The organism is Kiloniella laminariae DSM 19542 (assembly GCF_000374005.1).
Lineage (GTDB): Bacteria > Pseudomonadota > Alphaproteobacteria > Kiloniellales > Kiloniellaceae > Kiloniella > Kiloniella laminariae.
Genome location: NZ_KB893167.1, coordinates 173,015 through 230,685 on the forward strand (window position 1 = coordinate 173,015; position 57,671 = coordinate 230,685).

General features: G+C 48.7%; 52 protein-coding genes (1 of these 52 cut by a window edge). 40 read left to right on the plus strand and 12 right to left on the minus strand.

Annotated features, from left to right (window positions below; translation table 11 throughout):
- Nucleotides 1-600: 600 nt before the first annotated feature.
- On the plus strand, nucleotides 601-1,395 hold the full coding sequence (locus B152_RS26665; protein WP_425402033.1) for a divergent polysaccharide deacetylase family protein: 795 nt from the start codon (nucleotides 601-603) through the stop codon (nucleotides 1,393-1,395).
- 46 nt (nucleotides 1,396-1,441) lie between these two features.
- Here the strand turns inward: B152_RS26665 and trpE are convergent, their stop codons facing one another.
- The gene (gene trpE, locus B152_RS0117375) at nucleotides 1,442-2,959 is read right to left on the minus strand and encodes an anthranilate synthase component I (protein WP_020593711.1); all 1,518 of its coding nucleotides are present in this window, start codon (nucleotides 2,957-2,959) and stop codon (nucleotides 1,442-1,444) included.
- Complete coding sequence (locus B152_RS0117380) at nucleotides 2,959-4,860, minus strand: SurA N-terminal domain-containing protein (RefSeq protein WP_020593712.1); 1,902 nt, start codon at nucleotides 4,858-4,860, stop codon at nucleotides 2,959-2,961. Before B152_RS0117380 ends, trpE begins: the two co-directional genes overlap by 1 nt.
- A 227-nt stretch (nucleotides 4,861-5,087) precedes the next feature.
- Between B152_RS0117380 and tpiA the strand changes: the two genes are divergently transcribed.
- The 9 genes from tpiA (at nucleotide 5,088) to B152_RS24210 (ending at nucleotide 16,340) form a co-directional block, all read left to right on the plus strand.
- Nucleotides 5,088-5,834, plus strand: coding sequence for a triose-phosphate isomerase (tpiA, locus tag B152_RS0117385; protein WP_020593713.1), 747 nt, complete (start codon nucleotides 5,088-5,090; stop codon nucleotides 5,832-5,834).
- 145 nt (nucleotides 5,835-5,979) lie between these two features.
- Nucleotides 5,980-6,312 carry a preprotein translocase subunit SecG gene (secG, locus tag B152_RS0117390; protein WP_020593714.1) on the plus strand — a complete coding sequence of 111 codons (333 nt, stop codon included), beginning with the start codon at nucleotides 5,980-5,982 and terminating at the stop codon, nucleotides 6,310-6,312.
- Nucleotides 6,313-6,401: 89 nt separating this feature from the next.
- Entirely contained in the window at nucleotides 6,402-8,030 is a 1,629-nt protein-coding gene (locus B152_RS0117395; protein WP_020593715.1) for a CTP synthase, read from the plus strand.
- A 30-nt stretch (nucleotides 8,031-8,060) separates the two neighbouring features.
- The gene (gene kdsA / locus B152_RS0117400) at nucleotides 8,061-8,924 is read left to right on the plus strand and encodes a 3-deoxy-8-phosphooctulonate synthase (protein WP_020593716.1); all 864 of its coding nucleotides are present in this window, start codon (nucleotides 8,061-8,063) and stop codon (nucleotides 8,922-8,924) included.
- Between the two features lie 63 nt (nucleotides 8,925-8,987).
- Nucleotides 8,988-10,262, plus strand: coding sequence for a phosphopyruvate hydratase (eno, locus tag B152_RS0117405; protein ID WP_020593717.1), 1,275 nt, complete (start codon nucleotides 8,988-8,990; stop codon nucleotides 10,260-10,262).
- Between the two features lie 279 nt (nucleotides 10,263-10,541).
- Nucleotides 10,542-12,773, plus strand: coding sequence for a two-component system response regulator (locus B152_RS25545; protein WP_020593718.1), 2,232 nt, complete (start codon nucleotides 10,542-10,544; stop codon nucleotides 12,771-12,773).
- A 66-nt stretch (nucleotides 12,774-12,839) separates the two neighbouring features.
- Nucleotides 12,840-14,300: a PAS domain S-box protein gene (locus B152_RS0117415; protein WP_157231159.1), complete on the plus strand. Its 1,461-nt coding sequence runs from the start codon at nucleotides 12,840-12,842 to the stop codon at nucleotides 14,298-14,300.
- An 8-nt stretch (nucleotides 14,301-14,308) separates the two neighbouring features.
- Nucleotides 14,309-14,755, plus strand: a complete 447-nt coding sequence (locus B152_RS0117420) for a response regulator (RefSeq protein WP_026261670.1) — start codon at nucleotides 14,309-14,311, stop codon at nucleotides 14,753-14,755.
- A 4-nt stretch (nucleotides 14,756-14,759) separates the two neighbouring features.
- A complete protein-coding gene (locus B152_RS24210) occupies nucleotides 14,760-16,340 on the plus strand; it encodes a response regulator (protein WP_020593721.1) in 1,581 nt (526 codons plus the stop codon).
- Between the two features lie 104 nt (nucleotides 16,341-16,444).
- On the opposite strand, the gene B152_RS0117430 is transcribed toward B152_RS24210, so the two are convergent.
- Complete coding sequence (locus B152_RS0117430; RefSeq protein WP_083921934.1) at nucleotides 16,445-17,320, minus strand: DUF4198 domain-containing protein; 876 nt, start codon at nucleotides 17,318-17,320, stop codon at nucleotides 16,445-16,447.
- On the minus strand, nucleotides 17,256-18,446 hold the full coding sequence (locus B152_RS0117435) for a GTP-binding protein (protein ID WP_020593723.1): 1,191 nt from the start codon (nucleotides 18,444-18,446) through the stop codon (nucleotides 17,256-17,258). Before B152_RS0117435 ends, B152_RS0117430 begins: the two co-directional genes overlap by 65 nt.
- Nucleotides 18,447-18,661: 215 nt before the next feature.
- Between B152_RS0117435 and B152_RS0117440 the strand changes: the two genes are divergently transcribed.
- The 7 genes from B152_RS0117440 (at nucleotide 18,662) to B152_RS0117470 (ending at nucleotide 25,965) form a co-directional block, all read left to right on the plus strand.
- On the plus strand, nucleotides 18,662-18,985 hold the full coding sequence (locus B152_RS0117440; RefSeq protein ID WP_020593724.1) for an FtsB family cell division protein: 324 nt from the start codon (nucleotides 18,662-18,664) through the stop codon (nucleotides 18,983-18,985).
- Nucleotides 18,986-19,168: 183 nt separating this feature from the next.
- Nucleotides 19,169-20,206 (plus strand): pyruvate dehydrogenase (acetyl-transferring) E1 component subunit alpha, encoded by a 1,038-nt coding sequence (gene pdhA, locus B152_RS0117445; protein WP_020593725.1) that lies wholly within the window; start codon nucleotides 19,169-19,171, stop codon nucleotides 20,204-20,206.
- 30 nt (nucleotides 20,207-20,236) lie between these two features.
- The gene (locus B152_RS0117450) at nucleotides 20,237-21,610 is read left to right on the plus strand and encodes a pyruvate dehydrogenase complex E1 component subunit beta (RefSeq protein ID WP_020593726.1); all 1,374 of its coding nucleotides are present in this window, start codon (nucleotides 20,237-20,239) and stop codon (nucleotides 21,608-21,610) included.
- 21 nt (nucleotides 21,611-21,631) lie between these two features.
- The gene (locus B152_RS0117455; RefSeq protein ID WP_020593727.1) at nucleotides 21,632-22,948 is read left to right on the plus strand and encodes a pyruvate dehydrogenase complex dihydrolipoamide acetyltransferase; all 1,317 of its coding nucleotides are present in this window, start codon (nucleotides 21,632-21,634) and stop codon (nucleotides 22,946-22,948) included.
- Between the two features lie 12 nt (nucleotides 22,949-22,960).
- Nucleotides 22,961-24,358 carry a dihydrolipoyl dehydrogenase gene (lpdA, locus tag B152_RS0117460; RefSeq protein WP_020593728.1) on the plus strand — a complete coding sequence of 466 codons (1,398 nt, stop codon included), beginning with the start codon at nucleotides 22,961-22,963 and terminating at the stop codon, nucleotides 24,356-24,358.
- A 116-nt stretch (nucleotides 24,359-24,474) separates the two neighbouring features.
- The gene (gene lipA, locus B152_RS0117465) at nucleotides 24,475-25,494 is read left to right on the plus strand and encodes a lipoyl synthase (protein ID WP_020593729.1); all 1,020 of its coding nucleotides are present in this window, start codon (nucleotides 24,475-24,477) and stop codon (nucleotides 25,492-25,494) included.
- A gap of 15 nt (nucleotides 25,495-25,509) precedes the next feature.
- Nucleotides 25,510-25,965, plus strand: coding sequence for a type II toxin-antitoxin system RatA family toxin (locus B152_RS0117470; RefSeq protein WP_020593730.1), 456 nt, complete (start codon nucleotides 25,510-25,512; stop codon nucleotides 25,963-25,965).
- Between the two features lie 18 nt (nucleotides 25,966-25,983).
- Here the strand turns inward: B152_RS0117470 and B152_RS25550 are convergent, their stop codons facing one another.
- The 4 genes from B152_RS25550 to B152_RS0117490 all read right to left on the minus strand — a co-directional run bounded on the left by B152_RS25550 (nucleotide 25,984) and on the right by B152_RS0117490 (nucleotide 28,987).
- Nucleotides 25,984-26,757, minus strand: a complete 774-nt coding sequence (locus tag B152_RS25550; RefSeq protein WP_020593731.1) for a CPBP family intramembrane glutamic endopeptidase — start codon at nucleotides 26,755-26,757, stop codon at nucleotides 25,984-25,986.
- On the minus strand, nucleotides 26,754-27,242 hold the full coding sequence (locus B152_RS0117480; RefSeq protein ID WP_020593732.1) for a CinA family protein: 489 nt from the start codon (nucleotides 27,240-27,242) through the stop codon (nucleotides 26,754-26,756). The genes B152_RS25550 and B152_RS0117480 overlap by 4 nt, the downstream gene beginning before the upstream one ends.
- 69 nt (nucleotides 27,243-27,311) lie before the next feature.
- Entirely contained in the window at nucleotides 27,312-27,788 is a 477-nt protein-coding gene (locus tag B152_RS0117485) for a phosphatidylglycerophosphatase A family protein (protein ID WP_020593733.1), read from the minus strand.
- 14 nt (nucleotides 27,789-27,802) lie between these two features.
- The gene (locus B152_RS0117490; RefSeq protein WP_020593734.1) at nucleotides 27,803-28,987 is read right to left on the minus strand and encodes a bifunctional 2-C-methyl-D-erythritol 4-phosphate cytidylyltransferase/2-C-methyl-D-erythritol 2,4-cyclodiphosphate synthase; all 1,185 of its coding nucleotides are present in this window, start codon (nucleotides 28,985-28,987) and stop codon (nucleotides 27,803-27,805) included.
- Between the two features lie 112 nt (nucleotides 28,988-29,099).
- Between B152_RS0117490 and B152_RS0117495 the strand changes: the two genes are divergently transcribed.
- The 12 genes from B152_RS0117495 to groL all read left to right on the plus strand — a co-directional run bounded on the left by B152_RS0117495 (nucleotide 29,100) and on the right by groL (nucleotide 43,528).
- Nucleotides 29,100-29,909, plus strand: coding sequence for a cytochrome C assembly family protein (locus B152_RS0117495; protein WP_020593735.1), 810 nt, complete (start codon nucleotides 29,100-29,102; stop codon nucleotides 29,907-29,909).
- A gap of 142 nt (nucleotides 29,910-30,051) precedes the next feature.
- Nucleotides 30,052-31,035 (plus strand): tRNA dihydrouridine synthase DusB, encoded by a 984-nt coding sequence (gene dusB / locus B152_RS0117500; RefSeq protein ID WP_020593736.1) that lies wholly within the window; start codon nucleotides 30,052-30,054, stop codon nucleotides 31,033-31,035.
- A gap of 1 nt (nucleotide 31,036) precedes the next feature.
- A complete protein-coding gene (locus B152_RS0117505) occupies nucleotides 31,037-32,263 on the plus strand; it encodes a two-component system sensor histidine kinase NtrB (RefSeq protein WP_020593737.1) in 1,227 nt (408 codons plus the stop codon).
- Nucleotides 32,264-32,265: 2 nt separating this feature from the next.
- On the plus strand, nucleotides 32,266-33,729 hold the full coding sequence (gene ntrC / locus B152_RS0117510; protein WP_020593738.1) for a nitrogen regulation protein NR(I): 1,464 nt from the start codon (nucleotides 32,266-32,268) through the stop codon (nucleotides 33,727-33,729).
- Nucleotides 33,729-36,002 carry a sensor histidine kinase NtrY-like gene (locus B152_RS24220; RefSeq protein ID WP_020593739.1) on the plus strand — a complete coding sequence of 758 codons (2,274 nt, stop codon included), beginning with the start codon at nucleotides 33,729-33,731 and terminating at the stop codon, nucleotides 36,000-36,002. Before ntrC ends, B152_RS24220 begins: the two co-directional genes overlap by 1 nt.
- Nucleotides 36,003-36,045: 43 nt before the next feature.
- Complete coding sequence (gene ntrX / locus B152_RS0117520) at nucleotides 36,046-37,437, plus strand: nitrogen assimilation response regulator NtrX (protein WP_020593740.1); 1,392 nt, start codon at nucleotides 36,046-36,048, stop codon at nucleotides 37,435-37,437.
- A gap of 27 nt (nucleotides 37,438-37,464) precedes the next feature.
- A complete protein-coding gene (trkA, locus tag B152_RS0117525; RefSeq protein ID WP_020593741.1) occupies nucleotides 37,465-38,841 on the plus strand; it encodes a Trk system potassium transporter TrkA in 1,377 nt (458 codons plus the stop codon).
- Nucleotides 38,842-38,954: 113 nt separating this feature from the next.
- On the plus strand, nucleotides 38,955-39,602 hold the full coding sequence (locus B152_RS0117530) for an HAD family hydrolase (protein WP_020593742.1): 648 nt from the start codon (nucleotides 38,955-38,957) through the stop codon (nucleotides 39,600-39,602).
- A gap of 163 nt (nucleotides 39,603-39,765) precedes the next feature.
- A complete protein-coding gene (gene hfq / locus B152_RS0117535; RefSeq protein ID WP_020593743.1) occupies nucleotides 39,766-40,026 on the plus strand; it encodes an RNA chaperone Hfq in 261 nt (86 codons plus the stop codon).
- Between the two features lie 26 nt (nucleotides 40,027-40,052).
- Nucleotides 40,053-41,381 (plus strand): GTPase HflX, encoded by a 1,329-nt coding sequence (gene hflX / locus B152_RS0117540; protein WP_020593744.1) that lies wholly within the window; start codon nucleotides 40,053-40,055, stop codon nucleotides 41,379-41,381.
- A gap of 172 nt (nucleotides 41,382-41,553) precedes the next feature.
- The gene (groES, locus tag B152_RS0117545) at nucleotides 41,554-41,841 is read left to right on the plus strand and encodes a co-chaperone GroES (RefSeq protein ID WP_020593745.1); all 288 of its coding nucleotides are present in this window, start codon (nucleotides 41,554-41,556) and stop codon (nucleotides 41,839-41,841) included.
- A 31-nt stretch (nucleotides 41,842-41,872) separates the two neighbouring features.
- The gene (gene groL, locus B152_RS0117550; RefSeq protein WP_020593746.1) at nucleotides 41,873-43,528 is read left to right on the plus strand and encodes a chaperonin GroEL; all 1,656 of its coding nucleotides are present in this window, start codon (nucleotides 41,873-41,875) and stop codon (nucleotides 43,526-43,528) included.
- A 91-nt stretch (nucleotides 43,529-43,619) separates the two neighbouring features.
- Here groL and B152_RS0117555 read toward each other — a convergent pair whose 3' ends face one another.
- Genes B152_RS0117555 through B152_RS0117565 form a run of 3 tightly spaced genes read right to left on the minus strand, consistent with a single transcriptional unit; the run spans nucleotide 43,620 to nucleotide 45,654 of the window.
- A complete protein-coding gene (locus tag B152_RS0117555) occupies nucleotides 43,620-43,919 on the minus strand; it encodes a MazG nucleotide pyrophosphohydrolase domain-containing protein (protein WP_020593747.1) in 300 nt (99 codons plus the stop codon).
- 53 nt (nucleotides 43,920-43,972) lie between these two features.
- Nucleotides 43,973-45,244, minus strand: coding sequence for a Y-family DNA polymerase (locus tag B152_RS0117560; protein WP_020593748.1), 1,272 nt, complete (start codon nucleotides 45,242-45,244; stop codon nucleotides 43,973-43,975).
- A complete protein-coding gene (locus tag B152_RS0117565) occupies nucleotides 45,241-45,654 on the minus strand; it encodes a LexA family protein (protein ID WP_020593749.1) in 414 nt (137 codons plus the stop codon). Before B152_RS0117565 ends, B152_RS0117560 begins: the two co-directional genes overlap by 4 nt.
- A gap of 188 nt (nucleotides 45,655-45,842) precedes the next feature.
- Here B152_RS0117565 and B152_RS0117570 point away from each other — a divergent pair, with 188 nt between their 5' ends.
- The 6 genes from B152_RS0117570 to B152_RS0117595 all read left to right on the plus strand — a co-directional run bounded on the left by B152_RS0117570 (nucleotide 45,843) and on the right by B152_RS0117595 (nucleotide 50,255).
- Nucleotides 45,843-46,868, plus strand: coding sequence for an adenosine deaminase (locus B152_RS0117570; RefSeq protein WP_020593750.1), 1,026 nt, complete (start codon nucleotides 45,843-45,845; stop codon nucleotides 46,866-46,868).
- A 92-nt stretch (nucleotides 46,869-46,960) separates the two neighbouring features.
- Nucleotides 46,961-47,785: an inositol monophosphatase family protein gene (locus tag B152_RS0117575; protein WP_020593751.1), complete on the plus strand. Its 825-nt coding sequence runs from the start codon at nucleotides 46,961-46,963 to the stop codon at nucleotides 47,783-47,785.
- Between the two features lie 120 nt (nucleotides 47,786-47,905).
- Entirely contained in the window at nucleotides 47,906-48,235 is a 330-nt protein-coding gene (locus B152_RS0117580) for an NIPSNAP family protein (protein WP_020593752.1), read from the plus strand.
- A complete protein-coding gene (locus B152_RS0117585; protein ID WP_020593753.1) occupies nucleotides 48,232-48,576 on the plus strand; it encodes an antibiotic biosynthesis monooxygenase family protein in 345 nt (114 codons plus the stop codon). The genes B152_RS0117580 and B152_RS0117585 overlap by 4 nt, the downstream gene beginning before the upstream one ends.
- Nucleotides 48,577-48,771: 195 nt before the next feature.
- Nucleotides 48,772-49,653, plus strand: a complete 882-nt coding sequence (locus B152_RS0117590; RefSeq protein ID WP_020593754.1) for an AEC family transporter — start codon at nucleotides 48,772-48,774, stop codon at nucleotides 49,651-49,653.
- A 71-nt stretch (nucleotides 49,654-49,724) separates the two neighbouring features.
- Entirely contained in the window at nucleotides 49,725-50,255 is a 531-nt protein-coding gene (locus B152_RS0117595) for a PAS domain-containing protein (RefSeq protein WP_020593755.1), read from the plus strand.
- 2 nt (nucleotides 50,256-50,257) lie between these two features.
- On the opposite strand, the gene mazG is transcribed toward B152_RS0117595, so the two are convergent.
- A complete protein-coding gene (gene mazG / locus B152_RS0117600) occupies nucleotides 50,258-51,070 on the minus strand; it encodes a nucleoside triphosphate pyrophosphohydrolase (protein ID WP_020593756.1) in 813 nt (270 codons plus the stop codon).
- A 338-nt stretch (nucleotides 51,071-51,408) separates the two neighbouring features.
- On the opposite strand from mazG, the gene B152_RS0117605 reads away from it, so the two are divergent.
- From B152_RS0117605 to B152_RS0117630, 5 genes are all read left to right on the plus strand, one after another.
- Nucleotides 51,409-53,397 (plus strand): methyl-accepting chemotaxis protein, encoded by a 1,989-nt coding sequence (locus tag B152_RS0117605; RefSeq protein WP_169337434.1) that lies wholly within the window; start codon nucleotides 51,409-51,411, stop codon nucleotides 53,395-53,397.
- A 484-nt stretch (nucleotides 53,398-53,881) separates the two neighbouring features.
- Nucleotides 53,882-55,246 (plus strand): substrate-binding protein, encoded by a 1,365-nt coding sequence (locus B152_RS0117615; protein WP_026261673.1) that lies wholly within the window; start codon nucleotides 53,882-53,884, stop codon nucleotides 55,244-55,246.
- Nucleotides 55,247-55,382: 136 nt separating this feature from the next.
- Nucleotides 55,383-56,399 carry a branched-chain amino acid ABC transporter permease gene (locus B152_RS0117620; RefSeq protein WP_020593759.1) on the plus strand — a complete coding sequence of 339 codons (1,017 nt, stop codon included), beginning with the start codon at nucleotides 55,383-55,385 and terminating at the stop codon, nucleotides 56,397-56,399.
- A gap of 3 nt (nucleotides 56,400-56,402) precedes the next feature.
- Complete coding sequence (locus tag B152_RS24225) at nucleotides 56,403-57,554, plus strand: branched-chain amino acid ABC transporter permease (protein WP_033406791.1); 1,152 nt, start codon at nucleotides 56,403-56,405, stop codon at nucleotides 57,552-57,554.
- 34 nt (nucleotides 57,555-57,588) lie between these two features.
- Nucleotides 57,589-57,671, plus strand: partial view of an ABC transporter ATP-binding protein gene (locus B152_RS0117630; RefSeq protein WP_020593761.1) — the start only. The gene runs 673 nt beyond the window's last position; only the first 83 of its 756 coding nucleotides appear in the window; the start codon lies at nucleotides 57,589-57,591; its stop codon lies off the right edge, out of view.

Genomic DNA, 57,671 nt, shown 5'->3' on the forward strand with positions numbered 1-57,671 from the left:
AAGTTCGTGTGGCAGGGGGGCGTAATTTTGGCACAGATCAGATCGAGTTTCTGCTACCATCCTCCTGCTTGCTGATATACATATGGAGCCTCTCACCTGGGCGGATTCATGAAGAAAAGTACAAAAAGCGGCGCTAAGAGGAAATCTCAAGCAAGCAGGAAGAAAAAAAACGGTAACGGCTTGTGGAGCCTGTTTATTGGCATCGGGTTTGTTTTTTTTATCTTTCTTTTTGTTGCCGCTGTTCTGGTTTTACAACGTACAGAAAGCAGTCTTCCTGAAGAGCAAGCGGAACAGATTTTAACGCCTTCCCAAGCGAAACAACAGGCGCTGGAGGCTCCGCGTCCAAACAAGCCTCATCCGATCAATCTTGGGGATATCGCGGTTAATGATACGATTATTGACGATGGTTCCAGTGATCTGTCTGGTGACCAGCTTGGTGAACCTTCGGGGCTTCTTTCCAGTCGCAAGGATGAAGCTGTAAAAACAGGTCCCGGCCGAAGCAATATTTCTTCTTNTTCAGCAGCAGAACAAACTTCCCGAACAGACACAACTCCTCGCCCAGGTTCATCTTCGGTCAAAATTATTGATCCCGTCAAAAAAATGAAGCCTGCTGATGACAGTGGAACAGAAGTTGCCGCGTTACCCTCTCAAGAATATGAGACAAATGATAACCAGTCTGCTGCGCCACGCTCGAAAACATCCTGGATCCGGCCTGAACGTCCAAGAGTGGCGGTTGTGCTGGACGATGTCGGGGTAAACCGGAGAGGGGCCGAGCTGGCTATCGAGCTGCCCGGGGCAATCACGCTCTCTTTTATGACCTATGCCCCCGGGGTGAAAGCGATGGCAGAAGAAGCCCGTCGCCGGGGGCACGAACTCATGCTGCACGTGCCGATGGAGCCCGTAGGTCGGGCTGATCCTGGCCCCCAGGCTCTTTTGACAGGCCTTTCTGATCAGGAGATTCTGAGCAGGCTGGACTGGGGAATGAGGCAGTTTGAAGGTTATATTGGTATCAATAACCATATGGGCAGTAAATTCACTGCCTGGGATAAGGGAATGACGCTGGTCCTCGCCGAGATTGCCAAGACAGACTATTTCTTCCTGGATTCACGAACCTCTTCGGACAGTGTGGTTGAAGCCAGTGCTGTCAAAACAGGCGTGTCGTTGCTGAGCAGGGACGTATTCATCGATAATAACTACAGAGATACAGATAAAATTCTTGCACAGCTGATGCTGGCCGAACGGGTTGCACGGCAACATGGTCATGCAATCGCCATTGGTCATCCGCACGAAACCACGGTCAGGGTTCTTCACGACTGGATCAAGGCAGCTGAAGGACGTGGAATTGACGTTGTCCCTATTTCAAAAATCATGGCATTAAAAAAGCCGGAAAACTGAAATAATCCAGTTCCGGCTTTGTTTTGAAGAAACTGTTCCTCAGGCCTTACAGATTGCTTTTCTGGGCAGCAAATCTGACAGCTTCTTCGGCCGCGCGGATCAGGGCCCGGGCCTTGTTGTGGCATTCCTGATACTCAGATTCAGGCACAGAGTCCACCACGACACCAGCGCCAGCCTGAATGTACATGGTCTTGTCCTTGACGATCGCCGTGCGGAGCGCAATACAGGTATCCATGCCGCCGCCAGCACCGAAATAGCCGATGGCCCCACCATAGATGCCGCGGCGTTCAGGTTCGAGCTCATCGATGATTTCCATAGCCCGAACTTTCGGGGCGCCGGATACGGTACCTGCCGGAAAGCCTGCCGCCAGGGCATCAATGACATCAGCCCGTTTGCTATCCAGTGCGCCCTCGACATTGGAGACAATGTGCATGACATGGCTGTAGTATTCGACAATCATCCGCTCTGTAACGGAAATCGTGCCAACCTCTGCTACGCGTCCGACATCGTTGCGCCCCAGATCGAGCAGCATCAAGTGTTCAGCCAGCTCCTTGGGATCAGACAGAAGATCAGCAGCCAGTTCCTTGTCTTCTGCCGCATCTGCCCCGCGTTTGCGTGTTCCGGCAATCGGCCGGATGGTAACCTTGCCATCTCGGACACGAACCAGAATTTCCGGACTTGATCCGACGACTGAGAAATCACCAAAATTGAGATAAAACAGGAAGGGTGAGGGGTTCAGTCTGCGCAATGCCCGGTAAAGAGCAAAGGGGGGCAGAGTGAAGGGCACGGAAAAACGTTGCGAGAGCACGACCTGAAAAATATCCCCGGCCAGGATGTATTCCTTGGCGCGGAGGACGATGTCGTGAAATTCTTCCCGGGAAAGGTTTGAATCTGCTTCAGGGAGGAGGATATCCCCCTCAAGTATTTCCGGCTTTTGTACCAGGGGAGAATTGAAATCTGCTGTTACTGCTGCAAGACGGTCATTTGCCTGTTCAAAAGCGTCGCGCGCAGAAATACTTTCGTGAGGCCAGACTGGCGTTGTAACCAGTATCTGGTCTTCGACCCGATCAAAAATCGCTGTTACTGTCGGACGAAGATACATACCCTCGGGTAATCCGAGTGTATCCGGGTTTGTCGAGGGAAGATGTTCCATCTGCCGGACTGTTTCGTATCCCATATAGCCGACAATACCTGCAGCCATAGGCGGAAGATGAGCCGGAAGATCAAACCGGCACTCTGCAACAAGCTGACGCAAGCTTTCAAGAGTGCTTAGCGGCTCTGGCACAAAGGCCGACGGAATTTTTTTGTAATCTCTGTTGATTTCAGCCGTTGCCCCATTACAACGCCACACCAGATCGGGGTCAAAGCCGATAAAAGAGTAGCGACCGATCGTGTTTCCGCCTTCGACGGATTCAAACAGGAAACTGTTTGCCCGTTGTTCTGCCAATTTGAGGAAGGCAGAGACGGGGGTTTCCAGATCAGCAATAAGGGTCGTCCAGACGACCTGAGGCTTTCCCTGTTGATAGCTTTTAGAGAAAGCCTCGAATGTAATGGGGTTCGTCATCAGTTTGCTGTTGTGCCGTAGGGGTTGATGATCTGATTGATCGCGCCCTGATTAATCTGGACATTATAATCAGTTTCCAGTGCTTTGATGTACTGGGCGTAGATGTCATTGCGATAAGATCCTTCGAGCTGATCCTGAAGCAACTTTACCTGTTCTGAATCAAGCGAAAGGTTGGGGCGCAGAATACCTGTGACTGTTACGACCAGGTAGCCGCCATCACCCTCACCACTGAGTACATCGCCCTGTTTTGCTTTATAGATGTCCTGCACAAGGCCAGGGGCAAGTGCATTGCCGATATTGCTGGAAGAGCGGTTGATTTCAATGGCAAAGGTAATCAGTTCGGCAGCTTCGTCAGTCACGGCCTGTAACGCTGTACCGTTCTGAACTTCCTCTACAAGTTTCTTGGCAACGGCTTCAGCTTCTGCCTTGCGGCGATCTTCAAGCAAGCGGTCAGTTAGTTCGGTGCGAATTTCCTCGAGTGCTCGTGGAGCTGCCGGTGTGACATTTTCTACTTTGAGAATGAAGTAGCCACCGTCTCCCAGTTCTGTCAGCAGACTGTCATTTCCGGCAGCAGTCAGGCCGAGAATTTCCAGGAATTTTTCGTTGCCGGACAGGCCTTCCAGTGGTGTCCCGTCTTTGCCAAGGCCCTGGGCATCAATTGCTACGTAGTTTTTAATGGTCTGACCCAGTTTGGCTGCTGATTCTGCCAAGGTTGCTCCACCGGCGAGTTCATCATCCAGCTGGTTGGCGAGGGAAATCAGCTCATCCGTGGCAACACGCAGAGCAGCTGATTCCGTGATCTGTGGCAGAACATCTTCTAGTTTGGCTTCACTGGCCTGGGAAATTTCCTCGACAGAAACAAGGTGCCAACCAAGGGGAGACTGAATTGGCTCGGTTACACCTGGTGCGGTGAGGTAGAAGACGCCTGAAGCCAGTTCTGGCAAGAGATCGTTCCGGGACATATTGCCCAGATCAATTGCATCTGAACCTGTGTATTCCTTTGCGACATCCGAGAAAGTTGCGCCTGCTACCAGCTGGTCATGAGCTGCTTTGGCCTGTTCCTGTTTGTCAATGACAATCTGGGATAACTTTCGGCGTTCCGGGGTGGAAAGGCCATCTTTTTGTGCGGCGAATTCTTCTTCGATCTGTTCCTGGGTTACAGAAACTGTCTTGGCCGCTTCCTTTGGATCAAGGTGAAGATAGCTGACTGATTTATACTCCGGGGCCAGAAAATTGTTTTTCTGCTCGTCGTAATAAGCCGACATTTCTTCATCTGTTGGTCCGGCAAGCCCTTCGAAACGTGCGTAAGGAATTTCAATGAAATCAACGACACGTCTCTCGGCGTTGTAGGTGTAAAGCTGTTCTGCCAGCTGTTTCGACACTGAAACAGAACCGGTCACGGCATTGGAAATCTGTTCCCGCTCAATATCTTTGGCGAGATCAGACAGAAACTGGCTTTCTGACATGCCAGCCTGATACAACGTATTCTGGAAACGGTTGGCGTCGAAGACCCCAACTTCATTCCGAAAAGCGGGAATGTCCAGGATTTCCTTCTTCAGTGTTTCCTCGGTCACCATCAGGCCCATTTCTTCGGACTGAACCCGGAAAAGTGTCTGGCCAACCAGGCGGGAGATAACGCGACTTACAAGGCCAATCTGCTGAGCTTCCTGGAAGTCCAGTGCCCGCCCGACCTGTTGAGAGATTGCGTTTGTCTCTCGTGACAAATTCGAGCTGAACTCGCTTTGGGTCACTTCCATCTCACCAACGGTGGCAACAGAATTGTTCGCCCCCAGATTCAGGAAAATGTCCTGAATTCCCCAAGCTGCAAAGCTGAGGATCAAGAGAGAGAACAGTGCCATAATGACAATGCGTTTAAGAATGCCTGGTTTTTTGCTCGCCATAACCTATCCGTAAGATGGTGTTTTTTTGATTGGTAATCGTGTCCGGCATATTAGGGATGCGGCCAAGCCGGAGCAACAGCGTTTTTCAAGATCGGAGCGGACAACTGCTTTTGAGGTGTAAAAACCTGAAAGAACAACAATTTCAATAACAATTCATCGTCCAGACTTGGTTTGTCTGTACAAAATCTATATAGCTATGCCGAATATCAATGCAGGAGAATCGAAATATGGCGCGTAAACTCATTGCCGGTAACTGGAAAATGAACGGCTCTTTGTCTTTTGCTTCAGAGCTGGTTGGGGGACTTCTGTCCCGGCTAGAGCAAAATTCCACGGCTGCCGACTTTGCTGTTTGCCCTCCAGCGGCTCTTCTCGGACAGGTAACCGGGCTGGCCAAGGGGACTGCTCTTGCCGTTGTCGGGCAGGATTGCCACGCGAACATTTCTGGTGCTCACACTGGTGATACTTCTGCAGAGCTTTTGAAGGATCTTGGTTGTCAGTATGTTCTGACGGGACATTCCGAACGACGGACAGATCACGGAGAAGGCAATGCAGATGTACAGGCAAAAAGCAGTGCCGCCATCAAGGCAGGCCTGATCCCGATAATTTGCATTGGTGAAACCGAAGGACAACGTGTATCCGGAGATACGCTGAAAGTTGTCGAGCAACAGGTACGCGAATCTCTGCCTGTTGAAGCGACGTCTACAAACGTGGTTTTGGCCTACGAACCGGTTTGGGCCATTGGTACAGGAAAAACGGCGACACCTGATGATGTCGCGGAAGTTCACAATTTCATCCGCGGTTTGCTGGATCGTCATTTTGATGAAGCGACAGACGGCAAGTTGAAGATTTTATATGGCGGTTCTGTAAAACCTTCCAATGCGGCTGAATTGCTTGGTGTATCTAACGTTGACGGTGCTCTGGTCGGAGGCGCCAGCCTGAAGGTTGAAGATTTTTGGGCAATTGGTGTCAGATGACCCTAGCCATATCGATCTGAACAGGCTAAATAGCCTGTTAAAGATCTTCTATAGGCACACAGATTACCTCCTTGCATCCGGGATGTCGGGAGTTTCTGCGTGATGACCTGGGTGATATGCCCACAAAGTTTGAAAGACTGCTAAGATGAACGAAGTCCTTTTGGTCATTCATTTGCTGATTACACTGTCGTTGATCGGCATTATCCTTGTTCAAAAAAGTGAGGGTGGTGCATTGGGGATCGGCGGAAGCGGTGGCGGCGGTGCTGGCGGTTTCGGTGGATTCCTGACAGGGCGCGGAACCGCGAACCTGTTGACACGGACAACAGCTGCGCTTGCGACAGCTTTTATTGCTTCCAGCCTTCTGTTGACGATTCTGGCAGACACAGGTCGCAGCACCCGTTCAATTACGGATGATATCATCGCTCCGGCGATTGAAACTGAGGTCGAGCAGCCTGTTGCTCCACCGGTTTCAGAATAAGTTTCGGATTATATCCGTTACAGATTATCATTGACCGGGACCGAGAGGGTCCCGGTTTTGTTGAAACTGCTTAAGTGACAACGAGTTTCATGACGCGCTTTATTTTTATTACCGGTGGTGTGACTTCTTCTCTCGGGAAGGGGTTGACCTCCGCCGCTGTCGGTGCGCTGCTTCAGGCGCGCGGCTACAAGGTTCGCCTTCGCAAACTTGATCCTTATCTCAACGTAGACCCCGGTACCATGAGCCCTTACCAGCATGGTGAGGTTTTTGTTACTGATGATGGTGCGGAAACCGATCTCGATCTTGGTCATTATGAGCGCTACACGGGTGTGTCTGCTCGTAAAAGTGACAATGTAACGACCGGAAAGATCTATTCGGAAGTTCTGGCGAAGGAACGTCGCGGAGATTATCTCGGGGCAACAATCCAGGTTATCCCGCACATTACAAATGCAATTAAAGAATTTGTGATGTCCGATCTTGGTGACGAAGATTTCATCTTGTGTGAAATCGGGGGAACTGTTGGCGATATCGAAGGCTTGCCTTTCCTTGAGGCGATCCGTCAGCTTGGCAATGAACTGGGGCGTGAGCGCAGTCTTTTCATTCACTTGACGCTGGTCCCTTATCTGCGTGCAGCAGGTGAGTTGAAAACCAAGCCGACGCAGCACTCTGTCAAAGAACTGCAATCGCTAGGTATCCAGCCTGATATGCTTCTCTGTCGCTGTGAGCAGGAAATTCCGGAAGGTGCACTGCGCAAGATTGCCCAGTTCTGTAATGTGCGTGAGACAGCCGTGATTCCGGCACTTGACGTTGATACGATCTATGCGGTTCCCCGGGCCTATCACGAGCGCGGTCTTGACGAAGAAGTCTGCCGTCACTTTGGTCTGGAGATGGATGGAAAGCTTGATCTGGATCGTTGGGACAAGGTAACCCAGACCATTCGCGAGCCTGATGGTGAAGTTACAATTGGTGTGGTTGGTAAATACACCTCTTTGCTTGATGCCTATAAGTCTTTGGCAGAAGCTCTGGTCCACGGGGGGATTGCCAATAACGTCAAGGTCAATATCAACTGGCTTGATTCCGAAATTTTTGAAGGCGAAGGCGCTGTTGAAGCGCTGGAAAACGTCCATGGTATTCTTGTACCTGGCGGGTTTGGCGAGCGTGGTTCCGAAGGGAAAATTGCGGCTGCGGGCTTTGCGCGCAAAAGTAATGTTCCGTATTTCGGGATTTGCTTTGGCATGCAGATGGCGGTTATTGATGCCGCCAGAAATCTTGCCGGTATCAAAGACGCAAGTTCATCCGAGTTTGGCCCCTGTGACGAGCCTCTGGTTGGTATCATGACCGAGTGGGCGCGGGGGAATGATCTTGAAAAACGCAGTGATGGAAGTGACCTTGGTGGTACAATGCGCCTTGGTGCCTATCCTTGTGCCTTGAGTGAAGGGTCCCGGGTCCGCGAGGCTTACGGTACTGAAACCATCCAGGAACGTCATCGTCATCGTTATGAAGTAAATATCAACTATCGTGAAAAGCTCGAAGCAGCCGGTATGAAGTTCTCTGGACTTTCGCCAGATGGCAAACTGCCGGAAATTGTTGAGCTGGAAGAGCATCCCTGGTTTATCGGTGTTCAGTTCCATCCGGAACTGAAATCCAGACCATTTGATCCTCATCCACTGTTCACTTCTTTTGTAAAAGCGGCAATTGAACAGTCACGATTGGTATAAATATACAGGATAGAAGAGAAAGTAAGATATATGACAGTGCATGCAGGTCTCCAGTCTCGCCACATTAAAGTCGGGAATGTTACCTTTGGAAATGACCTCCCGTTTGTGCTGATTGCGGGGCCTTGCCAGATGGAAAGCCGCGAACACGCACTGGAAATGGCAGAGGCCCTGCATGATGTCTGTAACAAGCTTTCTCTTCCCCTGATCTATAAAAGCTCATTTGACAAGGCAAACCGGACAAGTCTGGGAAGCCAGCGGGGCATTGGCCTTGAGCAGGCCTTGCCGATCTTTGAAGAGATCAAAAACAAGTTTGGTTGTCCGGTCATTACTGATGTGCATTCACCCGAGCAGTGCGCTGCTGTGGCTGAAGTTGTTGATATCCTGCAAATTCCGGCGTTTCTTTGTCGCCAGACGGATCTGCTGATTGCCGCGGCTAAAACCGGCCGGGCTATTAATGTGAAAAAAGGACAGTTCCTGGCCCCTTGGGACATGAAAAATGTTTCCCAGAAGATCATCGATTCAGGGAATGACCAGGTACTGGTTTGTGAACGCGGCACCTCTTTCGGGTATAATACGCTTGTATCTGACATGCGTGGCTTGCCGATTATGGGCCTGCAGACCGGTTGTCCGGTAATCTTTGATGCAACACATTCGGTCCAGCAGCCAGGCGGGCAGGGGGGCACAACAGGCGGACAGCGCGAGTTTGTGCCTGTTCTGTCCCGGGCAGCCCTTTCTGTCGGTGTTGCCGGGATCTTTATGGAAACCCATCAGGATCCGGACAATGCGCCCTCTGATGGTCCGAATATGGTTCCTCTTCAGCAGCTGCCGGAACTGCTTCCAGTTCTGATGGCTTTTGATAAACTGGCGAAAGAGCATCCTGTTTCTATCGCTTAATTTTTTACTTCAGAGGCCCGCCCCCTCTCAGCGCCTCAACTTTCTTGACGGAGATTGACTAACATGACGGCGATCATTGACATCAAAGGTCGTGAAATCCTCGACTCACGTGGTAACCCCACTGTAGAAGTTGACGTTTTACTTGAGAGTGGCGCATTCGGACGGGCGGCTGTGCCTTCTGGTGCTTCAACTGGTATGTACGAAGCTGTTGAGCTTCGGGATGCTGATAAAGGCCGCTATCTTGGCAAGGGTGTTCTCAAGGCTGTGGAAGCCGTTAATGAGGAAATTCTGGAAGCCCTGATTGGTCTGGATGCCGAAGACCAGTTGCTGATTGATCAGGTGATGATTGACCTTGATGGTACAGAAAACAAATCCCGCCTTGGGGCGAATGCTATTCTTGGTGTCAGCCTTGCTGTTGCCAAGGCTTCTGCTGAAGATGCCGGCTTGCCGCTTTATCGCTATGTTGGGGGTACTTTTGCCCGGACACTTCCTGTACCAATGATGAATATCATCAATGGCGGTGCGCATGCTGACAACCCGATTGATATCCAGGAATTTATGGTCATGCCTGTCGGTGCTGCCTCTGGTTCAGATGCGATCCGTATGGGCGCGGAGATTTTCCATTCTCTCAAAAAGTCTCTGAGCGATGCTGGCCACAACACCAACGTAGGTGATGAAGGTGGTTTTGCACCAAGTCTGGCGTCCACCGATGAAGCCTTGAGCTTTATCGCCAAGTCTGTTGAAAAGGCCGGTTATAAACTCGGTGATGATATCATGCTGGCGCTTGATTGTGCCTCTTCCGAATATTTCAAGAACGGCAAGTATGAAATGACGGGTGAGGGCAAGTCTTTCGGGGCTGACGAGATGGTCCGTTATCTGGAAGATCTGGCCAACCGTTATCCGATCCTCTCAATCGAGGATGGTATGGCTGAAGATGACTGGGATGGCTGGAAGTCTTTGACCCAGGCAATCGGGAATAAGGTTCAGCTTGTTGGCGATGATCTCTTCGTCACCAATCCGAAGCGCTTGATCCGGGGCATTGATACCGGTACAGCCAACTCTATCCTGATCAAGGTCAATCAGATTGGTACTCTGTCAGAGACGCTTGAAGCCGTAGATATGGCGCATAAAGCTGGATACACCTCTGTGATGTCGCATCGTTCTGGCGAAACTGAAGACAGCACGATTGCTGATCTTGCTGTTGCGACCAACTGTGGTCAGATCAAAACGGGCTCGCTTTCCCGTTCAGACCGTATTGCCAAGTACAATCAGTTGATCCGGATCGAGGAAGAACTTGGTTCTATGGCGCATTACGCTGGTCGGAGTGTACTCCGGTAACCTGTTTTTGGTTTTCCTGATTGAATCTAGATTTAGAGGGGGCAGTTTCAGACTGCCCCTTTTGCTTTTGGTTGACGAAGTTCGAAATATGACTTCTGGAAAATACAAAGATAGCCAATTTTCATATTGAAAATAACAACCATGGGTATTTAAATTTGTAATTCGCTCTTGTTAATTGTAGTTTAATATGTGGAGTGAATAATTGTCTGCGTAGAGTGAAGTTTTATATTCGGCATAGAAAATTTTTTTGTGACAGCGTGTACCAGAGGTATTCCGTCTATGACTAAAGTCCTTATTCTCGAAGATAATGAGGGTGACAAAATCCTCATAGAGGAACTGCTTAAGAAAGTACCAGATTTTAAATATGAATTTCTCTGGGTCGCGACACTTGAGTTGGCAATAGAGAAAATTAATTCTCCTGATATCGGTGTTGCTCTTGTGGATTACAATCTAGGTGATGGTAACGGCCTTGATTTTGTGAGTGCAGGTCAGAATGTGGCCTCATTTCCAATGATTATAATGACTGAAAATAAAGAAGACGCTCTTGATACGATGAGCTTGCGGGCAGGAGCAATTGATTTTCTTTCCAAAGGAGAAATGACAACCAGTTTACTGGAAAGGACTATCCGTTATGCCATTGAACGGGACAAAGCACGACAGCAGTTGAAAGAGCATCAGAGTCTGCTCGAACAACAAAATATCCGCCTTACAGCTGCCAGACAGCACCTTGAAGCGCAAAATGCTAGCATCAGCATGCTGACCAACTATCTATTGACCACGGTTCACTCAAGAACAGGACAGGAAGGTCACTTTTTTGAAGCCCATACCCAGTCTCATAATTTAGATCGTGGTGTCGGGATCTGGCATGTTGATACAACAGGGGAGGCTATCTATACGAACAGGGTTGTCCAGAACCTGTTCGGGTTTGAGCTGAACACCATCCCTCATTTAAATGATTTACCACTTTATTTCTCTCTTAATGATCGTCCGAAAATCAAGAGAGCCTTGAGCCTTTGGGCAAGCGGTAAAAGCCATACTGTCGAGGCTGAAATGCTCAGCCTGGATAATATGGAGGGCGAGAGGCATATAGTTCTTTCTGCCGCACCAATTTCCTCCTCTGATAGCTATTCGGGAAGTTTGCTGCTAACGGTTCTAGATGTTACGGAAAAACGAATTTATGAAGCGAACCTACAGGATCTTGTTTTACGGGACCCTTTAACGGGTATTTATAATCGATTGGCTTTTTGTGAGCTTCTTCCCCAGGCCCTGGAAAATGCAAAACGTAATAATAAAATAGTCGCTGTTCTGTATCTTGATGTCGATAATTTCAAGTTTATCAACGACACAATGGGGCATCATGCAGGGGATACTGTCCTTCAAAACATCGCTCAAAAACTTAGAGAGTATACCAGAGCATCAGATGTTGTGGCGCGTTTGAGCGGGGATGAGTTTGTTGTTGTTCTCGGTAATCTGGGGCATCGCGAAGATGTCGTCTCTGTTATTGAGAAGCTATGTACCTGTTTTGAGGACTTGTCGATAACAGACGCTCATACTGTTGCTCTCCGTCTTAGCATTGGCGTCGCGCTGTTCCCACAGGATCATTCTGATCCGGAAAAACTGTTGAGCTATGCAGATCTTGCTCTATATCAGGCTAAACAGCGAAGTGGCTTTACATATGAATTTTTTCAATCTTCGATGCAGGAGAGTTTAAGCTCAAGAAAAAGAGATGAAGCTGAGCTTCGTGAAGCCGTAACAACAATGCGTGATTTTGCGATGTGCTATCAGCCTTTGATCGATATTGAGAAGAACAAGCTTATTGGAATTGAAGGATTATTACGCTGGCAACACCCGGCAGAGGGATACATCTTTCCCGATAATTTTCTCTCAATTGCAGAGCAAGCAGGATTGATCCTTCCAATTGGTGACTGGGTTCTTGAGGAGGCATGCCAGCATTATAAATATTGGCAGGAAGCGGGACTTAAAAGCGGTATGGTTTCGCTTAATCTCTCCGCTGCCCAGTTATATCAACGAGGATTTGTTGAAAAAATCGCCTGTGTTTTTCAAAAGAATAACGTACCCCCAAAAGGTGTTATGTTTGAAATTACGGAACGTATGGTGATTGAAGACATGGATACCACCTTGAATGGGATCTGCGAACTGCGGGATATGGGTGCACAGATTGCTCTGGATAATTTTGGTACAGGTCATTCTTCTCTCTCTCTTTTAAAAACCGTTCCAGTTGATTTTTTGAAAATTGATAAATCCTTTGTTTCAGAGCTCGATCACCATCCCCGGAACAGAATTATTGTTGAGCATGTAATCAGGATGGCCAAGCAACTCGGAGTTTCCGTTATCGCTGAAGGGGTGGAGCGAGAAGAAGAGCTACTGTGTCTTAAGAAATTTGGCTGTCGCTATATGCAAGGTTCTTTATACAGTTCGGCTTTATCTGCCGATGAAATTGTTCCCTGGTTTACTGAAAGTTTAAGATACACACCAAGTGGTCCCCAATAATATTTTGAAAGAAACATTGTGGATAACAAGTCTTTGATCAATTTGAATAAAAGATCTTCTTTGTCAATGATTGCTGCTTTTTATACTGCCGTTGACGGGATCATCATCATTGATAATCGGGGACTTATTCAGGATTTTAATCCGGCCTGTGAAAAACTGTTTGGTTACGATGCGGGTGAAGTCACGGGGCAGAACGTCAAGGTTCTGATGCCGGAGAGTTATGCACGTGAACACGATCAGTATCTGCGGAATTATCAGGAGAGCGGTACAGCAAAGATTATCGGTATTGGCCGGGAAGTCACAGGGCGCCGGAAGGATGGCAGTACCTTTCCGATGGAGCTGAGTGTTGGTGAGATTGAGGATGCGACAACCAGTGGACACTATGTTGGTATCATCCGGGATATTACCGAGCGTAAGGAGGCAGAGACGCGCTTTATGGCGCTGACCCAGCACCTGAAGAGTGTGATTGATACTGCNGTTGACGGGATCATCATTATTGATAATCGGGGACTTATTCAGGATTTTAACCCGGCCTGTGAAAAGTTGTTTGGATATGATGCGAGTGAAGTCACGGGGCTGAATGTCAAGGTTCTGATGCCGGAGAGCTATGCGCGTGAACATGATCAGTATCTGCGGAATTATCAGGAGAGCGGTACCGCAAAGATTATCGGTATTGGCCGGGAAGTCACAGGGCGCCGGAAGGATGGCAGTACCTTTCCGATGGAGTTGAGTGTTGGCGAGATCAAGGATGCCACAACCAGCGGACACTATGTTGGCATTATCCGGGATATTACCGTGAAACATGAAACTGCTCGAAATCAAGAGAAATTGATTGCAGCCTTAACCAGAAGCAACCAGGAACTTGACGAATTTGCCTATATCGCATCGCATGATTTGAAGGAGCCCTTAAGGGGGTTATTTAATAATGCAATGTTTCTGGAGGAAGATTACACAGAACAACTGGATGAGGTTGGGGTGGCACGGCTCGCCCGTATGCGTAAATTAAGCCAGCGGATGGAAAAACTTATTGATAATCTGTTGTATTTTTCCCGATTGGGCCGGCAAGATTTGGCGATCAAGCCAACGGATTTAAATCATGTTATTCGGGACATATTGTCCATGATCGAAACCTTGATTATGGAAGAGAATGTACAAATAAACATGACTTGTGAATTACCAGTAATTGTTTGTGATTCTGTCCGTCTTGGGGAGGTTTTCCGTAACTTAATTACCAATTCGATTAAGTATAATGTAAGTAAACACAAGGTGATAGATATAGGGTTTCACCCCGAAGTTCATGGAAGAAAAGATGTCATTTCTGTAAGCGATAATGGAATTGGGATCGCTGAAGAGTTCTATAGCGATATTTTTACAATATTCAAACGGCTAAATATAGAAGACGATGATGTGCAAGGTTATGGCGTCGGTTTGACTTTCGTAAAAAAAATTATTGATCGCCATGGTGGTGAAATCTGGTTAGAATCAAAGCCTGGTTTAGGAACAACATTTTATTTCACTTTGAAATGAGAACCGTTATGCCGGAAAATCACGCATTAAAATCAATTCTATTGGTTGATGATAATCGGGATGATTATGAAGCAACGTTACGCAGTTTTCATAAATCATCCCTTATGAACCCTTTGTACTGGTGTAAGAGTGGTCAGGATGCGTTGGATTATCTTCATAAAGAAGGTGCGTATGGCGACAATAGAGATCCCTTGCCAGGAATCATTCTTCTTGATCTGAATATGCCCGGCATCGACGGAAGAAAAGTACTTGAAATTCTTAAGAAAGACTCTGTATTTAAAAAAATACCAATAATTATTTTAACGACGTCAGCAGATGAGAAAAATGTCGATAAATGCTATGAGCTGGGGGCCAGTACCTATATCCAAAAACCAGTAGGATTTGATGGCCTGATACAAGCAACCAACCGAATTAAAGAATACTGGTTCGGTATCGCTTTACTGCCAGGAGAGTAAGGTTATGAAAGAGACCCTGCGCATTTTGGTTGTTGATGATTCAGCTGATGACAGAGAACTCTGCTGCAGAGCACTTAAGAAAGCACAGCATTTGGATTTTGTTACCCAAGAGAGTTGTAATGCGGACGAGGCTCTTGAGGCGCTGGCTATTGAATCGCCCTATGATTGTGTCCTCTTGGATTATTCTATGCCGGGGAAAAGTGGTTTCGAAGCTTTAAAGGCTATACGGGCCAAATACAGCTTCTTGCCTGTCGTAATTTTAACTGGGCAAGGGGACGAAGCTATTGCTGTGAAGGTCATGAAGGGGGGAGCCCAAGATTACCTGACCAAAACGGGCATCACAAGCGAGAGCCTTTCGCACACTGTTTTGATGGCAATTGAGCGATGTGCTTTGTTAAAATGCATCGAGAAACAGCGGGACAGCCTGGAGACCTTTACCAGGGTTTTAACGCATGACCTGAAGCAGCCCCTACGTATGATCCGCTCCTTTTTACAGCTTATAGATCAGCAAGAGGGGATGAGTGACAAGAATCAAGAATTTTTTTCGCATGTAATCACGGCAACCAGTAATATGGATGCGTTGATTGACATGGTCCATTATTATACCCGACTTGATTCGCTTAATGAAGGTGATAATCGGGCTGCTGTTGACCTGAATAAAGTCGTTCGTTCAGTCTTGAGCAATTTGGCCCAGACGATTAAGGAGAATAAGGCTGTTATTGAAGCTGAAATTCTTCCTCACGTATTTGCAAACGACATCCAGTTGGTCCAGTTGTTTCAAAATTTAATGTTGAACGCAATTATTCACAATAGTTCAAATCAAACGAGGATTAAGATTGATTGTACTGTTGAGGGTACTTGGGCGACGATTAAGTTCAAAGACAATGGTCCAGGTATAAAAGCAGACTACCTAAATCGTGTTTTTGATCCCTTTTCCCGCTTTAACCCTAATGGACGGGGATCTGGCCTGGGGTTGGCCATTTGTCAGAAAATTGTCGAGTATCAGGGAGGAAACATCTGGTGCAAATCCAAGTTGGGGTCAGGGAGCAGTTTTGAATTTACCTTACCTTATGCAGAGGCTGAGAGAACCGAGCAAACTATAGGGCTCCATGGTAAACAGCAGGAGCAGGATCAAAAAAAGGAAGGTGGAACCGAAGCACTGGCCAATGTTTTGTTGGTCGAGGATGACGAGATGGATGTTAAATTAGCAAAAATCATGTTGTTCGACAGAGACAAAATACGTTTCAATTTAAAAAGAGCTCGTAATGGTCAAGAGGCACTCGAGATACTTAGATCTCTTCCTCCCAGTTTTATTGACCTTGTCTTGCTTGATATCAATATGCCGGTGATGGGTGGCTTTGAGTTTCTTCAGAAATTACGAGATGACCCGGTGTTAAAGAGCACGCCCGTTATTATGTGTACTACATCAACGTATGATCGTGATATCCGTCATGCGCGAAACCTTGGTGTGGTTGGTTATATTAATAAACCAGTATCTTTGGACAAGATACGTCACGGCCTATCTGGTTATCATCGTCTGGATCTGATACCCCAAGGCGAAACGGTGCAGCTTTGCCGTCACTAAGTGCTTCTTTGAGGGCAAAATTCACCAGGCACCATACCATATGTCCACAGTAAAGGGCACAGTCTGAGCTGTGCCCTTTACTGTGCTATCAATGAGAACAGGCCTTAGTCATGGCTGTGATCAAGTGAAAAGGAGAGGGTGCTGAAATATCCCTCTTCATCAAGTTCTGGGTTATTGTCAATGCTCGATGTATGGCTCACGGCGATAACATTAAGTCCTTGATTACGAATTGTGACAGTGGCTTTACCTTGTCCGTCCGTTGTACCGGATGTTGTCTCGCCATCAGTGGTGTATTCGCCAATAACTTTTAGACCTTCTGCTGGTTTTTCATTGTAATAAACCTGAATAGGCAAACTTTCGCCTTGGTGGAGCGTCAAGGGGTTTATGAGGGGAACAATCTCCAGCTTCATGCCGGATGGCGTGAAGGCAGCGACAGTCTTGTCCAGGATGCTGGTCGTGAATTTTGAATAATGCCCGGTAAAAACAGCGCCCGGAGTTTCACTTTTGGCAGTGTTGTGCCACTTGCCATCTTTGGTTTTTGACCAGTAACCGTTATCAAAAGTCGCAATGAGAACGGCGGTGTTTTTTAGAGGCTTTAGCGTTGCGTGAGCAGCTGTCTTTTTGATCGTCACTGGTGATTTTGTTCCCTCTTGATCAAGGGAATGGGCTTCGCTGATTTTTTCAAAATCATAATAATCGTCAGAGGCGCCATGTCCGTAGACAATTGCCTGGTTGCCAAATCTCTCTGTGATCCAGATGCCATGAGCAGAGGCATTTACAGGGAGGATCAGCAATGTGAGGCAGGTAAGCAGTATTCTTTTCATACGAAATAAGTCCTTAAATAAAATTGGGAACGGGTAGGAAAAAGGTGAAGGTTTCTTGCTGGAGTAGGAGGTGGGGGGATTTAGCGCCCTGTTAATTGTCCCAGACTGGAAACAAATCTTGATAGCTGTGCCAGCTATCCGGGGTGAAGCTGTCATCAGGCACCAGGCAATCGTCAAGGGACGCCGTTATCTCGTCCCGGTCCATGTCTGTGCCAATAAAGACAATTTCATTGCGTCGATCCCCAAAGACACGATCCCAGTTTTTCTCCAGCTGTTCTTTAAAAAATTGGTCCTGTGGCCAGCGATCGTTGGGAATGGTGCTCCACCACCTGCCAATAGCTGTTGTGCTGGTTTGACGTCCGGCTTGTGACATCTCTCCAACCCAGTCGGGTCGCGTTGCCAACCAGAAATGCCCCTTTGACCGCAGGACCCCGGATTGCCTTGCGGCAAGGAATTGTTGAAATTTTTCAGGAATCATCGGGCGCCGCGCCCGATAGACAAAACTGGAAATGCCATATTCATCGGTCTCAGGAATGTGATCGGCATAACCGTAGAGTTCTTTTGCCCAGAGCGGATGTTCCTGTGCTTTGTCATAGTCAAAGCGTCTGGTCCAGAGAAGCGTTTCAGTCGGCACTTTGGAATAGTTGCTCAGACACAACTCGGCATCAGGATTAAGGGCTTTAAGTGTTGCGATAATCCGAATGAGGTCGTCACTGGAAACGAGGTCGGTTTTATTCAGAATGAGAGTGTTGGAGAACTCTATCTGGTCAACGAGGAGATCAACAATGTTCCGGTCGCTGTTTTGTTCTGCTTCGGAGAAAGTATCATTTACGGTTTTGTAGGAGTAGTAGTGCTCCAGAAAGCTTGAAGCATCAACGACGGTTACCATGTTGTCCAGTTGGGCAAGATCAGACAGGCTAAATCCATTTTCATCCCTGAATTCAAATGTTGCGGCTACGGGCAGGGGCTCTGAAATACCTGAAGATTCAATGATCAGATAATCACAGTTTCCCTGGGAAGCGATCCTGGAGACTTCCTTTAACAGGTCTTCGCGTAAGGTGCAGCAGATGCAGCCATTGGTCATTTCCACAAGAGTTTCGCTGGTTCGGGTGATCTGGCTATCGTGATTTCTTATGAGCTGGGCATCAACATTCACTTCACCCATATCATTAACAATTAAAGCGAACTTTTTCTGATCTCTTCTGGCAAGTATGTCTTTTAGAAGAGTCGTTTTCCCGGCTCCGAGGAAACCAGATAAAACCATAACGGGGAGTTTTCGCATTTTATTCTCGGTTGATATGATCAGATATATTTAATGGTACGTTATAACATTACATTTAATGAAGACTGTCAAATGTTTCCTGTTCGATCATTCCATAAGCAATTTGGAGAGGAGGGGTTTGTCTTGGGGGATTAACGCTTTGTTTGTTTCCTAAGCTTACTTTGTCTGTTAACTTGAGGCTTGCATCTTAATTCCAAATGTGATTCGATTCCTGAATGTCCTTGTTTAGAGAAATCCATAAGCGCTCTCGCCTGGTTATTCCCCAGGTACTGGGCGCATCACTGGTTGCCTACTTTGCCTATCATACGATTGAGGGGGAGAGAGGGTTCTGGTCGTGGATGCATCTCAAGCAAAATCTCGCTGTTAAAACTGTCGAGATGCAAAAAATTTCAGATGATCTTGATAAACTCGAATCGCGAGTGGCCCTGTTGCGTCCGGATAATCTAGATCCTGACCTTTTGGAAGAGCGGGCGAGGGAGGTTCTCAATTTTGGACGCGAGAATGATTATGTTATTTTACAAAGTCCGGGTTCTCGGTAATTAACTAACTATTGTGCAATGCAGCAATTTATTTATTAATTTACCTATTTCAGGTTAACATTGAATTATTCTTTGTTTTTCAATAAGATATATCTTGTTGTAATAATCTTTCAATTCGCCTATCCTTGCTGTGGAAATTCTTCATCCTAAGTGATTCACACTTGATCTAACGGGATACCACGCATGGCGATTCAAAAAGCGTCCGCAAAACGGGCACCAAGAAAACGCAGTGATTCTTCTGCACTCCCTTCCGATGTAACCAACGACCTTCTTCTCGAATTTTATCGTGAAATGCTTTTGATCCGTCGCTTTGAAGAAAAAGCCGGCCAGATGTATGGTATGGGGTTGATTGGTGGTTTCTGTCACCTCTACATCGGCCAGGAAGCTGTTGTGGTTGGTATCCAGTCTGCGCTGGAAGATCGGGACACAATCATCACCTCCTATCGCGATCACGGCCATATGCTGGTTTGCGGCATGGATCCGGATGGTGTCATGGCTGAACTTACCGGGCGTAGCGGTGGCTATTCCAAAGGTAAGGGCGGCTCCATGCATATGTTCAGCGAAGAAAAAGGCTTTTATGGTGGCCACGGGATCGTTGGCGCCCAGGTTCCAATCGGCACTGGTATTGCCTTCGCCCACAAGTATCTGGAAGAAAATGCGGTTAACGTTGCCTATCTTGGCGATGGTGCCCTGAACCAGGGACAGGTCTATGAATCCTTTAACATGGCTTCGCTCTGGGCGCTGCCCGTTGTTTATGTGATCGAGAACAATCGCTACGGCATGGGAACCTCGACAGAACGTTCTTCGGCCAATTCCACCGAACTTTATCACCGTGGACATGCCTATGGTATTCCCGGTATGCAGGTTGACGGTATGGATGTGGTTGCCGTTCGAGAAGCCGCCAAGATTGCGGTCGAACATGCGCGCAGCGGCAAGGGGCCTTACATTATGGAGATGATGACCTACAGATATCGTGGTCACTCCATGTCTGATCCAGCCAAATATCGCTCCAAAGAAGAAGTCCAGAAGGTTCGTGAAGAACGCGATCCAATTGAGCGCCTTCGTGCGGTCATGCTCAAGCAGAAGGCAATTGACGAAGCCGGTATGAAAGAGATCGACAAGGAAGTGAAGGCGATCGTTTCAAAGTCTGCCGAATTTGCCCAGTCTAGCCCTGAGCCAGATCCTTCTGAACTTTACACCGATGTGTACGCTGACGCGTAAGCTGTCCGAGAATTCCGGAGACCAAACATTATGCCAATAGAAATTCTTATGCCTGCGCTGTCCCCGACCATGACCGAGGGGAAACTGGCGCGCTGGATGAAAAATGAAGGCGACAAGGTATCATCGGGTGATATCCTGGCCGAAATCGAAACTGACAAGGCAACCATGGAAGTCGAGGCCGTTGACGAAGGCGTTCTCGGAAAGATCCTGATTGCAGGGGATACCGATAATGTCGCAGTGAACACACCCATTGCACTTCTGCTGGAAGAGGGCGAGAGCGAGGCTGATCTGGCCAAGGCTTCTGCACCAGCACCAGTTGCTGCGCCTAAAGCAGAAGCTCCGGTAACAAAAACAGAAGCTGCAACCGTATCCGCACCAGCCGCACCAGAAGTCGCCGCTGAAAGTGACTGGGACGGACCTGTGATCAAGACAACGGTTCGGGATGCCTTGCGTGATGCTATGGCAGAGGAAATGCGCCGTAACAATAAGGTCTTTCTGATGGGCGAAGAAGTTGCCCAGTATCAGGGGGCTTACAAGATCAGCCAGGGACTACTGGATGAGTTCGGGGCGAAACGTGTCATTGATACGCCGATTACCGAACATGGTTTTGCCGGACTGGGTGTCGGGGCTGCTTTTTATGGCCTGAACCCGATTGTCGAGTTCATGACCTTCAACTTTGCCATGCAGGCAATCGATCACATCATCAACTCTGCGGCCAAGACGCGCTATATGTCTGGCGGCCAGGTCAGCAGCCCGATTGTGTTCCGTGGTCCAAACGGCGTTGCTTCTCGCGTGGGGGCACAGCATTCGCAATGTTATGCCAGCTGGTATGCGCACTGCCCGGGTCTTAAGGTCGTCTCACCTTATTCTGCCGCAGATGCCAAAGGTTTGCTTAAGTCTGCCATCCGTGATCCAAACCCTGTGATCTTCCTCGAAAACGAGTTGATGTACGGACAGAGTTTTGATGTGCCGGATACGGATGACTGGATTGTGCCAATTGGCAAGGCCAAGATTGTCCGCCCGGGGACCGATGTCACGATCGTGACCTTCTCGCTGATGGTCGGCAAGGCGCTTGCTGCTGCTGAAGAGTTGGCAAAAGAAGGTATCTCTGCCGAGGTAATTGATCTGCGGACAATTCGCCCGCTTGATACCGAGACAATTCTTGCATCAGTACGCAAGACCAACCGTCTTGTAACCGTTGAAGAGGGCTGGGCTTTCTCTGGCGTCGGGTCCGAAATTTCAGCCATGGTGATGGAGCAGGCATTCGACTATCTGGATGCGCCAGTCAAGCGTGTTGCCGGTGTTGATGTGCCGCTGCCTTATGCGGCCAATCTGGAACAGCTTGCTCTGCCACAGAGCTCACACATTGTTTCTGCAGCCAAAGAGGTCTGCTACCGCGCTTAAGCGGGGCAGGGGAGATATACGATGCCAATCAATATTCTTATGCCCGCGCTGTCGCCAACCATGACAGAAGGTACGCTGGCCCGCTGGCTGGTGAAAGAAGGCGACACGGTTAATTCTGGTGACGTTATGGCGGAAATTGAAACCGACAAGGCGACAATGGAAGTTGAAGCCGTCGATGAGGGGACAATCGCCAAAATCCTGATTTCAGATGGAACAGAAGGTGTGGCGGTAAATGCCGTCATAGCCATTCTTCTGGAAGAAGGTGAAGATGCTTCTGCTCTGGACAAGGCTCCAGCTCCTGCCGCAACACCAGCCCCCGCGGCTGTAACAGAGCCGGTTTCTGCTTCTGCAGCAGCTCCGGCTGCGCCATCAAGTCCTGCGCCATCAAGTCCTGCAACGGCTAACGCCGCAAAGGGAGATCGTGTCTTTGCCAGCCCGCTGGCAAGACGGATGGCGGCTCAGGAAAATATTGACCTGGCTGCAGTACAGGGCTCTGGTCCGCATGGCCGCATTGTTAAAGCCGACATTGAAAATGCACAGGCGCAGGGGACTGGAAAAGTCCCTGCGGTTGCGAAATCTGAAGCAGCACCTGCTGCTAAGGCTCCTGTAGCAACAGCATCCGGCCCGAATGCCCGCGAACTGGCTGATATGCTGGGAATGGAATACGAGTTGGAGCCTTTGAGTTCCATGCGCAAGGTTATTGCCAGCCGTTTGAGCGAGTCCAAACAGACTGTTCCGCATTTTTATCTTTCCGTTGATTGTGAACTCGACAAGCTTCTGTCTTTCCGTAAAGAGCTTAACGCCAAAGACGGGGTGAAAATCTCGGTTAATGATTTTGTTATCCGGGCTGTTGCTCTGGCGCTGAAGAAAGTTCCGGCGGCGAATGCTTCTTTTAGTTCAGAGGGTATTCTCACCTACAAGCACGCCGATGTTTCTGTTGCGGTTGCTACGCCGAATGGTTTGATTACACCGATCATAAAAGCTGCAGAAGGCAAGGGACTTGCCACGATCTCTGGGGAAATGAAAGATCTGGCCAGTCGGGCCCGTGATGGAAAGCTGAAACCTGAAGAGTATCAGGGGGGGACCTTCTCTGTCTCCAACCTTGGAATGTTCGGGATCAAGGATTTCTCGGCAATCATCAATCCACCCCAAGGCTGCATCCTGGCTGTTGGCGCAGGAGAACAGCGTCCCGTGGTCAAAGATGGTGCGCTGGCTATTGCAACGGTAATGACCTGTACACTTTCTGTGGACCACCGCGTTGTTGATGGGGCTGTTGGTGCGGAATTCATGGCCGCATTCAAGGCGCTGGTCGAAGATCCCCTGTCAATGCTGCTTTAGGAGGCTAGGAGTATGAGTGACACAAATTTTGATGTGATCATCCTCGGTGCCGGTCCTGGTGGTTATGTGACGGCCATTCGTTCGGCCCAGCTTGGACTGAAGACTGCCATTATTGAAAAAGAGCATCTTGGCGGGATTTGCCTGAACTGGGGCTGTATCCCGACCAAGGCTTTGCTGAGGTCAGCTGAAATCTATCGCAATATGAAAAATGCAGCAGATTACGGCCTGTCAGCCCAAGGGGTTGATTTTGATCTTAAAAAGATTGTCGAGCGCTCACGTGGGGTGTCAAAGCAGCTTAATGGTGGCGTCGGGCATTTGCTTAAGAAAAACAAGGTCACCGTCATTGACGGGACTGGGAAAATTACTGCTGCCGGTAGACTTTCTGTTTCCGGTAAAGACGGCAAAAAAAGTGACCTGACGGCAAAGAATATTATTATTGCAACAGGGGCAAGGGCACGAACCCTGCCGGGTCTCGAGCCCGATGGAAAGCTGGTCTGGACTTATCGTGAGGCTTTGAACCCTGACAAGATGCCAAAATCTTTGCTGGTGGTTGGTTCTGGTGCGATTGGTATCGAGTTTGCTGATTTTTATGGCACGCTTGGAGCAGATGTAACCGTGGTCGAAGTTGTCGACAAGATCCTGCCGGTTGAAGACGACGAGATCTCGAAGATGGCCCAGAAGCTTTTGGGCAAACACGGTCTGAAGTTCCGTACGGGCACAATGGTTACCAAGCTGGACAAAAAAGGCGATCAGGTTACTGCTACGCTGGAGAAAAATGGCAAGAGTGAACAGATCACGGTTGATCGGGTCATCTCTGCTGTTGGTGTTGTCGGCAATATTGAAAATATTGGCCTTGAAACTGTCGGTGTCAAAACCGATCGGGGCTGTATTGTCACTGATGAATTCTCCCGCACGTCTGTTCCTGGCATCTATGCAATTGGTGATGTTGCCGGACCGCCCATGCTGGCACACAAGGCCGAGCATGAAGGGGTGATCTGTATTGAAAAGATCGCGGGTCTTTCTGCGCATCCTCTCGACAAGTCGAAAATCCCGGGTTGTACCTATTGTCACCCGCAGATTGCATCGGTTGGTTTGACCGAGCAGGCAGCCAAAAAAGCAGGCCGGGCTGTGAAGGTTGGCCGCTTCCCCTTTATGGGCAACGGTAAGGCCATTGCACTTGGTGAAGCTGAGGGCTTGATTAAAACGATCTTTGATGCGAAAACCGGGGAACTTTTGGGTGCCCATATGGTTGGAGCCGAGGTGACAGAGCTTATTCAGGGGTTTGTTGTGGCCATGGGGCTGGAAACCACGGAAGAAGATCTGATGCATACGGTCTTCCCGCATCCGACGTTATCTGAAATGATGCACGAGTCAGTTCTTGACGCTTATGGCCGTGCTATCCATTTCTAGAGTACTGGCCAAGATGGCATAGATTACGGGAAGGCAGGTTACTGCCCTCCCGTTAATAACAGAATGTAAACCTGAAGCGGATAGACTGATTATCCCTGACAGGTCGGAGTGAGTTGATGACAGAAACGACAGTTTCGAACCAGACGCCATCCCAGCTCGAAGGAAAAGAGCGCGCAGAGCGCATTATTTCCGCTAAAGATGACCGTGCAAAGATGCGGCATCCAGAAAAAGCCAAACGTCCCGATACCCCCGTTCTGAGAAAACCTTCGTGGATAAGGGTGAAGGCACCCGTTTCACAAGGGTATCAGGAAACCCGCAAACTGATGCGGGACAACAATCTTCATACGGTCTGTGAAGAAGCAGCCTGTCCAAACATCGGCGAGTGCTGGTCCAAAAAACATGCGACCATGATGATCATGGGCGGGATTTGTACCCGGGCTTGTTCCTTTTGCAACATTGCAACGGGCAAGCCACAAGCACTCAGTCCTTTTGAGCCCTACAGTGTCGCGACTGCTGTTGCCAAGTTGAAACTTAGGCATGTGGTGATCACTTCTGTTGACCGTGACGATCTTGATGACGGGGGCGCTGATCACTTTTCCAAGGTCATTGCTGCTACCCGCAAGGAAGCGCCAGAGACAACCATCGAAATTCTGACACCGGACTTCAGACACAAAGAGGGTGCCCTTGAAGTCGTCGTTAAGGCCAAGCCAGATGTGTTCAACCACAATCTGGAAACGGTGCCACGTCTTTATATCTCGGTACGACCAGGCGCACGTTATTACCACAGTCTAAAATTGCTCGATCAGGCAAAACAGCTTGATCCTTCTCTCTTTACCAAATCAGGTCTTATGGTTGGTCTGGGAGAAACCAAGGAAGAAGTGCTTCAGGTGATGGATGATATGCGGGCGGCCGATATCGATTTCCTGACGATAGGGCAGTATCTTCAGCCGACACCGAAACATCATCCCGTTGATCGTTTCGTTGATCCTGAAGAATTCAAATTTTACGAAAAAATGGCATACAACAAAGGCTTCTTGCATGTTGCCTCTTCTCCTTTGACCCGATCTTCCTATCATGCGGATGAGGATTTCCAAAAGCTGAGAGAAGCGAGAGAACAGAAACTTTCTGTTTCCTGAAGCTGGAAAGACGTTATGCCTGTACATGAAGAGAAAAAGGTTCTTGCCTTTTTACCGGAGCAGATTTTCGAGATGGTCGCTGATGTTGAGCGCTATCCTGATTTTCTGCCCTGGTGCGTGGCTTCGCGTATCAAGCGGCGTCAGGAAAACAGAATAATTGCCGATCTGGTCATCGGTTTTAAGATGATCCGGGAGAAGTTTACCAGCCAGGTTGACCTTAACCGGGAAGAGCTCAGGATTGAGGTCACCTATCTGGATGGCCCTTTTAAGTATCTGACCAATACCTGGATCTTTGAGGCTCACCCCAAAGGTTGTCTGGTTGATTTTCACGTGGACTTTGAATTCAAATCAAAGATGTTGCAGATATTGATGGAACCGTTGTTTCACGAGGCTGTGCGGCGGATGGTCCATGCTTTTGAGACGCGTGCGGCAGTATTGTTTACACCATGTAAGAGCGCTGAAACCCCGTAAATCATAGAATTTGAAATCTCAAAATCCTGTCAGGCTGTTGCCCTGTGCTTCTTGCTGGGCCAGAGCAAAAAACAGCAGTGAGGTCATGGTCATGTTGAAGGCACCATGCAAGATAATCGCTGGCCAGAGTGAACCGCTTCGGCGGGAGATCAGGGCAAAGGCAATCCCCGCAACGGTCAGGGCTGGGATAAGCATCGGTACTGTGTGAACCGTGGCAAAAAGCAGGGAGCTTGTCGCTATGGCAACAACAGCTCCGAAGCGAGGCTCCAGCCATCGCAACAACACTCCCCGAAAGGTTATCTCCTCGACAAAAGGTGCAATGGTTCCTGTCACCAGGACCATAAGGAGAAAAGCCTGCAAGCTAAAACCTTGCGGAGCCAACAAGGACAGTTGGGGGTTGTTGAAATCGCGATCAACCAGATAGATCATGGTGGCGTTCACAGCGCCAACCAGAACGACAAGCGGAAGAACCAGATAAAGTGTTTGCAGACACTTGCTTAATGGAATGGCTATAAAGCCGATGTCGCTCCATTCCAGTTGATTTTTTCGCAGAATAAAGAAGCGGATTGCACAGAGAAGAAGGGAATTTTGGAAAATAACGGTTAAGGCAACAACCCAAACAGCCTCAAGCCCCAGACCATCCTTCAGGTAATCGAAAGCAAGTGGCCAGACAAAAAACATCACGATTATCAAGGTGGCAAGGGCAAACAGCAGATCGATAAAGGGAACTTTCCCCAGTCTGTTTTCCGGGGAGTGTTCTGTTGATCCGGTTTCCTGCTCTGTCGGGATCACGTAATTCTGTCTTTCATAAAATCAAGGGCAGCAGCTATGGTTTGAGATCGTATGGCTGACCGATCACCCTCAAAAAGCATTTTCCGGCACTGGGTTTCCTGATTTTTAAAGGCTGTTGCAATATATACAAGCCCGACCGGTTTTGTGTTACTGCCTCCACCGGGCCCGGCAATTCCGGTGACCGCAACCGTCATGGCTGCTCGGGAGCGTTGCAGGGCGCCTTCTGCCATTGCTTTGGCAACGACGTCACTGACTGCGCCATATTGGTCCAGCAGACCTGTACCCACGCCCAACGCTTCGTGTTTTGCTTCGTTTGAGTAGGTCACAAAACCACGGTCAACAACAGCGGAAGAGCCGGCAATTTCTGTCAAAACTCCGGCAATAAGGCCACCTGTACAGGATTCAGCCGTCGCAAGCATGATGCTTTTGTTCCGGCAAAGTTCGAGCAACTTTTCTGCTGTCTGTACAAGTTCGGTTGAAAACATGGTACTTCCTTGAAAAGTCTTGGGTCCAGGAGAGTTCAGGGTTCAGGTTGGCCAGTCATAATTTACGGGTCAGATTAAAAACAGGCCCAGTAGATAGAAGACAATCAGGGCATAAGCCCCTGCAACCATATCATCAGACATAATACCCAATCCGCCTTCAACATTCCGGTCAATCCAGTTTGCGGGGAAGACCTTTACAATGTCGAAAAATCTGAAGAGGGCAAAACTGACCAGATAAAAAACAGGATCAAGTGGCACAAAAGCCAGTGCCAGCCACTGGCCAGCCACCTCATCTATGACGACCTGACCAGGATCTTCCCGACCGATGGCTCTGGAGTAAACACCACTGGCCCAAATTCCGACAAGATAGGCGAGCAAAGATCCGATGATCAGACCAAGATACCCTGTATAGTAGGAGATAACCCAGGCGAAGGGCAGTGCAGCCAGTGAGCCCCAGGTTCCAGGGGCTATTTTGATCAGGCCTGCGCCAAACCAGGTGGAGATCAGGCTGGCAGGATGTAGAAAAGGGATAGAACGTGATTGCATCGGCTGTATTTTTCCTAATCTGCGCTTGCAGGCAGCTGAATGGTTGCAACGGCCTGGGCCGCAATGCCTTCTTCACGCCCGGTAAAACCAAGCCGTTCGGAAGTCGTGGCTTTGATGCTTACTCTGGTTGGGGAAATCGCGAGAATTTCGGCCATCCTTTTGGTCATGCTCTCTCTATGCGGGCCGATTTTGGGGCGCTCACAGACAAGCGTGACATCAACATGAATAATTTTTCCTCCCCGGGCATTGACCCGGTCGCGGGCAAAAATCAGAAATTGATCTGACTTTGCGCCTTTCCACTGTGGGTCACTTGGCGGGAAATGACTGCCAATGTCCCCTTCACAAAGCGCGCCGAGCAGGGCATCCGTAAGGGCGTGTAAGCCTACATCAGCGTCTGAATGGCCTTTGAGTTTACGGCTGTGAGGCACATCTACACCACAGAGTGTGACATGGTCTCCTTCTTCAAAACTATGGACGTCGTAGCCCAGGCCGGTTCTGCTTTCCATGAGATGTCCATCTGTATCCGTTAGTTTTATCATGTTTCTTGCCAAAATAAGATCGTCGGCTGTGGTGATTTTTATATTTTCCCTGCCTGATTCGACCAGTGAAATGGGGTGACCCGCATATTCAGCCACTGCAGCATCATCAGTAAAATCATTTCTGCCCGCGGCTTGCTGGTGCGCAGAAAGTATCCTGTCATAAGGAAATGCCTGCGGGGTCTGGGCCTGCCAAAGGCCATCTCTGCTTATATTTTTTTCAATCGTCATTCCGGTAGAAAATTTCAGACTGTCAACAACAGGAGTTGCGGCAATTGAAGCTTCACCAGATTCAGCTTTTTCAATCAGTCTGGTGATAACATCTTCTTTGATGAATGGGCGTGCTGCGTCATGGATCAGAACAGATGTGGGGCATTCCTTTTCAAGAGCCTTGAGGCCATTGAAAACAGAGACCTGTCTTGTATCTCCACCTGTTGTCAGCTTTACACGTGTGCTGAAATCAGGGCAACTTTGATGGAATAACTCGATATCTTCCGGATGGATTACAACCAAAATACCATTGATCAGCCGATGTTGGGAGAATTTACGGAGTGTCAGAGAAAGAATGCTTTCCTGTCCAAGGGGAGTATACTGTTTGGGGAGGGGACTGCCAAAACGACTGCCTCGACCTGCCGCAACAATTACAGCCCAGATTCCTGGCATATATCTATTCTCCTACTCATCTCGATTCTTGCCAGTACAGGCCTTCTTACAGTAGTTAGTAGAGAGATTTGAGGCAAAGGCCAACAGTGATGTCTGAAGAAAAGGTGACAAGATGACCGTGTTCTGGAGTATTTTTGCACTGGCTCTGATGCTGCCAGCTGTCTGGTTATCCTGGACACAAAAAACTGAAGAGCAGTCGCTTGTTTACCGGGGGGCACTGTTTCTGGCTCTGGCGGGGCCAAGCTCTGTCAGTCTAGTGCATCTTGGCGGGCATTGGGACAGTGGTATCAGCATATCCCTGTGGCTAACTGTATCCTTCAGCCTTCTGATGTTCTTTTGCCTGTCCTTGATGGAAAAGCAGTTCAGTCGGCTTGCTCCCCTGTTATTGCCATATCTTTTTGTTCTCGCGATTTTTGCTGTTATCTGGCAAGGGCATGTAACTCATCAGAATATCAAGTCGGCAGCAGACTTCTGGCTCACTGTCCATATCATCGCTTCGATTGTGACCTATGCTCTTTGTACTCTGGCAGCAATTGCGGCCTTCAGTGTTTTGCTGAGAGAGCGGGCCTTGAAAGCCAAGAAGATGGAAAGCAGATTTCTGGGGCTGTTGCCTTCTGTATATGATGCAGATCGTTTTCAGGTCAGTCTCCTGACTATGGCCGAGGTCATCCTCGGTTTGGGAATTCTGACAGGAATGGCTCGGCAATATAGTGAAACGTCTGTTTTGCTGCAGATAGATCACAAAACGCTGTTGGCTTTTATTGCTTTTGTCGTGATTGCTGTCCTTCTTGCCCTGCACAGATATATTGGCATCAGGGGGCAGAATGCTGTCCGTTTTGTCCTCGCCGTATATCTGTTGCTGACGCTTGCCTATCCCGGGGTGAAGTTTGTCACTGATTTTATCTTGCCGGAAACATCCTGACATCTGTTGCTGATACAGGGACGGTGAGCAATGCAGTGACACATTTCAGTTTGGCTTATAAATCCTTCGCAATTCCGGTCAAAAGCTGTATAAGAGCTTTGCCCTGCCTAATTGTTAGGCGATAACTTTTGGTGCCCAACAAATGAGCATTTCTATCGGTCCTCTCAAGATTGATGACCCGGTCTTCCTTGCACCCATGTCTGGTGTAACCGACATGCCCTATCGCCGCCTGGTCAAGAGATATGGGGCAGGTCTGGTGATTTCGGAAATGATTGCCAGCCGTGCGATGCTCCAGGAGAGTCGGGAATCTCTGAAACTGAGTACAAACTGTGCTGAAGAGTTTCCCATGGCGGTTCAGTTGGCTGGCTGTGATCCCGAAATTATGGGGGAAGCTGCCAAAATGAACGTTGATCGGGGCGCTGCGATCATTGATATCAATTTTGGCTGTCCAGTCAAAAAAATTGTCACCAAATTCGCGGGCTCAGCCTTGATGAAGGATGAGTTGCTTGCCGAAAAAATTATGGCTCAGACAGTTCGTGCCGTCGAAGTGCCTGTCACGGTCAAGATGCGGCTGGGCTGGGACGATGATCATAAAAATGCTCCCGAGCTAGCCAAACGGGCAGAAAATGTCGGTATCCAGCTGATTACAGTACACGGTCGGACCCGGAACCAGATGTACAAGGGCGAGGCGGATTGGGAAGCTGTGCGGGCAGTAAAAGAAGCTGTTAACATTCCTGTCATTGTGAATGGTGATATTCTGACACCTGCTGACGCTGCGAATGCATTGAAGAAGTCTGGAGCTGACGGCGTTATGATTGGCCGGGGCTGTTATGGCAAACCCTGGCTGCTGCGTGAGGTCATGTCCTATCTTCGTGATGGAACAATTCCTCCATCTCCTTCCTTGCGCGAAACCCTTGATCTTATCAGTGAGCACTACGACGAGATGCTCCATTATTACGGGGTGAGAAAAGGGGTCGCAATTGCGCGAAAACATCTTGCCTGGTATTGCAAGGGCTTGCCGGATTCAGCACTTTTCCGGGCCGAAATAAACAAGGTATCAGAACCAGATCAGGTCAAGGAAATGCTGGAGGCTTACTTTGCTCCCCATCTGGATAAAGTTGCCTGACATGACGAAAGCAGCTGTTGTAAATACCTCTTCCCTTCAGAACACTACGGTTGATCAACAATCAGTAACCAAACCTGTCGATCAGGCCTTTGCAATCCTCAATTCTTTGACAGATCCGGTTTTTGTAATTGATGGTGACAACAGGATTACCTTTGCGAACCAGGCGGCAGAACAGTTTTTGCACAGCAGTACGGTTGTCCTGATTGGCAGCAACCTGAACAGTCATTTTGTCGGGGATTCCCCGCTGGTCCAGCTGGTTGAGCAAACCCGAAGAGAACAGAGCTCTGTTGCTGAATATGGGGTGCGACTGGATACCCCGCGTATTGGAAATCACCTGGTTGCACTGGTTATCTCGCCTGTTCAGGACCAAGCGGATCACTGCGTGGTTACTGTGCAGCAGCAGAGCATTGCCCGCAAAATTGACCACCAGCTGGTTCATCGTAATGCCGCCCGTTCCATAACCGCTATGGGAGCCATGCTCGCACATGAGGTGAAAAATCCTCTATCGGGGATCCGGGGGGCAGCCCAGCTTCTGGAACTTAATGCCGATGATGATGATCGCCAGCTGACACGCCTGATTTGTGATGAGGCAGACCGTATCGTCAAGCTGGTTGATCGAATGGAGATGTTTTCCGATACGCGCCCGCTTGAGAAAACCGCGGTCAATATTCACGAGGTCCTGTCTCATGTCAGGCTTCTGGCTGAATCCGGATTTGGTCAGGGGATCCTCTTTACCGAGCGCTATGACCCTTCTTTGCCCGAGGTATATGGTAATCGGGATCTCCTGATTCAGGCATTGCTCAATCTGGTCAAAAATTCGGCCGAGGCGATTGGTAAAAGCAGCGGGGAAATCATCATCACGACAAGTTACCAGCAAGGCGTGCGTATGCGATTGCCTGGTGGAGGTGAGCGTATGGAATTGCCCATGCTTGTAACGGTCGAAGACAATGGCCCGGGAATTCCCGAGGACTTGCATCGCCACCTCTTTGATCCTTTTGTCTCGACCAAGGCTGGGGGCAAGGGGCTCGGTTTGGCGCTGGTATCAAAGGTGATAGAAGATCATGGTGGTGTCATCGAACTGGAAAGTGCTTCCGGTCTTACGCGTTTTTCCATAAATCTGCCTTTGGCACCAAAGGAAATGAGAGAAGACTTTATTCTGCAAGGGAAGAGTGCTGGATCAGGAAAACGTTCCCCTGTTTCTGGTAATCAGAACAAGGATATCAACTGATTATGAAACAGGCGACAATTCTCATCGCTGATGATGATCAAGCAATCCGTACGGTACTGACACACGCACTTGGCCGGGAGGGTTATCGTGTTCAGGCCGCAAGTAGTGCATCTTCGCTATGGCAGTGGGTTGCCCGCGGCGAAGGGGATCTTGTGATCACCGATGTGGTGATGCCTGACGAAAACGGACTGGACCTGATCCCCAGAATAAAAAAGATCAGACCCGAGCTGCGTATTATTGTCATGTCAGCGCAAAATACTCTGCTTACTGCGGTCAAGGCGACGGAGCGCGGGGCTTTTGAATATCTGCCCAAGCCATTTGACTTGAGGGAACTTTCCCAAACAGTCCGCCGGGCTCTTTCCGAGCCACAGGAGACTATTCCCCAGAAAGCTCCGGTGCCCGAGCCGGAAGAACGTTTGCCACTGATTGGCCGTTCTGTCGCCATGCAGGAAATCTACCGGGTAATGGCCCGGCTGATGGCAACGGACCTAACTGTGATGGTCACGGGTGAATCCGGTACGGGTAAGGAGCTGATTTCCCGCGCATTACATGATTATGGCAAAAGAAAATCCGGTCCTTTCGTCGCTATCAATATGGCGGCAATTCCCAAAGAACTGATTGAGAGTGAACTGTTTGGCCACGAAAAAGGGGCTTTTACGGGGGCGACATCGCGGTATTCCGGAAAGTTTGAACAGGCTGCTGGCGGGACACTGTTTCTGGATGAGATCGGTGACATGCCGCTTGAGGCACAGACCAGGCTTCTCCGGGTTTTACAGGAAAATGAGTTTACGACAGTCGGAGGGCGGACGGCGATAAAGGCTGATGTCAGGATTATCACGGCGACACACAGAGATCTGACACAGATGGTCAAGCAGGGATTGTTCCGTGAAGATCTTTATTATCGCTTGAGTGTTGTGCCTTTGCGGCTGCCCCCTTTACGCGAGAGGTCCGAAGATGTGCCCGAGTTGGTGTCGCATTTCCTCCGGCTCTGTGAGAAAGAAGGGCTTCCCAATAAAGTAATTGATCAAAGTGGGATGGCCGCTCTGAGAAATCATTACTGGACTGGGAATGTCCGGGAACTGGAAAACATCGTCCGTCGCCTGACGGTGCTCTATAGTCAGGATACCATTACTCGTGAAGTGGTTGAAACAGAGCTGAACCTGATTTCAAAAAATGAAAACAGGGAAGGGGCTACGGAAAGAATGGCTCCGGCTTTTAATGAATCTCTGGGGGAGGCCGTTGAGCGTCATCTCAGTGAATATTTTGCCGCCCACTACCCTGAACTTCCTTCAAGCGGTCTTTATGACAGAATCTTGAAAGAGATAGAAAAGCCTTTGATATCATTATCATTATCTGCAACAAACAGTAACCAGATCCAGGCGTCAAAACTGTTGGGTCTAAACAGAAATACCCTCCGTAAAAAAATCAAGGAGCTTGATGTTCCCTTGATAAAAGGAGGGCGGTAATGGTTACTGACAGTCCTGCAGACCAAACTCTCAAATCCCGGCAGGACGTCGGGAGTGATGCGATAACTCGTCCGGGTTTCTGGACACGCTTTCTTGTCTGGGCCAAACGTGTCGGGCTGGAGCGTAAACTTGCTGTTGTCCTGCTGATCAGTGCAAGCATCAGTGGGATAACCACCTTTTCAGCTCTTACGGGTGATTTATCCCAGGCCATTGATCCAAAATCCCTGCTGTTCCTCCTCACGATGGATTTCATTCTGCTGATGGGTCTGATCGCGATTGTTGTGCGCAGGCTGGTTCTTTTGTGGATTGAACGAAAACGCGGGCTGGCTGGATCGAAACTTCATTCCCGCCTTGTTGGTCTTTTCAGTATTGTTGCCGTAACCCCAACCATCATTGTTGCTGTGGTGTCCGTGGGATTTTTTGAATATGGCTTGCAGGGCTGGTTCAATGAGAGGGTAAGCACAGCCGTTAAAGAATCTTATGCTGTTGCAGAATCTTATCTGCAGGAACATCGGCAGGGGATAACGGCGGATGCTCTTTCCGTATCTATTGACATCAGCCAGTCGTTGAATTCTCTGACCCAAAATGAAGAACTCTTTGATGAGTTTCTTACTGATCGGGCGAACCAGCTTAATTTGACAGAGCTGGTTGTTTTTGACCAGTCAGGCCAGGTCCAAGGCAAGGCCGCCTTCAGCTTTATGTTGAATTTTTCTCCGGAAATACCTGAGTTTGCTATTAAAAATGCCATTAATGGCGAGGTGGTTATTCTTTCTGCTGATAATGATGACCGCGTACGGGCCCTGGTTTATCTGGGAGGGTTTGACGGGTCATTTCTTTTGGTCGGACGTCTGATTGACCCCAACATCCTGAAGCATATCGAAAGAGCGAAAAAAGCGGTTTCGCTCTATACGGATCTTGAGGGGCAACGTTCGGGCTTTGTGCTGACTTTTGCACTGATCTTCGCGATTGTTGCTCTTATGATTCTTTTGGCTTCCGTCTGGGTTGGCCTGGCTTTTTCCAATAATCTGTCGGTTCCGATCGGTAATCTGATCGCTGCGGCTGAAAAAGTAAGAGAAGGCGATCTGGAGACCCGTGTTACCTCCAGCCAAACTGATGATGAGATCGGGAAACTTTCCCGCACCTTTAATCTCATGACCGGGGAGTTACAACGCCAACAGCAGGAGCTTTTGCGCGCGAACAATCAGCTTGATGAACGGACGCGCTTTATCGAAGCGGTTCTGGGAGGGGTCACCGCAGGGGTTATCGGGTTGAATGTAGAGGGGGTTATTACTCTGCCAAACCGTTCTGCTTCTGCTTTTTTTGCGGAACATATCGAAGAGCTTCGGGGCAAGCCAATTTCTGCTGTCATGCCTGAAGTAACCGAACTTGTAAATGAAGCCCGGGATCGTCCCTTGCGCCCTGTGGAAAAGCATCTTCCCTATATCCAGGAAAATGGCAACCAGCGTACGCTTCTTGTCAGGACTGTCGCTGAACTGGGCGATGATTTTGAAATCATCGGGTTTGTGATTACTTTTGATGACATTACTGAACTTGTTTCTGCCCAGAGAAAAGCAGCCTGGTCGGATGTTGCGCGGCGTATTGCGCATGAAATTAAAAATCCGTTGACCCCGATACAGCTTTCGGCAGAGCGGTTAAAGCGCAAGTATCTGAAGGAAATTGAAAGCGACAAGGAGACTTTCATCCTTTGCACCGATACGATCGTACGTCATGTTACGGATATTGGTCGAATGGTCAGCGAATTTTCTTCCTTTGCGAGAATGCCTGTGCCGGTAATGACAGATACCAGCCTGACCAAGATGATGAAGGAAGCTGTTTTCCTCCATGATACATCCCAGAGTTCTATTCGTTATGAAACCAATCTTCCTGATCAGGAGATTATCCATTCATGTGATCCGGAACAGGTCAACCGGGCATTGACGAACCTGTTGTTGAATGCAGCTGAATCTATCGAAGGAAAAATAGAAGAGAATCCTGCTGATGACTCGGCGGTGATTTCTTTGACCTTGCACCAAAGTGAAAACCGAACCACCATCACCATCGCTGATACCGGAAAAGGACTTCCTGCAGGCAACAGAGAGCAGCTGACCGAACCTTATGTTACCAATAGAGTGAAGGGAACAGGGTTAGGACTGGCAATTGTGAAGAAAATTATGGAGGACCACGGAGGCTACCTTGTTCTTGATGATAATTTCGATCAAAATGGCAAGGTGATTGGTGCCCGGGTACAACTGATTTTCCCTGATAAAGCGTAGCGCTCGTTCACTCTTGTTTTAACTTCTGAGCAGTAGACAATTCATGGCACGTGACATTCTGATCGTCGATGATGAAGCAGATATCAGGATGGCCCTTAGAGGCATCCTGGAAGATGAGGGCTATTCAGTTCGTGAGGCCGCCAATAGCCAGACAGCACTAGATGCAATTCACTCTCGGAAACCCAGCCTTGTTGTCCTTGATATCTGGCTTAACAATTCGGAGCTTGACGGGATTGGCATTCTTGAGGCGATCAAGCATGACTATCGGGATTTGCCTGTGATTATGATGTCCGGTCACGGGACAATCGAGACTGCCGTGAGCGCGATCAAAATCGGGGCGTATGATTTTGTCGAAAAGCCCTTCAAGTCTGACCGTTTGCTCCTGATCATCAATCGGGCGCTTGAAATATCCGATCTTCGCCGGGAGAATGAGCGTTTGAAGGTCCGGGCTGCGGTCCAGTCCTCCCTTATTGGGACTTCAGTTCCGGTCCAGCACCTGCAGCAGGCTCTGGATAAAGTGGCACCGACCGGCAGCCGCGTGCTGATCACAGGCCCGGCAGGAGCAGGAAAAGAAGTGGTTGCACGACAGTTGCACCAGCAGTCCAAACGGGGAAGTGGCCCTTTTGTTGCCCTGAATTGTGCAACCATGCATCCGGACCGGCTGGAAAGCGAACTCTTTGGTACTGAAATCAAGGGAGAAAGCGGCGAGGTATCCATTCACGTTGGTACCTTTGAACAGGCCCATGGAGGAACCCTTCTGCTGGATGAGGTGGCTGATATGCCGCTTGAAACCCAGGGGAAGATTGTTCGTGTTCTGCAGGAGCAGGCCTTTTCCAGGGTGGGGGGGGATGTTCTGGTCGAAGTTGATGTTCGGGTAATTGCTGCGACAAACAAGGATCTTCAGGCCATGATTGCGGCAGGTCAATTCAGAGAAGATCTTTTCTATCGATTGAATGTCGTTCCTCTTAATATTCCTGCTCTAAAGGAGCGGCGGGAGGATATTCCCTTGCTCGTTGAGTATTTCATGGATCTTGCCGCCCAGACCAATGGCATGGCATCCCGCCCCCTGGCCCAGGATGCCATGACGTCGCTTCAGGCTTATGACTGGCCAGGGAATGTGCGGCAACTGCGCAATGTCATTGACTGGTTGCTGATCATGGCACCGGGCGAGGGTGGCAGCACAATCTCTGCTGATATGATGCCGCCTGATATAGGATCAATTTCACCTTCTGTTCGTTCAGGTGAGGCAGGACAAGAAGATCTGATGTCGCTGTCTTTAAGGGACGCGCGCGAACTTTTCGAAAAGCGCTATCTTGAAGCCCAGATACTCAGATTTGGTGGAAATATCTCGAAAACATCTACCTTTATTGGTATGGAACGATCCGCACTCCATCGCAAACTCCGGACTCTCGGTATCTCGACAGACCGTGGTTGATCTGATCCAGGAAGTTAGGAACCCGTTATGAAAGTTGTGATTTGTGGCGCTGGCCAGGTCGGGTTTAATATTGCCCGCTATCTTGCCAGTGAGAACGCCGACATCACTGTTATTGATCGCGATCCGGCTCTGATCGACAAGATCACGGACTCTCTTGATGTCAAAGGTGTTCTCGGTTTTGCTTCGCACCCGAATATTCTTGAAAAAGCCGGTGCCTCTGACGCGGACATGATTATCGCTGTGACACACGCTGACGAGGTGAACATGGTTGCCTGCCAGATTTGCCATTCGCTTTTCGACGTTCCGACCAAGATTGCCCGTATTCGCGAACAAAACTATCTCGATCCGCTGTGGTCTGATCTCTTTACCCGCGACCATATGCCGATTGATGTGATTATTTCGCCTGAAATTGAAGTTGCAGAAGCGATAGAGCGCCGGTTGCAAATTCCGGGGGCTTTTGATGTTTACCCGCTGGCGGACGGGAAGGTAAGCCTGATCGGAGTTCACTGTACTGAAGAAACACCGATTATTCATACGCCGCTACGACAACTGACCGAACTGTTCCCGACCCTCAATGTTGTTGTGGTTGGAATATCTCGGCAGGGCAGGGGGTTTGTACCAACACCAGATGATGAATTGCGTCCTGGGGATGACATCTATCTTGTGCTGGATCATGCGCATCTGAACCGGACGATGGATGCTTTTGGACATTCCGAGACTGAGGCCAGACGTGTGGTCATTATTGGTGGAGGCAACATCGGGCTTTACCTTGCCAAGACGATGGAAGAAAAACACCCCCAGGTGAAACTCAAGCTTATCGAGCTTGATAAAAAACGTGCTGAATTTGTTGCGCGATCCTTGAAAAAAACCGTGGTCATACACGGGGACTCGCTGGATGCAGAAATACTTAATGAGGTAAATATATCGACCACGGAAACCATTGTTGCTGTTACTAACGATGATGAAGTCAATATCCTGACATCTCTGCTGGCCAAAAGACATGGCTGTCGCCGGGCGGTAACCCTGATCAATACAACATCCTATACACCCCTCATCAGTACTCTGGGAATTGATACGGTCGTCAATCCACGCAGCATTACTGTTTCAAATATTCTCCAGCATGTTCGGCGGGGGCGTATTCGTTCTGTTCACACGATTGCGGACGGGTTTGGCGAGGTGATTGAGGCCGAAGCACTTGAGACTTCCAGTTTGGTCGGCGTTCCTTTGCGGGATGCCAAATTGCCCTCTGGCGTGATTGTCGGGGCGATTGTCCGAGATGGGGAAGTCATTATACCTCGTGGAGAGACCGTCGTTCGGTCCCAGGATCTGGTGGTGATCTTCTCTTCGGCCGAAGACGTGAAGAAAATTGAAAAACTCTTTGCTGTTAAGCTGGAGTTTTTCTAAAGCGTACTTTTTTGGGGAAGGTCGGCTTCAGCCCAATTTGTGCCTGAATTTTCTGATTTAAAAGTAATTTACGGCTGCAGATCAGATACGTATTTGAAAGATATATTGTTGCGATGACTCATATTTTACCCAAGGCGATGATTTTTGACTGGGATAACACCCTGATTGACAGCTGGGTGATCATTCATCACGCACTGTCTGTGACTTTTCAGGAAATGGGGATGACACCCTGGAGCCTCGATGAAGCAAAAGACCGGGTCCGGGCATCGGCCAGAGACAGTTTCCCGGCAATTTTTGGCAAGGATACAGAAGTTGCGACCCGAATTTTCTATAACACCTATGAGGCAAGTCATCTCGACGTTCTTACGCCGCTGAGCGGCGCAAGGGAGTTACTGGATCTGGCGCGTGTAAAGGGAATATATCTCGCGGTTGTCAGTAACAAACAGGGACGTATTTTGAGAAAAGAAGCCGAACATCTTGGCTGGAGTAGTCTCTTTGGTCAGTTGATTGGTGCTACAGATGCCCCAAAAGACAAACCGGACCCCTATGTTGTTGAGCTTGCCCTGAAAGAAAGCGGCCTTTCTGCCGGCAAGGATGTGTGGTTTGTTGGAGATACAGATATTGATCTGATCTGCGCACATAATGCCCAGTGTTATCCGGTTCTGGTACGGCCTGAGCCCCCGGCTGTCGGAGAGTTCCTGGGGCATGCCCCGTCACAGTATGTTTCTTCTTGTGATGAACTCAAAGAGTTACTTCTGTGAATCGTTTGCGCCTTTTCTTCGGTGATTGACGATGGGGGGTTGTAATTCCCTGCTAGAATGCTAAAGAATCTCACATGCCTGTCTTTGGTGGGCATAACCCCAAAAGCTAACAAGACAAACCAATAAAAACACCCAAGAAAAAAACAAAAGGGGATTACACGCGATGGCCGCGGAAAAATCACAGAACGTACAGGATGTTTTCCTGAATACGATTCGCAAAAACAAAGTCCCGGTAACGGTCTTTTTGGTCAATGGTGTCAAATTACAAGGTATTATTTCCTGGTTTGACAACTTCTCGGTTTTGCTACGACGTGATGCGCATGCGCAGCTCGTATACAAACACGCAATTTCCACAATCATGCCTGCGACACCAGTTCAGCTCTTTGACCCTGTTAAAGAAGAAGAAGCTGGAGCCGCATCTTGACCCATCAGGGGTTGGTTGAAATATAGATGGCTTCTCAGCAAAATGATGATGGCGTGGACCGTGATACAAGGGTCCGCGCCATTGTGCTTCACCCCGAGCTCAAAAAGGGGCGTAAATCTTCACGGTCTGCGGAAGCGCGTCTTGAAGAGGCCTATGGTCTTGCCTTGGCAATTGACCTTGATATTCGGCTGCAGGAGGTCGTAGCTGTCGCCCGCCCCAAACCTGCAACGCTATTGGGGTCCGGGGTCATTGAAAAGTTCCATGACTTTATCAAGACAGAGGAAATCGAGGTTGTTATCGTCGATACCTCTCTTACGCCAGCCCAGCAAAGAAATCTGGAGCGTGCCTGGCATGCCAAGGTTATAGACAGAACTGGCCTTATTCTCGAGATTTTTGGCGAAAGGGCCAGAACCAAGGAAGGCAAGCTGCAGGTTGATCTTGCCCAGTTGAGCTATCAGCGTTCCCGGCTTGTTCGCTCCTGGACCCACCTTGAACGGCAACGTGGGGGAGCAGGTTTCATGGGCGGGCCGGGTGAACGGCAGATCGAGATTGACCGCCGCTTGATTGACGAGAAAATCATTCGTCTGAAGGCAGACCTTGAACTTGTCAAAAAAACCCGTGAACTGCACCGTTCCGCCCGGAAAAAGGTTTCCTGTCCCGTCGTTTCTCTTGTTGGTTATACCAACGCGGGGAAATCTACTCTGTTTAACCGTTTGACGAACTCGGATGTCTTTGCCCAGGATTTGCTTTTTGCCACGCTGGATCCAACCATGCGGCGGGTAACTCTACCCTCGGGCAAGGAGATCATTCTCTCGGATACGGTCGGGTTTATCTCGGAGCTTCCGACAACTCTTATTGCTTCTTTCAGGGCGACCCTTGAAGAGGTGCGTGAAGCGAACATCCTTATTCATGTCAGGGATATGTCGCATGAGGATACCGAGGCGCAGAAGGATGATGTCAAAGCTGTTTTAACCGGACTGGATTTGGATTCCGAAATTCAGGATTCCATGCTTGAAATCTGGAACAAATCGGATCTTCTTTCGGAAGAAGCCAGGATCGCTCTGGGCATACAGGCCGAGCATAACGAACTGACAATGCTCTGTTCGGCGGTAACTGGACAGGGGTGTTCTGAACTTCTGCTCAAGATTGACGAGATCCTGCAAACGCAGGATCAGGTGGTTGAATTCGATATTTCCTATCAGAATGGCGCTGCCCTTTCCTGGCTTCATGAACATGGTGAGGTTCTGGAACAGGAGCATCATGAAGAGGGGGTGAGGATATCTCTTTCAATTTCCCAGGCAGAGATGGACAAGTTTGAAAGTAAGTTCCGTATTCCGCATCTGGGCAAGGAATAAGCCGGATTTTCCATTTTTTGAGATGTTTTTTTATGTCTCGAGTTGACATCCGGCACCCCTCATCCTATATCGCTGTTAGCACTCATCAAGCGAGAGTGCTAACAATTAAAAAAACTCTCGCTGTTGTGTGTCCGAAATTCAATTTTAATCCCACTCTGGATGGAGCTAATCCATGAACTTTAAGCCTCTTCACGATCGTGTCGTAGTTGAGCCACTGGACCAGGAAGAAAAAACTTCCGGCGGCATCATCATTCCTGACACTGCAAAAGAAAAACCAATGCAGGGTAAAGTAACTGCCGTTGGTACTGGCTCTCGTGGCGAAGATGGTAAAGTTGTTCCACTCGACGTTAAAGAGGGCGACACCGTCCTTTATGGAAAATGGTCCGGTACCGAAGTCAAGCTTGGCGGCAAAACACTGCTGATCATGCGTGAGTCCGACATTATGGGCATCCTTCAGTAAATCTGGATCCGAGTTTAAGGAATAGAATATTATGGCTGCTAAAGAAGTAAAATTTGGTACTGACGCACGCGACAAGATGCTGCGCGGCGTTGATATCCTCGCTAACGCTGTAAAAGTTACCCTCGGTCCAAAAGGCCGTAACGTTGTTCTCGACAAGTCTTTCGGCGCTCCACGTATCACCAAAGACGGTGTTTCTGTTGCCAAGGAAATCGAACTTTCTGATAAGTTCGAGAACATGGGCGCACAGATGGTTCGTGAAGTTGCTTCCAAAACCAACGATGTTGCTGGTGACGGTACAACAACTGCAACCGTTCTGACCCAGGGTCTGGTTCGCGAAGGTGCAAAAGCTGTTGCTGCTGGCATGAACCCAATGGACGTTAAGCGTGGTATGGATCTGGCTGTTGAGACAGCCGTTGCTCACCTTAAGAGCAATGCCAAACAGATTTCTACAACTGCTGAAGTTGCACAGGTTGGCACTATCTCTGCTAACGGCGAAAAAGAAATTGGCGATATGATCGCTGAAGCTATGGAGCGCGTTGGTAAAGAAGGCGTTATCACTGTTGAAGAAGCAAAATCTCTGGCAACTGAACTTGACGTTGTTGAAGGTATGCAGTTCGACCGTGGTTACCTTTCTCCATACTTCGTAACCAATGCAGAGAAAATGGTTGCCGAACTGGAAAACCCATACATTCTGCTGCACGAGAAAAAACTCTCCAACCTTCAGTCCATGCTGCCGCTTCTTGAAGCTGCTGTACAGTCCAGCCGTCCTCTGTTGATCATCTCAGAAGACGTGGAAGGCGAAGCGCTTGCAACTCTGGTTGTTAACAAACTGCGTGGCGGTCTGAAAATTGCTGCTGTTAAGGCTCCAGGTTTTGGTGATCGTCGTAAAGCAATGCTTGAAGACATCGCGATCCTGACTGGTGGTACAGTGGTTTCTGAAGACCTCGGCATCAAACTGGAAAACGTTACCCTCGATATGCTCGGTACTGCCAAGCGTGTGAACATCACCAAAGAAGACACCATCATTGTTGATGGTGCTGGTGATCGTGATCAGATCGAAGGTCGTTGTAACCAGATCCGTGCACAGGCTGAAGAGACTTCTTCTGACTACGACCGTGAGAAATTGCAGGAGCGTCTGGCTAAACTGGCTGGCGGTGTTGCTATTCTTCGTGTTGGCGGTGCAACCGAAATGGAAGTTAAAGAACGCAAAGACCGCGTTGAAGATGCCATGAACGCAACACGTGCTGCTGTTGAAGAAGGTATTGTTGCCGGTGGTGGTGTTGCTCTGCTCAATGCAGTTAAAGCTCTTGCCGACCTTAAAGGTGCAAACAACGATCAGAACGTTGGTATCAACGTTGTTCGTCGTGCACTTGAAGCTCCAATCCGTCAGATTGCTGAAAACGCTGGCTTCGAAGGCTCCATCGTTGTTGGTAAAGTATCTGAAAGCACAGAAGCTGGCTTCGGTTTCGATGCCCAGACTGGCGAATACCTGAACCTCTTCAAAGCAGGTATCATTGATCCGGTTAAAGTTGTTCGTACAGCCCTTCAGGACGCAGGTTCTGTTTCTGGCCTGATGATCACAACCGAAGCAATGGTTGCTGACAAGCCAGAAGACAAAGGCGCTCCTGCAATGCCTGATATGGGCGGCATGGGTGGTATGGGCGGCATGGGTGGCATGGGCTTCTAAGCCTGCCAGACCAGACGTTCACGTTATTGGAAAGGGAGGCTTCGGCCTCCCTTTCTTTATTTTGTGCCCTAATTTGACCAAAAGCAGAAACTCAAATATCAGGAATATGTTTTCCTGTACCATCTCCTGCAGCTCGCCATTTTCGTGCCCGGTTTGTCGCCATTTTTCTGTTGATCTCTTCTGAAAATGTGAGGTCATACTGCGCAAGCAACCTCTTCAAAAGGATGACAACATCAGCTGTTTCCTTGCCGATTTCGCTTTTGTCACCAGTTTTGACCGCCTCAAGTAATTCGGTCATCTCCTGCATGGCTCTGGTGACGAGCTTGACGGGATCGTCTACAGGGCCAAATGTTTCCTCTGCCCAAAGACATATACTTTTCTGGGTCTCCATCTGGTTCCTTTCAATACAAATAAGTTGAGAACAATCAACTGACCTACACCGTTTTAGCCTTTAACCTGTAACAGGCCAGACCATTGTGTTGTATAGCCTTGTGATCTTAAATTCTGGTTCATTTTCCAGCAGTCATAATGGTCTCGGGTGCCATAGTGTATGGCGGCATTCCCAAAATCCCTGTCGATAAGGTCGAGAGCGCAGGACAGCTTTTCTGATTTTTGATCCTGGGGGGAGAATAGACTGTTTTGTACTGATTTTTCATTTTCGAGATCAAGAAGAAAAAGTCCTGCTTTTTTATAAGAGTAACCCTCTCTGTATATCTCCCTGATACCTGCCAGCGCTGCTTTGGTAATCTCACCTGTGCTTCTGTTGGCAGTTGGCAAGCCCATAACGATATTCGGGCGATACTGTGGAGCATCCGGTTTATGCCGGTTTGTGCGCAGAAAAACCGAGACGGTTCGGCAAAGCATCTTCCCCCGAAGGAGTTTCTGGCTGGCAAGCTTACAGAACACACTTACGGCCTCGTCAAGTTCTTCACGCTTTGTGACGAGAGAACCAAAAGACCGGGAAACCAGGACACTTTTTCGATCCTCAGGGTAATCATCCAGCTGTATACAAGCTATACCCCGAAGCTCCTGATGAATACGCAGACCTGTCACCCCCATCGCTTTTCGAACCAGAGCAGGAGGGAGATTGTAAAAATCCTGTGCCGTTTGGACAGCAAATTCTTCCAACTTCTGAGCAGAGCGAGAGCCAATTCCCCATAGATATCGTACATCGGTTTTCTCCAGAGCAGATTGTTTTCTATCAGGAGGTCTCAGATTCAGGGTCCCCCCCGTTTCGGGAGTCTTCTTTGCCAGCTGGTTGGCCAGTTTGGCGAGAGTTTTGCTCTCCCCGATACCAATGGAGACAGGCATGCCTGTCGAGGTGAGAATCTTGACCCGCAGGTCACGGGCAAAGGTTTCAAGATCGCTTTCCGGCAAGTCAGGTAAAGAGATAAACCATTCATCTATGGAGTAGGGTTCCACCTGTGGGCAGACTTCTTCGAGCAGATCCTGTACACGTTCGGAGATGTTTCCGTATAGGGGATAGTTGGACGAAAAGACCCGAACCCCGGATGTCTCTATCATCGGTTTGATTTTGAAGTAGGGAGCGCCCATGGGAATCCCCAGGGCCTTGGCTTCATCAGAGCGGGAAATGAGGCAGCCGTCGTTGTTGCTGAGAACAACAATCGGTTTATCTGCGAGCCAGGGTTTGAAAAGACGTTCGCAGGAGGCGTAAAAATTATTGCAGTCAACCAAAGCAAAAATTGGTTTGTTCATGGAACCAGGCGCCGGATTACGCCAACAGCTGTTCCCCAGATCTGGCAATCTGTGCGGTGGGTTAACTGGATCGGTTCATAGTCCTTGTGCGCAGGGACAAGTGCCCAGCGGTTATTTTCTTCCATCAGGTATTTGACAGTGAAATCCCCATCGATCACAGCAAGAACAATCTGTTTGTGTGCTGGTTTGATGCTGCGGTCTACGACCAGTATATCCCCGTCATAAATACCTGCCTCTGTCATGGAATGCCCGCTTACTCTGACAAAAAAGCTGGCTGCTGGGCGCTCGATCAAATAGTCATTTAAATCCAGTGCACATTCCATATGGTCTGCTGCCGGCGAGGGGAAACCTGCCGATACAGATGTAAAGAACGGAAGTGTTTTTTTTGAATCAGAAATGATTGAGAACATAAAGTGAACATACAAAATATTTTATATTCGATCAAACTGTATATTTTCCTAATCCTCTCTGTTGATGAGAGCGTGTTTTAATGATTTTGCAAGAGAAGCATGTTCTTATGGACCTGGAAATATCTCGTGTTTATTTCCATTTTTTGGAGAAGGCAGTAAAATTCCCCTGAAAGAAAAAGGAAAAACACATGACGGACCTGAGCAGTTTCATTAATGCCCTCCCGAAAGCAGAGCTTCATCTCCACCTTGAGGGATCCCTTGAGCCGGAAATGATGATGGATCTGGCAAAGAGGAACGACATAGATCTTCCCTATAAAAATGTTGAAGAGATTCGTCAGGCCTATGCCTTTACCAATCTCCAGGATTTTCTGGATATTTATTACAAAGGTATGAGTGTCCTTCAGACCGAAGAGGACTTTTATGACCTGACCCTGGCCTATCTTGAGAAGGTTTCCCGGGAAGGGGTGGTTCATGCGGAAGTGTTTTATGACCCACAGGGGCATACAGGCCGGGGGATACCTTTTTCCGTGGTTACAAATGGCATTTTACGCGCGCTTGATGATGGCCGTGAAAATTATGGGGTCAGCTCAGAGCTGATCATGTCTTTTCTGCGTCACCTGAGCGAAGAGGAGGCTTTCGCGACCTTGCGCGAGGCAGAGCCCTGGTTTGATGGACGTATTATTGGTGTCGGGCTGGATTCTAGTGAACTGGGACATCCGCCCTCAAAGTTTCAGCGCGTTTTCGCTGCGGCGCGGGAAATGGATCTTTTATTGGTTGCTCACGCCGGGGAAGAGGGGCCGTCGGCTTATGTTCGCGAGGCTGTCGAGCTCCTGAAAATTGACCGCCTAGATCACGGGAACAGAACTCTCGAGGATATCGAACTGACAGAAACGCTCGCTCGATCAGGGATAACCTTTACCGTCTGTCCGCTTTCCAACCTGAAGCTTTGCGGTGTCCCGGACATGAAAGAGCATCCCCTGCGCAGGATGATGGATGCAGGTTTGAAGGTGACGGTTAACTCTGACGACCCGGCTTATTTTGGGGGCTATATGACGGCAAATTTTTTATCTGTGGCCCAGGCTCTTGATCTTTCAAAACAGGATATCGCTCAGTTGTGCCGTAATTCAATTGTCGGCTCTTTTTTGACTGAGGGGGAAAAAGCAGTGCATATTGCTACTATAGATCAGGTTCTGCTTCAGCCTTGGGATTGTTAGTTGGGTTATTGAAAAGCAAATAAGAGATTAAATTAAAACAACAGGATATCGTCATATTTTGACACAACAACGCAATTTCCGTAGAAGAGCAGATGTTCATAAAACTTGATCAAATTCCTTCTTTTCTTAAAGATGTCGCCGAAACTGAAATCATGCCCCGCTTTCGCAATTTGGCGCAGGGGGAGGTGTTGCAGAAAAAAGGTGGTGAAACAGTTACCATTGCTGATCTGGAAGCGGAAAAACATCTGTCTCGTCTGCTGTTGAACCTTTTCCCTGGTAGCTATGTGATTGGTGAGGAAAAGGCGGCAGAACAACCTGGCCTTCTAAACAATTTACCGGATGAAAAGCTTGTTTGGGTAATTGACCCGATTGATGGCACCAATAACTTTGCCAGAGGCAGCGAAACCTTTCGAACCATGCTGGCTCTGTTATACCAGGGGGAAACGATTGCCGCCTGGATTTACGATCCAGTAAGGAACGTTCTGCTGGAGGCGCAAAAAGGAGAGGGAGCTCGACTTGACGGGCAAGCTCTTGTCTTGAGTATACCTTTTCCTCTGCAATCGTCTGATTGCATCGGCACATTACATGGGTCTGAAAATAGTGACCCTGTTCTGGCCAAAACAGTCGAGAGAAATCGGAATCAACTGAATGTTGTCAGGACGTTGCGCTGTGCCGGTGCTGATTATGAACGCTTGTCCTGTAGCGAGACCCACTTCGCCCTGTTTACCCGCTTGATGCCCTGGGATCACCTGCCGGGCATATTGATCCATCAGGAAGCCGGAGGCTATAGCGCCTGTCTCGATGGAGAAGCATACCGAGCAGATTCTTATGCCAAGGAAGGTCTGTTACTGGCACCAAACAGGCAGATCTGGACCGAAATCCGGGACGTTTTGGTGCCTGCCGTTCCCGGGAAATGAAATCTTTGGCCTTATGGCTTCCGGTGGCTAAATAAATCATGAATACTTCGTCCTGTGGCGAAGCATATTTCAGAGAAGGTCTGCTATAAAATTGTCTCTATAACCTAAGGAGATAATTTTATGATTACGTGTTTTATTCGCTATGAAATCGACCCTTATAAAAAGGATCAGTTTGATATCTATGCCAGAAACTGGGGGCAGGCTATTCCACAGTGCGGCGCCGACCTTATCGGTTATTACTCCCCTCATGAAGGTTCCGCAACCACAGCTTATGGGGTTTATAACATAAAGGACCTTGCCGAGTATGAAGCCTATCGTGCCCGGTTGATGGCCCATCCTCTTGGGAAAGAGAATTACGAGTTTGCCAAAGGTGAACGGTTTATTCTCAAGGAAGATCGCCTGTTTTTAAAGCTGGCATCGGCACCTCATACCCCGTTGAGGACAAAATGATTGCGGTTATTTTTGAAGTCTGGCCCGCAGCGGGGCAGCAGGAGGACTATCTTGGCCTGGCAGCGGCGTTGAAGGCAGATCTTGATGGAATGGACGGATTTATTTCCATTGAACGCTTTCAGAGCCTGACGACAGAAGGGAAGCTCCTTTCCCTGTCATTCTGGCGGGATGAACAGGCTGTCACCAACTGGCGTAATCACGGGAAGCATCGCGGTACACAGGGAAAAGGTCGTGCCGGGGTTTTTTCTGATTATCGCTTGCGGGTTGCCGAGGTGAAGCGGGATTACGGGATGTTTGAGAGAGAAGAGGCCCCCAAGGATTCCCGAAAAGTTTTTCCATGACTGGAAAAGCAAGCTGCTTCTGATCATTTCTCTTTTTATAAAAGAGTATAAAAAACCGGAAAGGATTTTTCTTTTCCGGTTTTTATTTTCAGATTCGTCTTTTCAGACTTTTCTTTGACAGGTCAAAGGATTACTGAAACTGTTGTCGTTGTCTCATCTTGCTTCTTGCCATTTTCAAACAGACTTGTGGATATTATGATCGCTGAAATTCTTGGAATTATTGCACCAGTACTCATTTGTATCGCGATTGGTTTCATCTGGGCAAAAGCCGGACGGAAATTTGATACGCCGATGGTCACTTTTCTGGTGACCTATTTCAGTACGCCAGCCCTTGTTTTCTATACACTTTCAACTGTCGATCTCTCTCTTGATGCTCTGTTTGCCATGGGGGGGGCCGCTGTTGCTGCCAATATCCTTTTCGCGGTACTTGGTGCAGCCTGTTTATCTATCGCAGGATTATCGCAAAGAACATTTCTCCAGTCACTGACCTGGCCGAATGTCGGCAATATTGGCCTGCCGCTTTGTCTGCTGGCTTTTGGCGAGGAAGGCCTGGCTCTGGCGATCGGTTTTTTCGCGGTTTATGTGGTGATCCAGCTTACAATCGGCGTTGCTTTTGTTTCCGGACAATTCACGGCAAAATCTCTGATCTCCATGCCGATTATTCCGGCAACGGTTATTGCCATGGTGATACTTGTCTGGGGGATATCGGTTCCGCAATGGATTTTAAGTACTACCAAACTTATCGGCGACCTAACCATTCCCCTGATGTTGATTACCCTGGGGGTCTCTCTGGCCAGTCTCAAGGTTGTCAACGTCACGCGTAGTATCTGGCTGGCTCTTTTTAGACTGGGTATTGGTTTCGCTGTTGGTCTCGCGGTCTCCTGGGGACTGGATCTTGAAGGCGTTGCAAGAGGCGTGGTTATCTTGCAGTGTGCTTTGCCCGTTGCCGTATTCTGTTATCTTTTTGCTCAACTCTATAATCGGCAGCCTGAAGAAGTTGCCAGCCTCGTGGTTATATCCACAACCCTGTCTATCGCAAGCTTGCCTGTTTTGATGTGGTATGTCCTCCAGGCCTAGGAAAAAGACCTAAAGGGTAATAACTGGACGAGGTTTATAAATTCCCCATTCGTGTGCAGGTTATTTAAATAGTGTTTAAGACCAAAGACATTCTGGATTGTTCCGAGACCGGGGCTGTTACCCGTCACTGGCTTTCCTTAAGCAAGATAGGTTCGGTTCCCAGTTTGGAGGACATGGATCCCGTCCGTTTCCCCAAGGCACTTCCTCATATATCTCTTTTTAAATACGATCCGGATGGCGATGATTATTACTGTCGTCTTGCCGGGGAGGATGTTTCAGATGCCCATGCCGAGAGAATGAAGGGCAAGTATCTTTCAGTGCTTTATCCGGATGAGCAGTTCAGAACAATCAGAACACACTGGAATTCTGTGCGCTCAAGGAAAGAAGCCCTGATCGTTTCTTGTGAACTTCACCACTCGGTTAAAATCATTCCCTCCCTGCATGTAATTCTGCCTCTGAAAGAAGCTGACAGGAGCGAGTTTATCATGAGCATTTCTGTCTATCGATATGATGTGGAATATTTTCATAAAGATGATGTCAGCAGAACCTATAGCTATAGCTATATTACGGATGAAATCAGACAGTTCCTTTTGAGCAGATAATTTTATTTCTGCTTTTGCTCCGACCAGATTTTTTCCATTTCTTCCAGGGACGTCTGCTCGATTTTTGAGCCTCTGTTTCTGAGAGCTTCCTCTACGGCCCGAAAACGCTGTTCGAACTTGGCATTGGTCCGTCGCAATGCTTTTTCCGGATCAAGATCGAGATGCCGGGCCAGATTAACAACGGAAAAAAGGACATCTCCCAGCTCATCTTCTGCGCGATCTTTCGATCCCTTGTTTTCCAACTCGTATTTCAGCTCTTCAATTTCTTCATGGATCTTGGCGATGACAGGGGTCAGGTCCGGCCAATCGAACCCGACTTTTGCGGCTCTTCTTTGCAATTTTACGGCCCGGGTCGCAGCGGGAAGGCCAATGGTTATGCCATCGAGGACGGACTCTTCCGGTGTGCCTTTTTTTGCCTCACGTTCTCTGGCCTTGATTTCTTCCCAGGCAACAATCTGTTCGTCAGCCGTTCTGTGAGAGGCCGATCCGTATACATGAGGGTGCCTTCCGATCATTTTTTCGGTAATGGCCTGGGCTATGGTGTCAAAATCAAACAGGTCTAACTCTTCGGCTATTTGGGCATGATAAATCACCTGAAGTAAAAGATCGCCGAGCTCATCTTTTAGATGAACATGATCTTTCCTTTCGATGGCGTCCGCTACTTCGTAAGCCTCTTCTATGGTATAGGGCGCAATCGTCTCAAAGGTCTGTTCTATATCCCAGGGACACCCGCCATCAGGAGATCTGAGATCCCGCATCAAATCAATGAGGCGATCAATGCCTCTTCTGGCCGGATCCGGAATAGCTTTGCTCATCTGTTGGTCCTGTCGGTCTCTTGTTTACCTGAATTCTTCATAAGATCTATCAGAAGCTTTTGATTGTTTAAAGAAACTCCGAAAGGAAAACAGTCGGACTTCTGTCTTATCCCGTTTGCGCACGTGGAAATTTACATCTTTTTAATACCAGTCCTTTAAATTCCATAGCGCACCTGAAACGAGAGAACTCGGGTTCAAGAGATGAGTAATCAATCCAGTGCAGGCTCCTTTGCAGGAAAATGGAACAGACAATGTTAAAAAAGCTTTCCCTCAGTGCCAAACTTACACTTACGAGTGCAGTTATCGTTGTCATTTGTTTGACAATAAGCATTGTTCTGATGGCCCGTACAACGGAAAATACCGTGCGGGACCTGACACTTGACCAAGCGCGAGCTATCGGAAAGGCCGAGGCAACAGAAGTTCAGCGCCAACTCGATATTGGTATGACCGTCGCCCACTCCCTGACTCAGGCATTTGTGGGAATGCGGGCAAAAGGCGTCACCGACAGGGCCGCCTATGATGAAGTTCTGAAGCAGACTTTAATTGAAAACCCGGTTCTGGCTGGAGCCTGGGCGGGTTATGAGCCCAATGCACTGGACGGTAAAGATAGCGAATATGTTACGGAAAAAAATCAGAGCGGTCGTTATCTGACCTATTACTACAACTTTGGAAAGGGAGTTCTTCCTTCCACTATCGGGGCTTATGAAGAAGATCCAAACACTCCCGAGACAGACTGGTATTATTTACCCGTGCGGACAAAAAAACCCGCCGTTGTGGACCCTATCGGTTATGATATCGAGGGCAATATTGTCACGCTAACGTCGTTTGTTTATCCCATTCTTGATGAGAATGACAAGGTACTCGGTGTTGTCGGTGTCGACATGAACCTTAACGACATGGCGGCTTCCTTTAACAAGTTAACCCCTTTCGAAAGCGGTTCGGTTAACCTGGTATCCAACAATGGCCAGTGGGTGGCACATAGTGACCCCGAGTTGTTGGGCAAACCTTTAAATCCGGAGAAAGAGCTGTTTACGACTGCTCTGCCGTTGATTGAGGAGGGTAAATCCCTGGAGGGGGAAGACGAAGATCTTTATCGTCTGTTTATTCCTGTCAATGTCAGGGATACACATGCTCCCTGGTCTGTTCTGGTTAATGTGCCGATTGGTAAACTTACTGAAAAAGCTGTTGTCATGCAGCAATTTACTGTGATTGGTGGCGTAATATTACTGATTGTTCTTAATGTTGCTCTGCTGATTATCGTTCGGATCATGATCCGCAATCCTCTGCAGAAGTCCATGTCTGTGATTGAGGCTTTGATGGCCGGAAATTACAAAGTTGAAGTGAGTGGGCAGGATCGGGGAGACGAAATCGGCGACATTAACCGGGCACTCGAGCAATTCAAGGGAAATGCCGAGCAGGTACACCGTATGGAGGAAGAAAAACTTCTGGCGGAACAAAAAGCTTCTGAAGATCGGCATACTGCGCGTATGAGCATGGCCAATGACTTTGAGGCATCGGTTGGAAAAATTATCTCTTCAGTATCATCTTCTGCAAACGGTATGCGAACAACGGCACAGAATATGGCTGGTGCGGCTAATCAATCGTCCAATCAGGCATCGGTTGTCACTGAAGCTGCAGAAGCGGCATCTGTAAATGTGCAGTCGGTGGCGGCTGCGACGGAAGAGCTTTCTGCATCTATTAACGAAATCAGTTCCCAGGTACAGAAGTCTGCAGATATTGCAAGTAATGCAGTCGAGGAAACGTCCCGAACCAACCAAAAAGTTGAGGGTTTGGCTGCTGCGGCTGACAGGATTGGTGAAGTCGTCAAGCTGATTAATGATATTGCAGAGCAGACCAATCTTCTGGCGCTGAACGCAACGATTGAAGCCGCACGCGCAGGTGAGGCGGGTAAAGGCTTTGCCGTGGTGGCGTCTGAAGTGAAGTCACTGGCAAACCAGACGGCTAAAGCTACAGAGGAAATTTCTGGACAGATTACCTCTATCCAGAATGAAACCCGTGAAACAGTTGATGCAATCCACAGTATCTCGACGACAATTGATTCCATCCATGAAGTCGCCACGGCTATTGCCTCAGCCGTAGAAGAACAGGGAGCTGCAACCGCTGAAATTACCAAATCAGTACAGCAGGCAGCAAACGGGACTGATCAGGTGACATCAAATATTGTTCAGGTTCGGGAAGCTGCCAATACAACAGGATCTGTAGCAGAAGAGGTACAAAACTCTGCAGCAAGTCTGGCCCAGGAAGCCTTGCAACTGGAAGAGCAGGTTCATGAGTTCCTGAGGCGACTGAGAACTGCACAGTCATAAAAACTGTTCTGACTTAACAACCTTCAAATCCCCGAAGCAGCTGAATGCTTCGGGGATTTTTTTTGCCTTTTACAAATTATCTTTAATGATTTTTATGATGTAAAATTATTTACTGATGTTTTTATCGAAGACAAAGCTCTGTTGCTTGAGTTTTTAAAGGGGCAGATATTTTCAGCACAACGGCAAGAACAAAAACAAGAATGCCGTCTGTGATATCGGGTTCGTTAATGCAAGCAATGGGGACTTATCTGCCGAATTTTAATCCTGACAAATTTCTAGAAAAGATCAGGAACGCAGATCAGGGCCGGGGACTGAGAGAAACAGATCATCCGCCGTCTCCCGGGAAATGAATGTCTCAAGGATCACTCTTGATCCTGGTGCCTTTCTGGCTAACGAAACCCGATCATGGAACAAGATGCTCAGGGAGTATCCACGGGCATTTGATATTGAACAGAATGAGCGAATTCTTGGGAGACGCACAAACATGACCGATAATTCAAATAAAAAATTTCATCTTTCTCGCCGCCGGCTTCTTACGGGTGCGGCTGCGGTGGGTGCCGGGGCAGCCATGTTTGGCGGATCCCCCATGGGCTTTGTCAAAGGGGCCTGGGCAGCAAATTTCAGAAATGACCCCGGTAACAATTCTTTTGTGAAGTTTGGCTTTAATGTCCCTCAAACCGGTGCTTATGCCGATGAAGGGGCCGATGAACTCCGGGCTTATTATCTTGCTGTAAAACACCTGAATGGCGAAGGTGATGGCGGTATGCTGACAACCATGCAGCCTAGTTCATTGAAGGGAAATGGTATTCTTGGCAAGAAGGTCGAGTATGTCACGGGTGATACCCAGACCAAATCTGATGCAGCGCGCGCTTCGGCCAAGCGGATGATTGAAAAAGAGGGTGTGACCATGTTCTCCGGTGGATCTTCCTCCGGTGTTGCAGTGGCAACCCAGTCCCTGGCCCAGGAAATGGGTGTGATCTTTATGTGTGGGCTGACCCACTCGAATGACACAACAGGTAAAGACAAGCGTCGTTATGGCTTCCGCCACTTCTTCAACGCCTATATGTCCGGGGCGGCCCTTGGTCCGGTTCTGAAAGATGAAATGGGCACAGATCGCCGCGCGTATCATCTGACAGCTGACTACACCTGGGGCTGGACCCAGGAAGAGTCGATCAAGAACACAACAGAAGCATTGGGTTGGGAAACCGTAAACGCAGTGCGTACGCCGGTTGGTGCTGGGGATTTCTCTCAGTATATCACGCCAGTTCTGAATTCTGGTGCCGATGTCCTGATCCTGAACCACTATGGTAAGGACATGATCAACTCCCTGACCCAGGCAATCCAGTTTGGCCTGAGAGACAAACAGGTGAACGGCAAGAATTTTGAAATTGTTGTTCCTCTCTTCTCTCGTCTGATGGCGCAGGGTGCTGGCGAGAACATCAAAGGAATTCTGGGAACCACTAACTGGAACTGGTCCTTGCAGGATGCCGGATCACAGGCTTTTGTGAAGTCCTTTGGTCAGGAGTATGGTTTCCCGCCATCACAGGCTGCTCATACCTGTTATGTTCAGACACTGCTTTATGCAAATGCTTGTGAAATGGCCGGGACTTTCTATCCGCCAGAAGTTATCAAGGCTCTGGAAGGTTTTGAGTTCGATGGTATGGGCAATGGTCCAACTGAATATCGAGCCGCTGATCACCAGTGTTTCAAGGATGTTCTGGTCGTACGGGGTAACGAAAATCCAACCACCCAGTTTGATCTGCTGAATGTTGTCCAGCAGGTTCCACGGGCTCAGGTTGAATACGATCCTGCCATTTTTGGCGGTGACTTAGGCCCATACGAGGTCTGATTCAATAGGCATGGACCGGGTGCTGTACCAGCCCGGTCCACCCTTACTGATGATTTTAGAAACAAGATGCTTGTCCGGTCGACAGTGAGCCTTCTCCTGTACTGGCGACATCAAAACCAGCAGCGAAATTAAAAACATGGATGCACTTGTACTGCAACTCCTGAACGGGCTCGACAAAGGGGGCGCTTATGCCCTGATTGCCCTAGGACTGACCCTGATTTTCGGAACTTTGGGGGTCGTAAATTTTGCCCATGGGGCTCTTTTTATGCTCGGCGCTTTTTGTGCCGTAGCAATGAAGCAGCTTCTGACACTTTCCAAACTGGTCAAAGACGAAAGCATCACCTTTTTTGACGCTTTCAAGGAAGAGCCCTATCTCAAGATATGGTTTGGGGATACCGGGGCGATTATTATTGATTACGCTGTACCAATTTCGATCCTGCTGGCCATACCGGTCATGTTGTTAATTGGCTTGGCGCTTGAGCGTGGCTTGATCAGGTTTTTTTACAAGCGAACCCATGCCGAACAGATCCTCGTGACCTTTGGTATGGCGATTGTTCTGCAAGAGATTGTCAAGGCGATGTTCGGGGCCAACCCGGTACCGATGCCACCGCCCGAAATTTTCGCCGGGTCAGCCGATATTGGATCTTTCCTGGGGCTTGGCAACTCTGTGGTCTATCCCTGGTGGCGTCTTGTGTATCTCGGCTTTGCCGGAATTGTAATCGCGGGTGTTTTCTCCTTCCTACAGTTTACGACCTTTGGAATGGTGGTTCGGGCCGGGATGCAGGACAGAGAAACTGTCGGCTTGCTCGGAATTGATATCGAACGGCGCTTTACCATTGTCTTTGGTCTGGCAGCAGTTGTTTCGGGGCTTGCCGGAGTTATGTACACCCCGATTGTGCCACCGGACTATCATATGGGCATGGATTTTCTTGTTCTTTCATTTGTGGTCGTTGTCGTTGGCGGTATGGGGTCACTGACCGGAGCTGTTGCAGCAGGTTTCCTGCTGGGAATTCTTCAGTCTTTTGCCTCGATGAACGAAATCACCTCTATTCTCCCTGGTATTGACCAGATCATTATTTTCCTTGTTGCGGTTGTCATTCTGCTGGTTCGTCCCCGTGGTCTGATGGGCCGAAAAGGCGTAATGGAGTCCTAAATCATGATTACAGCTACGCCACGTAATGACTTGTTGTTAATGGTGTTCTTCGCCATTGCCATTCTCACCATGCCGATCTGGCTGTCTCCGATTGGGGCTGCCTATCCCGATCTTTTACAACGTTTTGCAATTTACGGGATTTTTGCGATTGGCTTTAACCTGCTGTTTGGCCTGACCGGGTATCTTTCCTTCGGCCATGCTGCTTTTCTCGGTGTCGGTTCCTATACTGCCGTCTGGTCGTTTAAACTGCTCAGCATGAGTGTGGTCCCCGCCGTACTTTTCGGGGTCATTACCTCGGGACTTTTTGCCGTTGTCATCGGCTATATCAGCCTCAGACGTTCCGGCATCTATTTTTCCATCCTCACACTGGCTTTTGCCCAGATGTCCTACAACCTGGCTTATTCTGTCCTGACGCCAATTACCAACGGCGAAACCGGACTGCAGCTGGCGCAGGAAGATCCCCGGGTTTTTGATAATCTTTTTGGTACAGCAATGGAAAGCGGCAGCGGTATCCCGCCGACCAATCTTTTTGGTTTGGAAATGAGCGGCTATTCCGGTTTCTATTTCTGTGCTGTCCTGATGATTATCGGATTTTATATCTCCATGCGGATTACCCGTTCCCCCTTCGGGATGATGCTCAAGGCGGTCAAGTCCAACCAGAACCGCATGAGTTATACAGGCCTGAATACCCGACCATATACACTGGCTGCCTTTGTTATTTCCGGAATGTACGCCGGGCTTGCAGGTTCGCTTCTGGCGGTCACAGATCCGCTGGCAGGGGCCGAGAGAATGCAGTGGACGGCTTCGGGAGAAGTGGTGTTGATGACTATCCTCGGCGGTGTTGGAACCTTGATGGGACCTGTCATCGGGGCAGGGGTGATCAAGTATTTCGAGAATATTTTCTCGGCCTTTAATGATGATGCCCTGCACGAGATCTTCTCTTTTCTTCCGGATGTGCTTCAGGACGGCGTTGTTGCCGTTGTTGGCCTCTTTGTCGGAGAGGGGTGGCATCTGACGCTCGGCGCCCTGTTTGTTATTGTCGTCGTTTTCCTGCCGGGTGGAATCATGGAAGGCATCGGTCGCCTGTCACGTGTTTTTTCCCAAAAGAAAACAATAGAACCCACCGTGAAAACCCGGGCACAACCAGGTGAATAGCCAAAAGAGAAAATTCAAATAAAGAGAGAATGTCATGGGTATTCTTGAAGTTCGCGATGTTAACAAGAGCTTTGGTGGTTTGCAGGCCCTGAATAATGTTCAGCTGAATGTTGAAGA

What these genes read in the sequence shown, in the direction of transcription:
- B152_RS26665 (WP_425402033.1), top strand. Translation starts at nt 601, where the DNA reads ATGAAGCCTGCTGATGACAGTGGAACAGAAGTTGCCGCGTTACCCTCT.
- trpE (WP_020593711.1), bottom strand. Translation starts at nt 2,959, where the DNA reads ATGACGAACCCCATTACATTCGAGGCTTTCTCTAAAAGCTATCAACAG.
- B152_RS0117380 (WP_020593712.1), bottom strand. Translation starts at nt 4,860, where the DNA reads ATGGCGAGCAAAAAACCAGGCATTCTTAAACGCATTGTCATTATGGCA.
- tpiA (WP_020593713.1), top strand. Translation starts at nt 5,088, where the DNA reads ATGGCGCGTAAACTCATTGCCGGTAACTGGAAAATGAACGGCTCTTTG.
- secG (WP_020593714.1), top strand. Translation starts at nt 5,980, where the DNA reads ATGAACGAAGTCCTTTTGGTCATTCATTTGCTGATTACACTGTCGTTG.
- B152_RS0117395 (WP_020593715.1), top strand. Translation starts at nt 6,402, where the DNA reads ATGACGCGCTTTATTTTTATTACCGGTGGTGTGACTTCTTCTCTCGGG.
- kdsA (WP_020593716.1), top strand. Translation starts at nt 8,061, where the DNA reads ATGACAGTGCATGCAGGTCTCCAGTCTCGCCACATTAAAGTCGGGAAT.
- eno (WP_020593717.1), top strand. Translation starts at nt 8,988, where the DNA reads ATGACGGCGATCATTGACATCAAAGGTCGTGAAATCCTCGACTCACGT.
- B152_RS25545 (WP_020593718.1), top strand. Translation starts at nt 10,542, where the DNA reads ATGACTAAAGTCCTTATTCTCGAAGATAATGAGGGTGACAAAATCCTC.
- B152_RS0117420 (WP_026261670.1), top strand. Translation starts at nt 14,309, where the DNA reads ATGCCGGAAAATCACGCATTAAAATCAATTCTATTGGTTGATGATAAT.
- B152_RS24210 (WP_020593721.1), top strand. Translation starts at nt 14,760, where the DNA reads ATGAAAGAGACCCTGCGCATTTTGGTTGTTGATGATTCAGCTGATGAC.
- B152_RS0117430 (WP_083921934.1), bottom strand. Translation starts at nt 17,320, where the DNA reads ATGACAGCTTCACCCCGGATAGCTGGCACAGCTATCAAGATTTGTTTC.
- B152_RS0117435 (WP_020593723.1), bottom strand. Translation starts at nt 18,446, where the DNA reads ATGCGAAAACTCCCCGTTATGGTTTTATCTGGTTTCCTCGGAGCCGGG.
- B152_RS0117440 (WP_020593724.1), top strand. Translation starts at nt 18,662, where the DNA reads ATGTCCTTGTTTAGAGAAATCCATAAGCGCTCTCGCCTGGTTATTCCC.
- pdhA (WP_020593725.1), top strand. Translation starts at nt 19,169, where the DNA reads ATGGCGATTCAAAAAGCGTCCGCAAAACGGGCACCAAGAAAACGCAGT.
- B152_RS0117450 (WP_020593726.1), top strand. Translation starts at nt 20,237, where the DNA reads ATGCCAATAGAAATTCTTATGCCTGCGCTGTCCCCGACCATGACCGAG.
- B152_RS0117455 (WP_020593727.1), top strand. Translation starts at nt 21,632, where the DNA reads ATGCCAATCAATATTCTTATGCCCGCGCTGTCGCCAACCATGACAGAA.
- lpdA (WP_020593728.1), top strand. Translation starts at nt 22,961, where the DNA reads ATGAGTGACACAAATTTTGATGTGATCATCCTCGGTGCCGGTCCTGGT.
- lipA (WP_020593729.1), top strand. Translation starts at nt 24,475, where the DNA reads ATGACAGAAACGACAGTTTCGAACCAGACGCCATCCCAGCTCGAAGGA.
- B152_RS0117470 (WP_020593730.1), top strand. Translation starts at nt 25,510, where the DNA reads ATGCCTGTACATGAAGAGAAAAAGGTTCTTGCCTTTTTACCGGAGCAG.
- B152_RS0117480 (WP_020593732.1), bottom strand. Translation starts at nt 27,242, where the DNA reads ATGTTTTCAACCGAACTTGTACAGACAGCAGAAAAGTTGCTCGAACTT.
- B152_RS0117485 (WP_020593733.1), bottom strand. Translation starts at nt 27,788, where the DNA reads ATGCAATCACGTTCTATCCCTTTTCTACATCCTGCCAGCCTGATCTCC.
- B152_RS0117490 (WP_020593734.1), bottom strand. Translation starts at nt 28,987, where the DNA reads ATGCCAGGAATCTGGGCTGTAATTGTTGCGGCAGGTCGAGGCAGTCGT.
- B152_RS0117495 (WP_020593735.1), top strand. Translation starts at nt 29,100, where the DNA reads ATGACCGTGTTCTGGAGTATTTTTGCACTGGCTCTGATGCTGCCAGCT.
- dusB (WP_020593736.1), top strand. Translation starts at nt 30,052, where the DNA reads ATGAGCATTTCTATCGGTCCTCTCAAGATTGATGACCCGGTCTTCCTT.
- B152_RS0117505 (WP_020593737.1), top strand. Translation starts at nt 31,037, where the DNA reads ATGACGAAAGCAGCTGTTGTAAATACCTCTTCCCTTCAGAACACTACG.
- ntrC (WP_020593738.1), top strand. Translation starts at nt 32,266, where the DNA reads ATGAAACAGGCGACAATTCTCATCGCTGATGATGATCAAGCAATCCGT.
- B152_RS24220 (WP_020593739.1), top strand. Translation starts at nt 33,729, where the DNA reads ATGGTTACTGACAGTCCTGCAGACCAAACTCTCAAATCCCGGCAGGAC.
- ntrX (WP_020593740.1), top strand. Translation starts at nt 36,046, where the DNA reads ATGGCACGTGACATTCTGATCGTCGATGATGAAGCAGATATCAGGATG.
- trkA (WP_020593741.1), top strand. Translation starts at nt 37,465, where the DNA reads ATGAAAGTTGTGATTTGTGGCGCTGGCCAGGTCGGGTTTAATATTGCC.
- B152_RS0117530 (WP_020593742.1), top strand. Translation starts at nt 38,955, where the DNA reads ATGACTCATATTTTACCCAAGGCGATGATTTTTGACTGGGATAACACC.
- hfq (WP_020593743.1), top strand. Translation starts at nt 39,766, where the DNA reads ATGGCCGCGGAAAAATCACAGAACGTACAGGATGTTTTCCTGAATACG.
- hflX (WP_020593744.1), top strand. Translation starts at nt 40,053, where the DNA reads ATGGCTTCTCAGCAAAATGATGATGGCGTGGACCGTGATACAAGGGTC.
- groES (WP_020593745.1), top strand. Translation starts at nt 41,554, where the DNA reads ATGAACTTTAAGCCTCTTCACGATCGTGTCGTAGTTGAGCCACTGGAC.
- groL (WP_020593746.1), top strand. Translation starts at nt 41,873, where the DNA reads ATGGCTGCTAAAGAAGTAAAATTTGGTACTGACGCACGCGACAAGATG.
- B152_RS0117555 (WP_020593747.1), bottom strand. Translation starts at nt 43,919, where the DNA reads ATGGAGACCCAGAAAAGTATATGTCTTTGGGCAGAGGAAACATTTGGC.
- B152_RS0117560 (WP_020593748.1), bottom strand. Translation starts at nt 45,244, where the DNA reads ATGAACAAACCAATTTTTGCTTTGGTTGACTGCAATAATTTTTACGCC.
- B152_RS0117565 (WP_020593749.1), bottom strand. Translation starts at nt 45,654, where the DNA reads ATGTTCTCAATCATTTCTGATTCAAAAAAAACACTTCCGTTCTTTACA.
- B152_RS0117570 (WP_020593750.1), top strand. Translation starts at nt 45,843, where the DNA reads ATGACGGACCTGAGCAGTTTCATTAATGCCCTCCCGAAAGCAGAGCTT.
- B152_RS0117575 (WP_020593751.1), top strand. Translation starts at nt 46,961, where the DNA reads ATGTTCATAAAACTTGATCAAATTCCTTCTTTTCTTAAAGATGTCGCC.
- B152_RS0117580 (WP_020593752.1), top strand. Translation starts at nt 47,906, where the DNA reads ATGATTACGTGTTTTATTCGCTATGAAATCGACCCTTATAAAAAGGAT.
- B152_RS0117585 (WP_020593753.1), top strand. Translation starts at nt 48,232, where the DNA reads ATGATTGCGGTTATTTTTGAAGTCTGGCCCGCAGCGGGGCAGCAGGAG.
- B152_RS0117590 (WP_020593754.1), top strand. Translation starts at nt 48,772, where the DNA reads ATGATCGCTGAAATTCTTGGAATTATTGCACCAGTACTCATTTGTATC.
- mazG (WP_020593756.1), bottom strand. Translation starts at nt 51,070, where the DNA reads ATGAGCAAAGCTATTCCGGATCCGGCCAGAAGAGGCATTGATCGCCTC.
- B152_RS0117605 (WP_169337434.1), top strand. Translation starts at nt 51,409, where the DNA reads ATGGCCCGTACAACGGAAAATACCGTGCGGGACCTGACACTTGACCAA.
- B152_RS0117615 (WP_026261673.1), top strand. Translation starts at nt 53,882, where the DNA reads ATGACCGATAATTCAAATAAAAAATTTCATCTTTCTCGCCGCCGGCTT.
- B152_RS0117620 (WP_020593759.1), top strand. Translation starts at nt 55,383, where the DNA reads ATGGATGCACTTGTACTGCAACTCCTGAACGGGCTCGACAAAGGGGGC.
- B152_RS24225 (WP_033406791.1), top strand. Translation starts at nt 56,403, where the DNA reads ATGATTACAGCTACGCCACGTAATGACTTGTTGTTAATGGTGTTCTTC.